The following is a 57671-nucleotide window of genomic DNA, read 5'->3' as shown; positions in this document are numbered from 1 at the left end:
TCATCTGTTTCCAGTAACCAGATTATTTCCTTTGTGATAGCGGTTTTCTTATGCTATATCATCTACACAGGCTTTGATCTGATTGCCTCTATACCGATGTGGGGCAGCTACAGCTACATGATCAGCCAACTTGGAATCTCTTACCACTACAGCGCAATCAGCAAAGGCTTAGTTGACTCCAGAGATGTGCTATACTTTATCAGCGTAATAGCTATTATGTTACTAGCCACTACACTTGTATTAAAAAGCAGAAAATGGTAACAGCAACAGCACCAAACAAGAGCAAGCGCAGCTCCGATCTGCTGAAATTTGCAGCATGGGTGGTAGGTATCATACTTCTGAACCTACTTGCCGCTAACTTCTTTTTCCGCCTTGATCTAACAGAAGACAAGCGCTATACTATTGCACCTGTAACAAAACAGATGCTAAGCCAGCTGCCGGATGAGGTAGTGGTAGATGTATACTTAGAGGGTGACTTTCCGGCTGGTTTTAAGCGCTTGCAACAGTCTGTAAGAGAAACACTGGATGAGTTTAGAATATATTCCGGCGGAAACCTACGCTATAACTTCATAGATCCGAACGATATAAGCGACGAACAGCAGCGCAACGAGTTTATAATGAACCTGGCGAAGAAGGGCATTAACCCGACAAACCTCCGCGCGACGGAGGACGGTAAGCAAGTAGAGCGCCTGGTGTTTCCGGGAGCCGTTATAAAGTATAAAGGCAAAGAGACAGCTGTTAACTTCCTGAAAGGTAACTTGGCAGCCTCTGCTGATGAACGTCTGAACCAATCGGTGGAGGGAGTGGAGTTTGAACTGGCTACAGGAGTACGTAAACTGGCTTTTACAGGCAACAAGATCATCGGGTACATAACAGGCCAGGGTGAGCTGGAGATGAAGCAGGTTACCGACATGCTCGGCTCTTTGCAAGAGTACTACCGTGTGGCTCTCGGCGACCTGGACCAGATCCCGAGCCTGAATGACCTAGACCTGATCATCATAGCAAAGCCCACTGCACCATACTCTGAACTGGATAAGTATAAAATCGATCAGTTTATCATGAACGGTGGTAAGGCTGTTTTTTTTGTGGATGCCCTGAACGCTAACTTAGACAGTGTAGGAGCAGGAGGCATGTTTGCGTTACCATACAACCTAAATCTCGAAGACCTGTTCTTTCGTTACGGAGTGCGCCTGAACCCTACCATGATCATGGACCTGAACTCTGGATTTATACCTATGGTAACAGGCTATATGGGAGAAAGGCCACAGACTGAGATGATCAACTGGCGTTTTTACCCACTGCTGAACAACTTCAGTAAACACCCTATTACCCGCAACCTGGATGCTGTGTACACCAAGTTTGTAGGCACCATGGATACTGTAAAAGCTGACGGTGTGTTAAAAACACCATTGGTTTATACTTCCAAATACTCCAGAGTACTGCAGCCTCCGGTTCCGATAACACTTGAAGAAGCCCGTATGGAGGTGAACCCGGAGCAGTACCAGGAAGGGGAGCAGCCGGTAGGTTATTTGCTGGAAGGCAAATTCTCTTCGCTGTTTCGTAACAGGCGCGCACCAGCTGGTGCCCAGCAAACGGCAATTAAAGAGGTGGGAGTAGTGACTAAAATCGCTGTGTTTTCTGATGGCGACTTGATACGCAACGAAATTAACCCGCGTACAGGGCAACCCTATGAGCTTGGTTTTGACCGTTATAACAATGTTAAATTTGCCAATAAAGAACTTGCCTTAAATACAATTCATTATTTGTTAGACTCCGAAGGCCTGATTAACGTACGCAGCAAAGAAATTCAGTTACGCCCACTAGACAGAGTGCGTGTACAAGAAGACAAAAACTTTTGGCAACTACTAAACCTGGTGGCTCCAATTGTATTGCTGGTAGTGTTTGGCGTAAGCCGCTACTACCTGCGCAAGCACAAATACGAACGTTTTTAAAATTTATACTTTTTCGCATAAAATAGTGCCTAATCGCTATATTAGGTGGTGGCATAAATGCGATTTATTTATAACTTTGTCCAAATAACATTATAGCTACCATAATGAAATTTATCGTCTCTTCTTCTGCTCTCCTGAAGCAGCTTTCAAGTATAAACGGTGTGGTAACCAATAATCCTGTGGTACCAATCCTGGAAAATTTTCTTTTTGAGATCAATAACAGCACGCTAACCATCACAGCCAGCGACCTGGAGACATCCATGATCACGCAGCTGCCGGTGGAGGCGAAGGAGAATGGCCGTATTGCCGCTCCAGCTAAGATCCTGTTAGAAACTCTGAAAAACCTTCCGGATCAGCCTGTTACTTTCACAATTGACGAGGAGACGTATACAATCGAAATCAGTTCTTCAAATGGCCGTTATAAGCTGTCTGGAGAGAACGCAACTGACTTCCCGCGTGTACCAGTGGTACAGGGTGCCAATGCTATTGAAATACCTTCTAACGTTCTAAGCAGAGCGATCAACAAAACGATTTTTGCAGTTAGCAACGACGAGCTTCGCCCTGCCATGACGGGTATTTTTGTGCAGATGCGTAGCGATAATGTAACATTCGTAGCAACAGATGGACACCGTTTGCTGCGTTACCGTCGTACAGATATCGCTACTAACCAGGAAGCCTCCCTGATCATTCCAAGAAAGGCTTTCATGCTGTTAAAGTCTACACTGCCATCGGAGGCTACTGCTGTAAGAGTAGAGTTTAACCAGTCTAACGCTTTCTTTAGCTTCGACAACATCCGCATGATCTGTCGTTTGATTGATGAGCGTTACCCTGATTACGAAAACGTAATTCCAGTACAGAACCCAAACAAACTGGTAATTGATCGCCAGGACCTGTTAAGCTCTGTAAAGCGTATCTCTATCTACTCAAACAAAACTACGCACCAGATTCGCCTGAAGCTTAACGGTTCTGAAATGCAAGTTTCTGCTGAGGATTTAGACTTCTCTAATGAGGCTAATGAGCGCTTAACCTGCCAGTACGAGGGAGAGGATATGGAAATCGGGTTTAACGCAAAGTTTTTGATGGAGATGCTAAACAACATCGACTCTGATGAAATTACGTTTGAACTTTCCACACCTAATCGTGCAGGCTTATTAATGCCAATTGTTAACGAAGAGAACGAGAGCGTGCTGATGCTGGTAATGCCGGTAATGCTTAACAACTACGTTTAGTAAAAACTGACAAATAATATGAGAAAGGTGAGCCCGTACGCTCACCTTTTTTTGTTTTATACTTTTATTAATTTGTTAAGTGCAATATTAAAAAATAGTATAGTGCTGATATGCAAAGTATTATAACTGATTGGTACATTTGCTAAACTTTATTTTCAGCATTATTTGATGCAACTTTACTTATTCCGATCTGCGCCTGCCGCCAATGCTAGTGCGTTCAGTGATTCTTACCAACCTCATAACCTGAAGTGCACCCGCATGATGGCTTTTATCTGGCTATTTATCTCCCTAACAGTACTGGGCAGTAACAGCATATTTAATTACGCCGATAAATTTCCGGGAGCTGCTTTATTCAGGGTTGCCTACATCAGCTATGCGCTAACTGCTTCTGTTTCGCTGCTAAGTATTTATTTGCTGTTAAAGAAAGGACTTCCTAAAGCACACCCATACTTCAGGTACATTAACCTTGGCTATAGCTTTATGTTCGCTATCACTTGTTTGCTCATGTCTGTAGCAAACCAAGGTAACCCAATCAATAACATGACCATGTACCTAATGGGTATTATTTTGGTGGCGCTGCTGTGGGTGTTAGAGCTGAAGGAGACAATCACACTTATGATTTTGGTTGGTTTGACCTTTGCTATCGGTGTTCTGTTTCTTGATCTCAGCGATGCGCAGTTTATTGCCAACCAGACAGGATCCATATTTATACTTATCTTCTTTTTCCTATTAAGTCGTCTTAACTACACTTTCAGGGTAAACCATTTTATGCAGTTAGTGCAAATAGAGGAGAAGAACGCAGCACTGGAGGAAATAAGTAAAGCTAAATCCAAAATATTAGGTGTAGTGGCGCACGACCTTCGTGGCCCTTTTTCTAATATAGAGATGTTGGTAAAGCTTATGAAGCTAAAAGAACTGAACTCAGAGGAGAAGGCCAAATACTTGTCTATGATTGAAAAAAGTTGCCAAAACTCCAAAGCTATTATCAACGACCTGCTGGATATGGCCAAAGCAGAGCAGGGGAGAGACCATTACCCGATGGAGAAAACAGACCTCAGCGTGTTTGTAGAGCAGCAGTACCAAGAGTGGAAGGAGCAGTTAAATGATAATAGAAATTTGACTTTTTCTGCAGTTTCTGCACCGGTTTACGCTAGTATAAATTCAGATAAGTTTAAACGTGTGCTGGATAACTTGCTGTCTAATGCAGTAAAATTTACCAAAGAGAACGGAAGTATCAGCATTAATCTGAGCAGAAAGGATAACCAGATTCTATTACAAATATCAGACGATGGAATAGGCATACCACAGGATCTGAAACCTCACCTGTTTAATGCCTTCTCTCAGGCTGGCAGACATGGGTTACGAGGAGAGAAATCGGTTGGGCTTGGGTTAAATATAGTTCAAAAACTAGTGGAGCAGCACAACGGCATTATCACTGTAGAAAGCGATGAGCATACTGGTACAACTTTTAACCTCATGCTGCCTGCCCTTAATTAGCGTTTAGCCTTTTTTACTTGAATGTATACTGGGAAGTGATCACTGGCTCCTCCAAAGTATGTATTTCCTGAAAAAGTAGGAACTGGCGTGTTCTTATACTTTCCATACAAGAATTTAAGCTCCTCCGGATCATGTATTTTAGCAGATCCTCTCACAAACTCTATTTCTGCTCCGCTTAAAAGTGATTTGGATACCAGAATTTGATCCATCATTTTGAAATCGCCTCTGCTAAAATAGCTGCCCAGGCCATTTACATAATGCATGTAAAATGTGTTAAATAACTCCTCTTTATAATACGGATTTGGTCTGCCTGTCGCTTTTAGTACCTCTTCCATAACTTTAGTGCGTGGTTCTGCATCAAAATCGCCCATGACAATAATATTTGCATCAGGATTGGCAGCTTGTATGGCATTTATTTCTTTGCGTAAAGTAGCAGCTGCTATTCGGAGGCGGCTATCATCCTGCTGGCCACGGCGTGTTGCAGCGCGAGGCGGCCAATGGTTTACGAAAATAGTAACGGGCTCCCCCTGCAGCTTGCCGTTTACCTGTACAATATCCCTGAAATTAAGTTTAGAACCATAATCAACTTTGATATTGCGTCGAGATTCTACTTTGAGAGTGTTAGGTTTATAAAGTATGGCCAAGTCCAGGCCCGATGGATCATCTGTTTCGAAGTGAATGTATTCATACTTAGCCTTTTTAAGTTCAGGTGTTCCTAGTAAGTCCTGGAGTACCAATGCATTTTCCACTTCTGTGAGGCCTATAATTGCTGGTCCGTTGCTACCACCGATAGGTGCAATAGCCTGTGCAATTTTCTGTATCTTTCGGTTATACTTCTCTTGATCCCATTTCATACTGCCATCTGGCGTATAGGCATCATCATCTTTCTGAGGATCATTTATGGTATCGTATAGGTTTTGCGTATTATAAAAGGCTATAGTATGTAATTTACCAGCTGAGGGTGCAAAAACTCTGGAACACCCCATCAGGGTGCTGAGGGTAAAAATGAGTGATAGTGTTTTTATTCCGTAGCGCATCGCGTAACTTTGTACTTCTATGAGTTATCAAGCATAGTACGTGATATATATAGCATAAAGTTTAAAAACTTAGAAAATGAAGAAATCAGAAATATACTTCAGCATTGCCTTAGATGACAATAAAATTCCAGAAGCCATCAGCTGGAGAGCTACAGACGCAGGAGAGAAGATCCACTTCGCTAAGGCCATCAACATTTCGCTTTGGGACCGTGACGAGGCTGGCACCATGAAAATTGACCTTTGGACAAAGGATATGCCTGTTGATGAAATGAAGTATTTCTATATTGATACAATCGGGGCGATGGCGCAGAGTATTGCCACTGCAACAAGCGACAATGTAATGGCAAAAAAAATGCGTGACCTTTGCGAAGAGCTCATGAAGCACATTGAAGAGCAGCAGCAGAAGGGCAACTCTTAATTGCTTGTAAAATAAAAACTAAAGTATAAAAAAAGAGCCCCGCATGCGGGGCTCTTTTTTTATACTTTATAGGATACTTGGTTAGTTAAGGCTTACAGTATTTTCAACTTCGGCTTCGGCAGCTGATGCAGTTTGATTACCGTTCTGCTGATTCAAGCTGGCCATATAGTCTACTTCTGTTTGGTTGTAAACTTTACGATCTCCAAAGTACTCGTTATACTGTCTGGTGCTAAGAACGCTTTCTAATTTCGCATCACGCACACTGCAGATCTCCTTACACTTTTGATCTATTGCAGTTTGGTTTCCTGCAAACGTAGTTTCCACAGCCATTTTTTGAGCAACTACATCTTTGTTTATCTCTCTTAATTTACGAGACTGGTAGTTATTCAGGCCAAGGTCACGAATCATCATGTTAGAAAGGTGATCGGCTCTTTTTTCGGCAACAATTGCAACTTTCTTTTCAACAGTAGTTGTTTTTTTATCTGTTGCTTTAGGTCCTCCGTTTGCATTTGCTGCACCAGCGCATCCTATCATAACACATATCATTGCAAGTTGCTTTTTCATAATTTTTTCCTTTCTGTAGTTTATTCTGTTTTTCTTTCCTGTTTCTGTACAACGAATCAGAATTTCAAATGATTCCGATTTGTTGTAAAATTGTTTACATCTTATATAGTGCAGATATTATGCCAAAAAGGCTGATTTATCTAAATAAATCAGCCTTTTTTCAGATAAAAATGTACCAGGTTACCACTCGTTCATCCACATCATAGATTCAACCGGAGTGATTGTTCGGTTATTATACTTTGCGTTCTGTTTCTTGTTATAATAGTTCTCAATGCCTCCTTTTACCTCGAAATAAATTAGCTGACCAATAGGCATGCTATAATATACACGCACAGGCTGTGATACAGAAATTTCGAGCGTCCAGGTGTTACAGAAGCCTACATCGCCTTTACCGGCTGTAGCATGTATATCTATACCCAAACGACCTACGCTAGACTTACCCTCTAAAAACGGTACGTGGGCATGTGTTTCGGTATACTCTAGGGTAACGCCCAAGTATAAACGACCAGGTTGCAGCACATATCCTTCTTCAGGTATTTCAAAGGTATCAATTTCGTTGTGTTTACGGGCATCCAGCACTTCGTCTTTATAAGTTGCCAGGTAGCGGCCCAAGTGCACGTCGTAGGAGTTGGTGCCGAGGCAAGCGCGGTCAAAAGGCTCCACTAGGATGGCGCCTTTCTCCATCTCCTCTAAAATCTGCTTATCAGTTAATATCATAAGGGTAAAGAAAATACAGAGTAAATGTAATCAAATCAGGCGACAGATTTTAGCTGTTCAATCTAATTTGATTTTTAAAATAAAAAATGCTTTAAACAGCTTCTTTTAAAGCTTCCAGGTTAGCTTTAATATATTCGTCTGCTATACTATCGGTGATAGCGGTAGATACAAATAGGGCCTCGTACTGCGAAGGAGCTAAGTAAACCCCTTTCTGCAACATGGCATTAAAGTAACGTCCAAAAAGAGCGGTGTCAGAGGTCTTCGCACTCTCGAAATCTGTTACAGGATTATTTGTAAAGAAGATGCTAAACATAGAACCTACTCGGTTAATCGTGTAGTTAATGCCTAATTGTTGCATGTTCTGCTGCATTCCGCTTACAAGTTTATCTGTTATGCTATTTAGCTGATTGTATACTTCTGGATGCTCCTTAAGGTAAGTGAGCATAGCCATGCCTGCTGCCATGGCAATTGGGTTACCGGATAAAGTACCGGCTTGGTAAACCGGACCAGCAGGTGCTACATAATCCATTATCTCTTTTTTGCCACCATAGGCGCCAACCGGCATGCCGCCGCCAATTATTTTGCCTAATGTGCTCATATCTGGAGTAACGCCGTAAAGTTCTTGCGCACCTCCTGGCGCTAACCGGAAACCTGTCATTACCTCGTCAAATATAAGGACGATCCCTTCTTGGTCACAGATGTTGCGCAGGCCTTGTAAGAAGCCCTCTGCTGGTGTAACCAAGCCCATGTTACCTGCAACCGGCTCAAGTATAATGGCCGCAATCTGACCTCTGTTAGCCTCTACCAGTGTTTTAACAGCGTCAAGGTTATTATAGGGTGCTGTAAGTGTGTCGTTGGCTGTACCTTTTGTTACGCCCGGGCTATCCGGAACGCCCAGGGTAATGGCTCCGCTTCCAGCAGAGATTAGGAAAGAGTCGCCGTGGCCGTGGTAGCAGCCTTCAAATTTAATAATCTTGTCGCGACCTGTATAGCCACGTGCCACACGTATAGCCGACATAGTTGCCTCTGTACCAGAGTTCACCATGCGTACTTTTTCTATACTTGGTACCATGCTGATGATCAGCTCTGCAATCTCGATTTCTTTTCGGGTAGGGGCACCAAAAGATAAAGAATTTGGAATAGCTTTCTGCACGGCCTCCTGTACCACCTCAGCTGCATGGCCCAGTATCATTGGTCCCCAAGAGTTTATGAAGTCAATATAACGGTTACCGTCTTCATCAAACATATAGGCTCCTTTTGCCGAAACCATGAAACGTGGATTTCCTCCTACCGCTTTAAATGCTCGAACAGGAGAGTTTACTCCTCCTGGTATACTATTTTGAGCTCGTGAGAAAAGTTCGTTACTGATTGGTGCTAGTATCATATGTGTATTAATTCTGTTAGAATTTCGTAATTAAAATACTGGGTTTACTACTGTTAATTGTAGGTTGTCGAGTTTAGTTATGGGCACAAACTGGTTGTCTTGGCGGATTTCGTTTCTGGAGTTTGTGTCTGTGTAGCCAAGGCCAGAGTAGAACACACCAGGTCTTACTCCTGTAGCCTGCATCTGCTGGTTAAACTGTGGGCCATACTCCTGTAGCATTCTGCCAAAGTAGTACATCATTTCAAAACCGGCATAGGCATAAGCTGATGGTGCCATGTTATACTTGCTAACATACTTTCTGCGGAACCAGTTGTTAGTTGAGCTCTGCTTGTTTATAAACTTTGGACTTATAAAGTATACTTCCAAGTTGTCTAATTGACGCAGCGTTAACTGGCCGATATCCAGCCATTTTTCATAGGTAACAATGGGTAGGGTAGAGGCTTTGCTCTGCACTACACTTGTAGCGTTTACGGCAGCCGTCATTTTATCTGAAAAAACAGCCAGGTGGCCCAACTCATCAAGATTAATGCTCTTGAATAATGTAGAGGTTGCAGTTGCCTGGCTGGAGTTTACTTTGCGATAGGTTCTTACTTTACCTCCAAGTTTAATAAACTGCTGGCGGTAATAATATGCAAAGGTGGTGTCTTCTTTCGCGTTCTCAAATACGATGGCCGCAGTTTTGGGAGTAAATGTTTGGTAAGCATACGTTGCCGCCTGTTTTGCCTGTGTTGCGACAGAAGACTCAAATAAAAATGCATTAGTGTTGCCCCGTACCATCTCCAGGTCCTGTGAAAGTGGGTTAACAACGTTTATACTATTTTGCGCTGCAAAGCGAGCAGCCATTTTAGCCGTAGATCTGTAAACTGGACCGATCAGCAAATCCATTTGTTTTAGCTCCGGCAGGTCTAGTACACGTTTTACGCTCATGGTATCGGCGCTTGTGTCGTAATTGTACAGGTTTACAGTTATACCTTGCTTCTGCAGCGAGTCCTGGGCTAGCTTTATACCAGCATAAAGATCCGTGATAAATTGGTTTTTGCGGGCGGTTTGCTGCAAATCCTGGTTTAGCTGAAAGGGGAGGAGCAGTGCTACGTTAAAGCCTTGGTTACTCAATGCCTCTTTGCTCAGGTAGCGCTTACGATCAAGGTTGTGGCGTGCTACAATGTTTTCCAGCGTTCTTCTATCCTGAGGGCGGTACCAGCCTCCAATAAGTTTATCAGCAAATGCCTGGGCTAATGCTTTATCATTCTGGTTGCGCTGAAGTAAAGCTTCAAATGTAGTCCTGTCGTTCAGCTTGCTTAAGTAATAGCGTTTTAGGCCTTCTGCTTCAGCGGCCAGAGGTGTACCCTGCAGTTCCTGCAATTTACTAAGTGCTCTTTCGTAATCGTTCTGCTCAAAAAGTATGTTGGCTAGCAGGTAATCCGCATCATTCATACTTTCCCACTTAGGATGGTTATTCTGCAATTGCAGCAGCATCTGGTAAGCTTGATCCAGTTTATACCCTTTAAGTGCAGCCAAGGCATAAAAGTACGAAGCTTCGGGAGCATAGGCAGTAGAGCCGCTTGTAAGTGGTTGCAATTCGGCCATGGCTTGGTCATACTTTTGCTGTTGCAGCAGTACTTTACCGTTATTGTATGTTGTTGCCGGGTCTTGTACCTGTGCGTAGGCTGGAAGTGCCAGCGCACTTATAAGTAATAAGCCTGCTATTCTTTTCCTGAAGCTTCTGTTCATAAATTAAACTTTTTGAAAGAGCAAATGAGTGATTGAGTGAACAGTTTAAATTTTATTCACTCAATCACTCATTTAAAATTCACTCATTTATACTTATTCCCACTCAATAGTTGCCGGTGGTTTTGAGCTTATGTCGTAAACTACGCGGTTAACGCCTTTTACTTTGTTGATGATCTCATTCGACACATCTGCCAAGAATTCATACGGCAATCTGCTCCAGTCCGCTGTCATACCATCTATACTTGTAACGGCACGAAGAGCTACCACATTTTCGTATGTGCGCTCATCACCCATCACACCCACCGATTGTACCGGCGTGAGTATAGCTCCAGCCTGCCATACTTCATCATACAAGCCATCTTTTTTCAGGTTGCTGATAAAGATGTGGTCTACCTGCTGCAATATGTGCACTTTTTCAGGTGTAACGTCGCTAAGTATACGTATGGCAAGGCCCGGGCCCGGGAAAGGATGGCGGCCAAGTATGGCATCATCAATTTTAAGTGCTTTACCTACCAAACGAACTTCGTCTTTAAATAATGTCTTCAGCGGCTCCACCACTTTAAGTTTCATAAAGTCTGGCAACCCACCCACGTTATGGTGCGACTTTATAGTAGCAGACGGGCCTTTCACGCTCATCGATTCGATTACATCGGGGTAGATGGTGCCCTGAGCCAGCCACTTCACATCCTCTATTTTGTGGGACTCTTCATCAAACACCTCAATAAATACTCTGCCGATGGCCTTGCGTTTCTGCTCCGGGTCTTTTAAACCTGCCAGGGCAGTATAAAACTTGTCTTTTGCATCTACACCTTTCACATTCAGGCCCATGTGCTGGTAAGAGTCCAGTACCTGCTCGAACTCTCCTTTGCGCAGTAAACCGTTGTCCACAAAAATGCAGTACAGGTTTTTGCCAATAGCCTCGTGAATTAGCATGGCAGCCACGCTGGAATCCACACCTCCAGACAGGCCAAGTACTACCTTATCGTTACCTAGTTGTTGCTGCAGGTCGGCCACAGTGGCATCTATAAACTGCTCAGAGGTCCAGTCTTGCTGGCAACCGCAGATATGCACCACAAAGTTACGAAGCAGTGTCTTACCTTCTTCAGAGTGGGTTACCTCCGGATGAAACTGAATGCCGTAGGTTTCCTGATCGCGGAGTTTATAGGCAGCAACGCGTACGCTTTCTGTGCTGGCAATAACCTCGATATTATCTGGTATTTCTTTAATGGTATCACCATGCGACATCCATACTACCGAGCCTAAAGTAAGTTCTTTCAGCAGCCTATCGTGGTTGTGAAGTTCGCTGATACGTGCACGGCCATACTCACGAATGGTAGATGGGGTAACTTCACCGCCTAATTCCTGTGCCATAAGCTGTGCACCATAGCATACGCCAAGTACAGGAGCCTTACCAAGGTACTGGTTCAAGTCGATGGTGGGGTGTTCCTGGTCGCGCACCGAGCAAGGGCTACCTGAAAAGATAACGCCTTTCACGTCTTCGGTTAAGGCTGGAACATTATTGTAGGGGTATATTTCGCAATATACGTTTAGCTCGCGCACCCTTCTGGCAATTAGCTGGGTGTATTGGGAGCCAAAGTCGAGGATGAGAATTTTTTCTGGCATGCGCAAAGGTAAGGCTGTTTTATAGTAATTGCCAACAGATTCTGTTTTTTGATTGAATTGGTGGTTGGAGATAGAGTAGCAGGGGTATTTTATACTTATACTTTGACCTTCCTGTCGAGCTGCTGTGTCTCATATTCTTACATGACTAAACTTCTTGCTATTTTATCGAGCTGACTTTATTGCTCAGTCTTACTTGTGTCTTGTTTCATCTCTGGCTTTGGTGTGCTCAAGGCCGCAAGGCCTCGTCCTCGGGCATCGCGCTGCTTTCGCTTCCTTTGCTCCTGCGTCGCAATGCCTCGCTGAAGCTCGTCACCGGAACCTCTCGAGGCGCTCAACCCAAGGACTGGGATCGAAACTTCTTAGCTAGCGGCCGTTGCGAAGGAGACAAAGTATAAATTACTGTTGATGCTATAAAACGACGGCTTTGGCCAGGTGCATAAATGACGGTCCACTGTTCGAGCGTTCAGCGAGTTTGGAGCGTCTTGATTCTTTTGCTTACTTTTCTCATCAAGGAGAAAAGTGAGGCCCAGCCGGCGAGGCGAAAAGCTGGCTACACACAGATAAGCTTCTACTCAGAAATATTTCCTTTTCATAGCCATTGCTTCACCTCCCTTTTACCAAAATCCTTACAAAATGACAGTGAAGGAGAAAATTATACTTCTGCAAGCTGAAAGCTTGCCCCATACTTAGCCACAAAATGGAATCTCGCGGCAGGAGATAGTGGAAGTGAAGCAGTCCGGCGCTGCAGATAGGGGGACAAGGATGTCCCCGGCAGATAGGTCCCGGACAAGGAAGTCCGGAACAGCAGAAGGGTGGAGCTAGAATAATTAAACCCGTCATTCATCTAATCCCATAAATCACTTCGATCCCCTTAATCACCGGTCAAAAATCTTTTTCCCGCTGACCATCAACAACAAACCAGCGAATTCAGTCAAAAACCAAACTTTATCCTGTAAGCCATTTGCTTTGAAATAAAAACTTCGTACTTTTGTAACGGCAAATCGGCACGGCCAGCTCCTGCTGAACTCCCCCAGGACCGGAAGGTAGCAAGGGTAGGCGGTCGTAGCGGCGCGATGTCGGTTTGCCACTTTTTTTTGCCCATACCCCAACGGGCCACCTCAATTCCCAAATTTCACACTATTACTTTCCGGATTCTAGATTAATGCGTTAGATTTGTAGGTATAATCCACCACACTTCAGCATTATGAAATTCTTTATCGATACTGCAAACCTGCAGGAAATTCAGGAAGCGCACGATCTTGGCGTATTAGATGGCGTTACAACTAACCCATCATTAATGGCAAAGGAAGGCATCTTCGGCCACGACAATGTGATGGCGCACTACAAGCAAATCTGCGAGATCGTAGACGGCGACATCAGCGCTGAGGTAATTGCAACTGACTTTGAGGGCATTGTACGCGAAGGCGAGATTCTTGCTGAACTGCACCCGAACATCGTTGTAAAAGTGCCTATGATCCGCGACGGCGTAAAAGCCATCCGTTATTTTAGTGAAAAAGGTATCAAGACAAACTGTACACTGGTATTCTCAGCTGGCCAGGCATTATTAGCAGCTAAGGCAGGTGCTACATATGTATCTCCGTTCATTGGCCGTCTGGATGATGTGTCTACAGATGGTTTGCAGTTGATCGAGCAGATCGTTCACATCTACGGAAACTACGGTTACCAGACACAGGTATTAGCAGCCTCTGTTCGCCACGTAATGCATTTGGTGCAGTGCGCAGAACTTGGAGCTGATGTTGTAACATGTCCGCTAAAAGTGATCACTGGCCTGCTAAAGCATCCGCTAACTGATAGCGGACTGGAGCAGTTCCTTGCTGACCACGCAAAAGGAAACAAATAAGTTAATTACGAGTTACGAATTACGAATTAGGGGTAGCTTCCGGAGTATTTATTTTCTTAGCACTCCTAATTCGTAATTCATAATTCATAATTCGTAATTCACCTCATGTACATCATCAAAGTCAAAGGCAAGGCAAAAATTCCGGATTATATCCAACTTCGGGATGATAATTTTGTCTTAATTGCCTATTTTAGAGCTGACAGACCCCTTAAAAACCTGGACCGTTATGGCCTGGATGGAAAAGAGGAGGCGCTTGCTGCACTTATCGAATCATTGGAGTTTGGTAAACTGCAGAAATTAGATATTTAACCCTTATATGAGTTTTTCTACTTCTACTGTGGTTTCGCTTCGCGAGGTTGCCGTATATCAGGATGTTAATACTGTTCTTAGCAATGTCAGTTTTGATATTGATAAAGGAGAGTTTGTATACTTAGTTGGGCGCACAGGAAGTGGAAAGAGTTCTTTACTCAAAACCCTCTATGCTGACCTACCTCTATTGACAGGTACAGCTTCAGTGGCAGATTTTAATATTTCGAAGCTGCCATTAAAACAAGTACCCTATCTTCGTCGTAAAATCGGTATTATTTTCCAGGATTTCCAGCTCTTGTTCGATAGGACAGTTGCAGAGAACCTGTCTTTTGTATTGCGTGCAACTGGCTGGAAAGACAAATCTAAAATTAAGCAACGCATTTCTGAAGTTTTAATGCGTGTAGGATTAGATGCTGCTGCCAATAAGATGCCTCACCAGTTATCAGGAGGTGAGCAACAGCGAATTGTAATTGCAAGGGCGCTGCTAAACGAACCAGTTATACTTTTTGCCGATGAGCCAACCGGTAACCTTGACCCAATGGTAGCCGATGGTATCATGAAGCTGTTTGAAGAAATTAATAACAGCGGTACTGCCATTTTGATGGCTACCCATAATTACGAAATCATAAACAGATACCCGAAACGCGTACTAAAGTGCGAGAACGGGAAAGTACTTGATTCTAAAGTTGAGCAATTCACTTTAACGAATGGTTACTGAGGTATCTATACTCATTCCTGTTTTTAACCAGGATGTGACGGCAATGGTATATACGCTTCTTGCACAGTGCAAGCGGCTTGCCATACGTTACGAAATCCTGCTGTATGATGATGGGTCTGAGGAAGGTATTAAAATCATAAACCGGCCGCTGGCAAAGCAAGAAGGAGTAGTTTATTTTGAGCTACCCCAAAATATTGGCCGTGCCGCCATCCGCAATAAACTGGCAGCTAATGCAAAGTATAGCCACTTGCTCATGATGGACAATGACTGCCTGCCGGTGTCTCCAAATTTTGTTAAAAATTACTTAGATGCTGCTCACAAATCTGATGTGATAATCGGAGGAATGATTTACGCAGATGTACCTCCTCCTGCACAGTATAGACTTAGATGGAAATACGGACAGAAAAGGGAGGCATTGTGTTATAGTAAACGCAACAAAGATCCTTATAAATCTTTCTTTTTAAAAAATGTGTTCATAAAGAAAGAGGTGCTGCACGCCCACCCCGTGCCAGAAGTTGTAACGAAATACGGCCACGAGGATACCTTGCTAGGGTTAATATTGCAGAAAAACGGGATTCGTGTTTTACACCTTTATAACCCGGTAATGCATACTCAGCTGGAAACCAATGAACACTATATCAAGCAAACCTCTGAGGCTATACAAATGCTGAAAGTGCTTAACCAGCACTACCCAATGCACAACATCAACCTTGTTAAATGTGCTTTTCTGTTAAAGCGAATGAGGGTTGCCAATTTGTTTACGCTAACTTTTGGAGCTTCTGAAAAGCATGTGCTAAAAGCCTTAACAGCAGGTTACGGCAGCGTGCTTCTATTTGATCTATACAGGCTTTACCTTTTCTGTAAGCTAAATTAAGGCAATCGCTCCAATCAGTAAATGTTCGTGCTTTTACTAATGTATTTGTTGGCCTGTAAGTATCAACGTAGCAGCAGTAAATACACTACTAACATTTTAATAGCTGTTAAGTAAGCAAACTACCACTACAAATTTCCAGCTTTACTTATCTTTGCTTAATTTAACCTGTAAATAAGCCAGCATGGAAGATATAAAGATGGTTGACCTGAAAGCGCAGTATGCCAAGCTTAAGCCAGAGCTTGATGCCGCTTTTAGTGCCGTGATGGAAAGTATGGAATTTATTAATGGGCCACAGGTAGCAAACTTTGCACGCAGCTTAGAAAATTACTTGCAGGTGCGCCACGCTATACCTTGCGCCAATGGTACCGATGCGCTGCAGATAGCTTTGATGGCCCTGCAGCTGCCAGCTGGCGCTGAAGTTATTGTGCCGTCTTTTAATTATGTTTCTGGGGCAGAGGTTGTAGCATTATTGGGCTTGAAACCGGTGTTTGCTGATGTGTTGCCAGATACGTTTACCATTGATCCGGCTTCGGTTAAAAGAATGATTACTCCAGCCACGGCAGCAGTTATTCCGGTGCATCTTTTTGGCCAAGGTGCCGCTATGCACGAAATCATGCAAATCGCGCATGAGTATAATTTATATGTAATTGAGGATAATGCACAGTCGCTGGGGGCAGTGTATGTGCAGCCTGATGAGCACGAGGTGATGCTAGGAACAATAGGCCATATTGGTACAACCTCGTTCTTCCCATCTAAGCCTTTAGGCGGAATGGGAGACGGCGGTGCAGTGTTCACCAATGATGATAAACTGGCTGCAGTGATCCAGAAAATTGCAAACCACGGACAGAGTGAAAAGTATAAATTCTCAACTGTAGGAGTAAACTCAAGACTGGATACCTTGCAGGCTGCTATGCTGGACGTGAAGATAAAATATGTAGATGAGTATAACGCTGCCCGGCAGGAGATTGCACGCTTCTATAATAACGCCTTTGCTGAAACTGTTTCCATACAAGCGCCGCACCTGTCAGCAGATAGTTCTCATGTATACCACCAGTATACTATAACGGTAGCTCCTGAGCTTAGGGATGCCTTGAAAAACCATCTCCGCGACAACCATATACCTAGTATGATTTATTACCCGGAGCCATTGCACCTTCAGGAGGCGTATGCGTATTTGGGTTATAACGCCGGTGATTTTCCTGTATCTGAGCTGCTAAGCAAGAGTGTACTTTCTTTACCCATGCATTCAGAACTGAAGGAGGATCAGTTAACCTACATCTGTCAGCATGTGTTGGACTTTATGAAGAGCCATGGATAAAACCTCTACGCCAAAAATTAGGTTTGCAGTACTAGGGGTGGGCCATATTGGCCGCCGCCATGCGCAGCTTATTTCCCAGAACCCGGATGCTGACTTAGTCTCTCTGATTGATAACCGATCTGATTTTGCTCAGGAAGATGACTTTGTCGGCGTGCCCAGGTTCGCAAACTTAGAAGATTTTATACTTTCTGGGGTGGAGGCTGATGTGCTTTGTGTTTGTACGCCCAATTACCTGCATCACCCAAATACCTTAACCGCACTTAAACATGGAATGCATGTAGTCTGCGAAAAGCCCATGGCTTTGGAGGCAGCGCATTGCCACCAAATGATAGCCGCTGCAGAGACAGCTGAACGCCTTATCTTTTGTGTGATGCAGAACCGTTACAGTCCGCCGGCTGTGTGGCTGAAAGAGGTGGTGCAGAGCAAGGTGCTAGGGCAGGTATACCATGTGCAGGTAAACTGTTTTTGGAACCGCGACGAACGTTACTATATACCTGGCGGCTGGCGTGGTGTGGCTGCAAAAGATGGCGGCACCTTGTTTACACAGTTCAGCCATTTTGTTGATATGCTGTACTGGCTTTTTGGCGACATTCAAAATATAAGTGGGCAGTTCAAAAACTTTAACCACATTGGCTTAACTGATTTTGAGGACAGCGGTTATCTGCAGTTCGAGTTTGAGCAAGGCGGTTTTTGCACATTTAACTTTACGACAGCGGTGCACTCTCAAAACCTGGAGAGCAGCATCACGATTATTGCTGAAAACGGAAATATAAAAGTTGGCGGGCAGTACATGAACAGCGTAGAGTACTGCGATATTCGCAACTATACTTTGCCTGAGTTAAAACCTTGCCTCCCTGCTAATAACTATGGCAACTATACTGGAAGCGCAGCTAACCACCAGTTTGTTTTCGAGAATGTAATTGCAACGCTTCGCCGGCAGACAACCGCCACTACCAATGCACAAGATGGACTTAAAGTAGTAGAAATGATTGAGCGAATGTATGAGTTAAAAGCTACAGCTGTACATTTATAATTTCCAACCGGTTACGCTAAACACGATCTTTTTCAGCCACTCATTCATTTCAGGGTATACTTTTAGCCCAATCATAAGCCCACCGTATATTGCTGTTATCATAGCTGAACGTACAAGTATATCTAAAATCGCATTGCCGAGGTACGGCAGCAAATACGAAGCACCTAGTGCCACACCGGCAATAATGGTTATAGTTAATGAACTCCACGCAAAGGGCTGCATCTTGTAAATGTACTGCACAAAGAAAAGCCTCGCCAGGTTGATCGTAGCATAAGAAATCATGGAGGCCAAGGCAGCGCCATTTATACCATATAGCGGTATAAAGTAATAGTTTGTCCAGATGGTAAGTATGGCCAGCACAATGTTAAACAACAGATCCCATCTATACTTCTCGGAGGTTGCCAGTATAATGCCGTTAATGCCGGTTGCCAGGTCTACGATACGAGCCATCGACAAGAAAAGCACCACGTACTTTCCTGCCCGATAAGTTTCCGGCATAAAAGAGAATAGGTTATCAATATTAGCCCAAATCCCCACGAACAGCAGCAAGCCTACAATCATGTTTATGACAGTGATCTGCTTGTACAGCTTCTCCATCTTTACCATGTTCTGCTCTTTCCAATACTCGGCCACCTGCGGAAAAGCAATCTTAAATATGGAGCGTGCCGGAATCATGATGGCACTTGTCATGAAGAAAGCCGTGGTATAAATACCGTTGTCGCTGAGGCTGTAGGAGCCGATCATTACCTGGTCTACGGTGGTGATAATGGTAACCGATATATTACCCAAAAACGTGAAGAAGCCATAGTATAGCATTTCGCGCAATGGTATCATCTTTAGCCCAGACCAGCTTGGAAGTATAAACAGCTGCTTCAGCCACAAAGTATACACCACCAGCACCAGCGCAATTGCAGAGTTTATGCCAATGTATAGCTGTACGAACTGGTGAAAGTCCATCCAACCCAGCGCATAAACGGAGATAAGTAGAGTAGTGAGAATCCTGAGCAGGAAATCCTGCACAAAAGAGGAGACAATCGTTTTAAAAAGCGATCGTAAGTATGCCGTAAATAAATTAAACAGCAGCGTAAACAGCGAAAGCGGGATAATATAGTAGTAGTAATCTATTAGCAGCCGTGAACCTGGGTCGTCGTAATAATTCATTACGACAGGCTTAAACAGCAGGAAGAGTCCTGATACTACCGCAAAGCCTATCATGGGCACCGACAGCAGCAGGAAAAGAAAACCATGGTGCTTCTGATCTTTGTTCCTAAAATATGGGAAATAGCGTACGCTCATGTTTACGAACCCAAGGGCCGAGAACTGCGCAAACATCATCGATATTGAAATGAGCAAACGCGTAAGGCCTACCTCATCCTCGTTTAGGAAGTTCGGGAAAAGCAGGATGGTGTTTACATACCCGATAATAATTCCGGCATAGGAGATAACGGTGTTCCAGATGCCTTCGCGCTGTAAGGTTTTACTCATTGGCTACAGTTGGAAACCGCAAGTAAGTTAAAAGTTTAGAGTTATGAGGTAAAAGTTTATACTTAAGTATTGTAACGAACGCAATCAGACCTATTTAGAAAATTAATTATCTATAATGAGATCGTCCACTTTACTAAAAATTTACTTCCAAACTTGCTAACTTTCTACTTCTCTAATACTGCTCGCAGCCTCTGCACAAGTCAGGAAAGCGGTACCTTCGCTTCGAAGCTTTGCCAATATCTGCTCCAGCACCTGTCGCCAGGTTGGCGCTCCTTTTTCTACTGGGTATTCTGAGTAAGACGAGAAGTTCTCGTTGTGCCACAGCAATGTAAACAGTCCACCAAATCTGATTACCTCCTCAATAACAGGCAGTATAACTTCCATTGCCTTATCAGATTTTACGTCCATGTAGTTTATACTATAAAGAGTGGTATCCATGAGTATAAGCGGTAGCTCCACAAAGTCGGCAGCTTTACGTTTGTTAAAGTCGAAAGGGAAGAAGGGGTGGCAGAAAGAGTTACGGAAACCTAAGTGTTCAGAAAAGCCAAGGCTGGCATCGTATTCCAATTTACTTTGTTGCAGCACCTGCTCCGTATTTTCGGGTTGGTAGCAGAGGTAATGAAAGCGATTGCCCTTAACAGGCACGGGTAATTTACGCTGGTCTGCCTTTAGCTGCACCAAATCGTTGGAGGTGCCAAAACTACCGTGTAAGGCCACTTCATGTTCTGTTTCGGCTATAGCAGAAATAAGCTTTTGGTAACGCGGCTTGGTTACATCGTAATCTGCATTGGGGTAGCCGTTGTAGAACTGGTTACTTGGCAGGAAGAATAACGTTGCTTTTGCACCATACTTTTCTGATACTGCTGTTACTTCTGCAACATTGTTCCAGGCATCCTTGCCCACTGCTTTTTTGGCAAGTAAGGCAGCCACATTTTTAAACTCTGTTGCTTTAAAAGCTTGTTTTCCGGCGGCGCGCCAAGCGCTGTTCAGGCGGTCAATGTCGCTGGTAAGGCAGGTGGCAAACGGTTGGCTTCCCCAAAAATCATAACTTAAATCAACTTTGTGAACACGCTCCAGCACCGACTTAAGAATATCGAAGTAGTAGTTAACAACCGGCTTTGTAATGAAATTATACTTTGACTGAACACTAGCCTTGTAAGTATACCGTCTGAATTTGTCACGTTCAGGGCCATAGTATTCCTGCCAGCCACTTAACAGGTAAAAAGCAGAAGCAATAATATCATAATTTATACTAGCGGTACCGTTGTCGTGGTGCGTTACCAATTCCTGCTCGTTATCGGCATCAAAGAAAAAAGGGATTTGCACGCCTTTCCAGTCGCGCCATACTATTTGCTGTGGACGTGGCCTTTTCTGCTCAAAAAAGCCGCCGGCATACTTTTTTATACTTACCCGGCTTTTGTGAACTATGTCTTCTGCCGTGTCGTAATGGACAGGCAAATCTTTAGCCTTCGGAAAGAGAAGGTGAAAATGTTTGAGGATGTAATCTAGTTGGTACAATTTTCTTCAGTAATCAGGCCAGCTCATAATAATACTTACGAGTAGCTAATATGAATGATAATAGTTTTAACCGGTAGGCATACACCAAGCATACCAACCTTGGTTTTAACGCAAATGTTGAAGATAGATTTTCTTAGGTAACTAAATTTTTTGAGCAGAGAAGCTGGGATTGAGTAAAATATGCGTTACATGCTATTTTAAGATGAATTCTTTTAGGTGCTGTAATGCCAATTCACTGCTTCTGCCATCGTAAGGAGTGCCAACGGTGGCATTAAAGTACTGGGCACGTTTATACACTTCAGGCTTATCGTGGAGGTGCTGCAGCAGCATGTCGTGTAGCTTTGGGTAAGAAGTAGCCTCATTAACTAATCCCTTACTTATAAAACCGTAGTAATCGTGCAGCTCCTCAGATCGGTTCATGTTAAAGTAGATAGACCAAATATTTAGAAGCGCCGCCTCCAGGTGAATACCCGAATTTCCGCTGAGCAAAACATCCAGTTCTTTCAGAAAGTCAAAAGTAGGTACTTGCCTGCTGTTAGATAACTTAAGATTAGGGTAGGAGTGAAGTAACCTTTCGAAATTTCGACTGTCGCGAGGGTGCGGACGAACTATAACTGTAATCTCCGGGAAATCACCAGCCAGCTGGCTCGCAAGTGCCGTAATCTCTTCGGTAGCGTCCATCAAATTACAGCCAATACCGATAAATTTTATACTTTGACTGTGGTTACGATACTTCACAAAAGCATCTGCTTTGGGCATGCCTATTAACTCTACGCTGCCTGTTATGGCACCGCATTGTTTGTACTTCTCCAGCGCGTCCTGGCCTTCTAGTAAATTTAAATCATACTCCAGCGGAGGAAAGATCGGGCTTATACTGGCATGTTGAATGTAGGCTGTTTTAACGCCTGAGGCCTTTGCAGCCAGCAGCATGGCACGTGCATCAGCGTTATGGTCGTTTGCAAATACAATGACAGTTGGTTTATACTTTTGCAGTTTATCAAGGTATACTTCGTAAAACCCTACGGCATCAAAAAGTATATCTGTAAGGCGTTTGGTGCTTCGGTTTTTATACTTTAGGAAAGCAAAGCAGAGAGGCAGGAACTTATAGTAGTAAATAATTTTGCGGCGCAGCGAAATGCGTGCTACAGTTTGGTTATACTTTCCGATTTCCTTGCTTTGGCCTGCTACAAATACGGCATTAGGTAAGCCTTCTCTCAAAAAGTATAAACTGTCGTAGTTATTCTGGCTTACCACATAAAGCCATACTTTACCCTGTAGCTTTTCCGGTTGCTCTACCTGCTTAAACAAATTACCAATTAATCGCACCAAAGTATAACCTGCCATTTTTAGCAGGCGCTTTACAGGCGAGGTAGGGGAAACGGCAGCCTTGGCGCTTTCCGGAAGGTTTAGGAAACCCTCTGAAAAGTGCAAGTGAAGTATGTTACTATAGATGGCATACCATTTCTTCATGGGCTACACCATATCCCAGCTTAGTGGTGTACCGGCTTTTATGGCCTTGGAAGCAGGCTTCCCCAGCAACTGCTCAAAGTGCTTCGGCGCCAGCCCCAGCCCTGGGCGGATCACGCGGATGTTCTCTTTCGTAAAGGCCTCACCTGCGGCAATGTCTTTGGCCGCATAGACAGAGCGCTTGAACAGGCGGCTTTTCTCCTCTGCCCGCTGCACCCCGTACTGCACATGGCCCAGTGCCTGCCATGCCCGCTCAGACTCTAATACCAGAGCCTGCAGCTCCTGCGGCTCCAGCGAGAAGGCAGAGTCCACGCCTCCGTCGGCTCTCAGCAGGGTGAAGTGCTTCTCGATTACTGTGGCACCCAGCGCCACGGCAGCCACGGCGGCGCCCACACCCATGGTATGGTCCGAGAGGCCTACTTGTACCCCGAACAGTTCACGCATGTGCGGGATGGTCGCCAGGTTTGTGTTTTCAGGTGTAGAGGGGTAAGTGCTGGTACACTTTAAAAGTATAAGCTGCTCGCATCCGGCCTCACACAGCACGCGCACGCCCTCGTCCAGTTCGGTCAGTTTAGCTGCTCCTGTGCTCATGATCACAGGCTTTCCGGTAGCGGCCACCTTGCGAAGCAGCGGGTGGTCAGTGTTCTCAAAGGAGGCAATTTTATGTACTGGCGCACCTAGCTCTTCCAAAAAATCCACCGCAGACTCATCGAAAGGAGAAGAGAAGGCGATCAGGCCACGCTCCCTGGCTCTTTCAAATATAGGCTGGTGCCACTCCCACGGGGTATAAGCTTCTTTGTAGAGGTCGTACAGTTCCCGGCCCTTCCACAGCGAGTTCTCGTCCTCGATGGTGAAGGCACCCGGCAGTGTCATGGTGTCGGCGGTGTAGGTTTGCAGTTTGATGGCGTCGGCACCGGCGTCGGCGGCGGCATCCACTATGGCCAGGGCACGCTCCAACGAGTGGTTGTGGTTGCCCGACATCTCTGCAATAATAAATGGCCTGTGACCCGGGCCCACCAATCGGCCCGCAATGTTTATTTCCTGAATCATGTTTAAATCTAATTAATGCTCTGCGGGTGCAACTCAAAACGGTGCGCCTGCGGGAATTTCGGATCCGGAGTGCCGTAGCTGAAGCCGGCTTTCTCGAAGGCTCTTACCGAGGCCATGTTCTCCTGCTGCACCAGTCCCTCCACAAATTTAAGCTCCGGCTTTTGCTGCAGGAGCTTAGCAACGCCCTTCTGCAGGATCACGTGCCCAAGGCCTTTGCCCCTGAAGCCGGAGCCGATCAGGTAACTGATAATGGCTTTGCCGTTCAGAATCTCAAACCGGATATGGGCAGCCGGCTCTCCGGCAGCCTCCGCAATATAAAGCTTTGCCTGCTTATCTTCCAGTTTTGTGTGCAGCCAACGGGTGTGGCTCTCCAGAAGTATGGGATTCGGGTTAAATGAATTTTTGCGCACCTCCGGGTCGTTGGCCCATTCGAAGAGCAGCATCAGGTCGTTGGAGGTGGCCTCGCGCATGGTTATACCTGTTGCCAATGCCATGTTACAGAAAACCTTCATTAGCCTTTCATCCGACTTACCGTCGAAATACTGGCGCTGCGTTGTTACCGCCTGCTCAAAAGCAGTGGGCAAACCAGCTTTTATACTTCGTTCAATCTGCTCATACTTTTGCGCAATGCCGTTCTGCGTCAGGAAAGTATAAAGACTCTCTTGGTTATCCGCCGTCTGGAGCACGAAAAGCAAACCACCCACAGAAGCATACTCGTATGCTACGCCGCTGGCAGAGGTGATGGCAATGGCACAACTCTGCATGAGTTGGCACATCTCTTCGGCACTCAGGTTCTGGTGCAGGCTATACTTTCGGTTGTGGTGCAGCCACGTTTGCAATTCCGGCAGGTGCTGGTAGGCGCTGCCGACAATAACCTCTACCTTCTCTATACCCTGTACCTGCTTCAGGGCTTTTGCAATTTGCAGTGTATGGTTTTGCGGGTCTGCTCCGCCCAGGTTCAGGAACATGCTTACAGCGCCGGTCGGCAAAGACCTCTCGGCTTTGGCAGCTTCTAAGAAGGGCGGTCTGAGCAGGACATACTTTGGGCCCAGCAGAAGTTTGGTATAATCAGCCGTTTTATACTTTTCCGCTTTCACGCCACCAGCCTGGTTAAGTATGGCATCGGCTACAAAAGTATAGCCGTAAATATCGTCGATGCAGAAAAGCTGGCAGCCTTTGCGTTTGATACTTTGCTGATAGGCTGTGCTGAAGTTGTAGCCGTCCAGCACCACCAGCACGTCCTCGGCAATATAGGCATCAAGTTCATGTATAAACCGCTCCTCGTCGTGGTTACAGACCGGAAGTATGATCACTCCATCGCAGCTTTTCTTTAGCTGCTCCTGCAACTCCTGACTTGGGGCCTGAATGGCAAACACGCACTCAAAGTCGTGGCGCAGCATTTCTGCCAGTGCCAGCGAGCGTACCACATGGCCCAGCCCGATCTGGCTGTTGCCATCTGCTCTGAAAATGATGCGTGTTCTATTTGTCATTTGCCTTAGGGGTTTAGCAGTTGGTACTTCAGTTCGGCCAGTTTCCAATCAGTTAAGGTATCGATGTCCTGCACCTCTAGCTCGTCCAGTTCTACGGCTCCTGAGTTTTGTGTAAACAGGCTTTGCTGCTGCAGAAATCTGTCTACCCTGAACCAGTAAAACTGCCCTGCGTCGTGATAGGCTGCTGGCAAATCTTGTGAGCGACTGCTCATGTGCTCCGGCCAGTTCATCACAGCTTTGCCGTTTTCCATTTTCAGGCTCCGCCAGATCGGGTAGCTATACTTTACCACCGGAAACACCGTGTCCAGGTTATCTGCTGTCAGCTTCTCATGAGCTGCTACCAAGGCAGCCTTGCCCACAAGCGGGGCCGTGGGGTAGAGGCAGCAGGCAATAGCAAACACCCTGCCCTCAGCTTTATAGTTTTCCAGTACCTCGTTGAGTACGGCTGCGGTGGTGGCAAAGTCGTCGGCAGTTTTAGGAGATCTTAAAAAGGGTACCTTTGCGCCATACTTCGCAGCAACTTCGGCAATCTCCGCATCGTCCGTGGATACCATCACCTCCTCAAACAAACCTGACTGTAGCGCTGCCTCTATGGAGTAGGCAATAACAGGTTTGCCCAGAAAGTCCCTGATGTTTTTCCTGGGGATGCGCTTGCTGCCGCCTCGGGCCGGTATGATGGCGATGGCACTCACTAGCCCACAAACTCTTTAACCTTCTCGATCACGAACTCCTGCTCCTCCTGCGTCAGGCTGGGGTACATGGGCAGGCTCAGGCAGCCGGCGTAGTAAGCCTCGGCCTCCGGATAGTCTCCTTGCTTGTAACCAAGGTTGCGGTAGTAGGGCATCAGGTGCGCAGGAATGTAGTGCACCTGCGCGAAGATGTTGTGCCGGCGCAGGTAGTCGTACAGCCCAATGCGGTCCGCTACCTGAATAACATATAAATGATAGGCGTGGCCGGTGCCTTCAGCATCCAATGCCTCTGGGCTGGTGCCTAAGACAGTAATTCCATTGTAATTCTCAAAAGCATTATCGTATACTTTGGCGATGCCTTTTCTGCGGGCAAGGCCAGCCTCTGCGCGTTGCAGCTGCGAAATACCCAAGGCGCAGAGCATGTCCGGGATGCGGTAATTGTAGCCCAGCTCCTGCATCTCCATGTACCAGCCGCCGTGGTTCTCCTCCATCAGGTTCGGGTCGCGGGTGATGCCATGGGTGCGCAGCTTCAGCAGCTCCTGGTACAGCTTTTCGTCGTTAGTAGTTACCATGCCGCCCTCACCTGTGGCAATGTGCTTTACCGGGTGGAAGGAGAAAATAGCCAGATCAGCGTACCTGCCGTTGCCGCACATTTGCTTTTCGCCCTTGCTGTCGGTGAAGTAGCCGCCGGGTGCGTGGCAGGCATCCTCAATAATCCACAGCCCGTGCTCGTCGGCCAGTTGGCGGTATTCCTCCAGGTTTACCGGGTTGCCGGCAAAGTCCACGGGGATGATGCCGCTGTAGTAGCCTTTAGTTTTGCTCTCCAGTTTCTGGCGTACCTTGTTTATGTCTAAAAGTGCAGTTTTAGGATCAATGTCGGTGAATTCTACGGTGCCGCCGCAGTAGCGCACGCAGTTGGCAGAGGCCACAAAGGTGATTGGAGTAGTAAGGACTCTCGACTCTTTGTTCACGCCCAAAGCCATGGTGCACAGGTGCAGCGCGGCTGTGCCGTTAGAGCAGGCCACGGCATACTTTGCTCCCACGTACTCGGCGAAAGCCTGCTCAAACTCAAATACCTTCGGCCCTTGTGTCAGGAAATCCGATTGCAGGGTTTCCACTACCGCCGCAATGTCATCGTCGGTGATGTGCTGGCGGCCGTAGGGAATGGGGCGGTGCTGCTGTTCTGAGTTCATTTGTTCAGAAGTATGAATTCGTAACTAGAGACTATGAATGAAATCAATGTATCATTCATAGTTCATCAATAATAATTAAACGCTAAAGTGTTTATCCACGTGCTGCTTGATCTGCTCGCGCAACTGCTCCACGGTCAGCCACTCGGTGTTGGTACCGGAGTTATACTTGAAGCCAAGCTCGGTCATCTTGCCGTTGTGCGCCTTCAGGAACTCCTCGGTGCTCCAGATCGGGGTTGACGGAAGTATAACGTAGTACTTGTCCAGCTCCACAGTGTTCAGCGAGTCGGTCTCAGTGATCATCTCCTCGTGCAGCTTCTCGCCTGGGCGTATGCCCACTATTTCCTGCTCGCAGTTCGGTCCGATGGCCTCGGCCACGTCTGTTATGCGGTAGGATGGAATCTTGGGAACAAAGATCTCGCCGCCCCAATGGTGCTCCAGCGCATGAAACACCAGCTCCACGCCCTCCTCCAGGGAGATGTTAAAGCGGGTCATGTCCGGGTGGGTGATCGGCAGCACGCCTTCCTCGCGTTTCTTCAAGAAGAACGGCACCACAGAGCCCCTCGATCCGATCACGTTGCCGTAGCGAACCACCGAGAAACGAATGTCGCGCTTGCCACGCATGTTGTTGGCCGCCACAAACAATTTATCAGAGCAAAGCTTGGTAGCACCGTACAGGTTAATCGGGGCAGCGGCCTTGTCAGTAGATAGCGCCACCACGTCCTTCACGCCAGTGTCAAGGGCAGCGTTGATGATGTTCTCGGCGCCCAGCACGTTGGTCTTGATGCACTCCATCGGGTTGTACTCGGCGGCCGGCACCTGTTTCATGGCAGCGGCGTGCACAATAATGTCGATACCCTCACAGGCACGCTTGAAACGCTCCGCATCGCGCACATCCCCGATAAAATAGCGGATGGAGTTATACTTGCTATGCGGGAAAGTCTGCGACATCTCAAACTGCTTCAATTCGTCGCGCGAGTAAATTACCAGTCGCTTCACATTCGGAAACCGCTGGTACACCATCTCCACGAACTTCTTCCCAAACGAGCCTGTGCCGCCCGTAACCAATATAGCCTTGTTGTTAAGGTCTAATGCCATGCTCAAAATTTATGCTTTATACCACAGGTGAATTATAGTCACCCATTCTGCTGCAAGTTAAATATTATGTAGATGAATTGCTGATTGTTTATTATTAATTGTTGGATCAAGATTTTAAGGATTAAAAAGTATAAACAGTATTGAAATCCCAAAATATTCATTCAATCACTCATCCACTCATTTAAAATTGAAAACTCTCTAACTCCTAAACTCTCTAACTTTTTAACTTTATTCCCTATCTTTCCGGCTATACTTCCAATCAAGATGTTAAAGAAACTGCTGTTTAAGCTGCTGCATGGGGCTGGTTATTACTTTCGTTATACTTCGGTGCTGCATCACCCGGGCAAACAGGTAATGGCACCGAGTGTGGTACAGCAGTTTAATGAGGAGGAGCGGGCTTTTTTGGAGCAGTCGGCGGAGAGCTTTAACTACAGCATAGATTATAGCCTGGGCTATCGCACTAAAGCACAGTACCTGGTGCACCTCCGCAATGTAACTTTTCTAGGTAATTCCGGAGCTGTGGTGCAGGAGGGGAAACTGGTGGTGGAGTCGGTGTTTGATGTGAGTCGCTTAGCCAAATCGCCTGCCTTTAAAACACCTGCCTTGTTGCTGCCAAAATATAAAAGTGGGCTTTATACGTCGGTGCTGCACCTGCCCTGGGCCGAAAACAACAACTACCATTGGTTTTTTGATTGCCTGCCACGGCTATACTTTCTCCTGAACACGGTGCAGGAATCTATAAAAATCATCATGCGTTCGGACTTGCCACTTTACCAGCTAGACACGATAAAGTTTATACTTGCCGACTACCCACAGGCGGAGCTGGTGTTTATTGGCAAACATGAGAAATGGCAGCTGGAGGAGTTTATACTTCCGTCGTTTATGGCTAACCCACAGAGTGGCTTTTTGCCGCAGCCAGTAGGGCAATGGCTGCAGGAGAAGATCTGGCGTGGCTACAAGGTACAGGCTGGAGTTCCTAAAAAGCGCATTTACGTTAGCAGGGCCAATGCTAGAACACGCCGTGTGTTAAACGAGCAGGAGCTGCTGCCAATACTCGCAAAGTATAACGTTGAGGTAGTACGTGCCGAAGAACTCACTTACCAGCAGCAGGTGCAATTGTTTTTTGATGCAGAAGTGGTCGTTGCCCCTCATGGCGCCGGACTTACCAACCTGCTTTTCTCGGAGCGGTGTAAGGTACTGGAGCTGCACCCGGCTAATTTGATCAAAACGCACTACTTCCTGCTATGCAAAGGCTTTGGTTTTGAGTATAGTGCTGTAGTGGGTACGGCAGGGGACAGGCTGGAGGATTATACTGTTGATGTGCGGGAGGTGGAGGCGTGGCTAAGTAGGCTGTAAAAATTTTGCTATGTTTAGGCTAGGAACTAGGCGGTTTATACTTTTAGGAAAGATAAATTTCCAGATATAGTGCAGATAGTAGGAGTAGGTACTCCTACTATACCATAGTTATGGCAAAGCTCAATTAAGGAAAAATAATGGAAACTACTTTTGGACTGATATTAATATTAATCATTACCTCTTGTTCTAATCTGAATCAGGATAACAATCAAAACACAATTACAGAAGTAAGTCCATTAGTTACTGCAGATTCGCTTCAATATAGAAGTGTTAAAGTTACTGCATCGGAAAGCCCAGAATCAGAAGAGTGTATTTTCGACCAAGCTACTCAGACAGATGAATTTCTAAAGGAAATTAAGGAATTAAGGGGATACAAATGGGACTATTCATCCCGCACAGCCACTTATATTTTAGAAACAGGTGATACTTTATTGTTAACCAGAGGCGGCTGTTATCATTTTACTGTGTCTGCAGAATTTAGGCTTAGAAATGATAAAACAGATTATTCAAATTGGAGCAATGTTTACCAAAAGAGCTTATGGATTGCTAAAGCCCTAAGCAAAGAGTTTCATTATGAAGAGTTGAAAAGAGATATTGATTTGAACAAAGTAACCATAGAAGATTATGGCTATGCTGAAGCAGCTTCTTTTGAAAATGAAATGTTAGTTGATAATGGTTATGTGATTGAAAGAAATCTGTATCCTAACAGGACAGTAATTAAACTAAGCAAAACAATTGATTAAAAAGCCAAAGCCATAACAAGACCTATAGTGCATAAACGCACCATAGCAGAGCCGTTGTATGTCAAATAAATTTATAGAATCTAAAGAGACAAAAGTATTTTACATGTAATTAAGTATGAACCGTTGCATCTTAATGTATAATGCTTTGAAGAAGAAATAAATACTGATGAAGATAGTATACTCCTTAATCCTGTTCATTGTAGGTCTTTTGATTATTTATGTGACTTATAAAGATGAAAAATCCAGAAAACCATCTTTAACAGTAAGCTATTTAATGCATATAAAAGGCTAAATTGGTGGTATAGCATTTATACTAATTGGTATTATGCTTTTGAAAGAAGTGTTAGAATAACTTCTTTCAACACTATATATAAAATACACTAAAATGTATTTTATATATAGTGTTACTCCTCCTTCTCAATACAAAACAATTCACCAACCATTCAAAGCCGATCACTAAATTTCTATACTCCTGTTCTTTAGAATGCGTTTCTGTTTCTGAACCTTACGTAATACACTATTATTTCTGGTTTATACTTGAAATTATTATAGAAAACATGGCTGATAAGAAAATCATTACAATATTTGGAGCAACAGGAGCCCAGGGAGGCGGGGTTGCACATGCTATCCTCAAGGACCCTAGCAGCGAGTTTTCTGTTCGTGCCGTCACTAGAAATCCTGAATCTGACAAGGCAAAGGAGCTGGTCAAGCTTGGGGCAGAAGTAGTAGCAGCAGACATAGACGACAAAGAAAGTATGAAACGCGTCCTAGAGGGTGCCTACGGAGCCTACTTTGTTACCTTCTTCTGGGCACATTTCTCTCCTGAAAAAGAGTACGCCGAAGCTAAAAGTATGGCCGAGGCAGCAAAAGAAGCAGGTCTGAAGCACGTGATATGGTCTACGCTGGAGGATACACGCCAATGGGTACCTCTGGATGATGACCGTATGCCGACGCTTCAGGAAAAGTATAAAGTACCGCACTTTGACGCCAAAGGCGAGGCAGACAAACTTTTTAAAGACCTGGGAGTACCTACTACTTTTCTAAGAGCTTCTTTTTACTGGGACAATTTTATCCACTTTGGTATGGGGCCTAAAAAAGGACCAGACGGCAAGCTATACATCACATTACCGATGGACGACAAAAAAATGGCAGGCATTGCCAGCGAAGACATTGGTAAATGTGCTTACGGCATCTTTAGAAGGGGAGAGGAAATGATCGGCAAAACCGTAGGTGTGGCTGGTGAGCAGCTGTCGGGGCAGGAGATGGCAGACAAGTTTTCAAAAGCACTCGGCAAGGAGATTCACTATAACAATGTCTCACCCGAAACTTACCGTGGCTTTGGCTTTCCGGGGGCAGACGATTTGGGTAATATGTTTCAGTTTTACCGAGACTTTGATGAGGTATGCAACAGCGTACGGGATGTGAGTCGCTCCAGGGAGCTTAATCCGGAGCTGAAGTCTTTTGATGCATGGCTGCAGGAGAATGCAGAAAAAATTCCGTTGGAGTAGTTGGCGCAGCTGAGTGTAAGAGAGTATAAAATAGATCTAAAACAGAAGGGCAGGCGTAGAATACCCGCCCTTCTGTTTTAGATCAGGCCTTCGATCACCTGTACCAGTTCCTCAGTCAGCGCCTTTCTGGAGAAGCGGCTGTGGTTGATTAATGGCAGGTCGAGGTTAGAATTTATTTTCCAGGCCTTACTCATCTGGGTCATGTGGTCCAGCATCAGGTCGTAAGCAGCATAGTGGAACAGGCGGCCAGCACCGCACTCATCAATAATATGGTCCATAGCCGAATGCACTGGTCCTAGCGCCACAATTGGTTTGTTAGAGGCCAGGTACTCAAACAGTTTGCCGGGTACATTGGTATGATCTGCATTCACATCAGCAACAGAAAGTAGTAACACCGTGCTCTCCATCAAATGCTTTATTGCTTCCTGGTGAGGCACATACGGTATAAATTCTGTTATTCCCAGCACACCGGCTTTTTCGATACGCTTTTTTACCCCATCGGATACTTTGCCCACAAAGCGCAGCTTATAGTTTATCTCGCTATGTATAGATAACAGGTGTGCGATCACCTTCAGGAAAACATCGATGTTATAGTTTTCCGTTATGGTGCCGGTGTAGGTGATCAGAAATGTGTCTTTTGGCGGGTTAGACAGAAAAATGAAATCATCTTCGTCGTAACCGTTCGGAATCACATGAATTTTGTCTGCGTTTATACTTGCCGGCTTGTTCAGGAAAAGGCGTTTGGTGTCTTCGCTGGTTACTAGTATTGCATCAGCCTGCTCCAGCACCTGGCGTTCATACTTCTCGTCAAGGCGTTTGGCTATGGGTGTGTGGTACAGCTGGTCGTAGTAGTGTATGTTCGTCCAGGGGTCGCGCAGGTCGGCAATCCAGGGCAGGTTATACTTTTGCTTTAGTTTTAAGCCAATCAATTGTGTAGAATGCGGCGGACTGGTAGTTAGTATAACTTTATACTTACCTGAAGGCAATAACTCGTCAGCTTTCGCCAGGGCGTGTTTGTTCCATCCTACACGTGCATCAGGTATAAACAGGTTGCCACGCACAAACTTAAACACCTTGTCCATAAAAGTGTCTTTAGACTTCTGGTTGGCAAAGCCGCTGTAGGGTATTTCCTTTTTACCGGATAGTTTTTTATAGTACTCAAAAGGCTCGGAGGTGGCTGTGCGGTACACTCTCAGCCCTTCAGGAATTTCGTTCTCAAATGTCTTATCCAGCAGGGGGTAAGAGGCCTGTTTTTCGTCTACAGTTAGTACGGTTGGTTGCACCCCTAATTGAGGCAGGTACTTACAGAACTTTAGGCCACGCTGCACACCCGGCCCTCCGGATGGCGGCCAGTAATAGGATATATATAATAAGTTTGTATGGTCTGTTTTTTCCAAAGCAGTATCAGCTTTTCGTTTGTCTCAAATATAGAAATATTCTTACGGTATGCAGCGTGTGCCGTTTAAAATGGTGGTTAACTGGATTAGCTTTAGTTATAAAGTAGCATATCCACTGATTTTAATTTTCTTCATTTCTCTGGATTATTTTTACTTTAGCCGCCTTTTCGCCTCGCCGGCTGGGCCTTACTTTTCTCCTTGATGAGAAAAGTAAGCAAAAGAATCAAGACGCTCCAAACTCGCTGAACGCTCGAACAGTGGACCGTCATTTTATGCACTTGGCACAAGTTGTTGCTGCGTAGATATAAAGAATATTTATACTTCCTTTCCAGATGCAACAGCCGCCAGCGAAGAAATGTTGATCCCAGTCCTTGGATGGGTGCAGAGGCCCCCTTTAGAGAGCGCCTTCTAGGTTTCCGGTGACGAGCGCGAGCGAGGCATTGCGACGCAGGAGCAAAGGAAAGATAGAAAGCGCGATGCCCTTTATCGAGGAGCCCTTCCCCCAGGACGTGGCCTCCCGGCCTACAAAGCCAGTGGTGAAATGATAGGCAGGTAAGACTGAGGAACAAAAGCAACTAGAAAGAATAGCAGTAAGTACAAGCACAAATCAGCAGCAACAAAAGTATAAGTATCCCATTGGGAATTATACTTTTGCCGCTACCGTTACTTCAATAGCAAAAACCACGAATCCTATTCGTAAATCATCAGTATAATCCTTATTTTTGTAGGTAAATCCAGAAAAAGAGATGTTTGATAATTTAAGTAACAAACTCGACCGCGCGTTTAAAACGCTTAAAGGTCAGGGAAGTATAACCGAAATCAACGTTGCAGCCACTATTAAAGAGGTGCGCCGTGCCCTGGTAGATGCCGACGTTAACTATAAAGTAGCCAAAACTGTAACCGACAAGATCAAGGAAGAGGCCATGGGTCGCGATGTATTGATCGCTGTGTCGCCGGGGCAGTTGATGATCAAGATTGTGCACGAGGAGCTGACTGCCCTGATGGGTGGCGAAAAGCAGGACATCAACCTGAAAGGTGATCCGGCTGTAATCCTGATTGCAGGTCTGCAGGGTTCTGGTAAAACGACTTTTACTGGTAAACTGGCAAACTACATTAAAAAACAGGGCCGCCAGGTAATGGTAGCTGCTTGCGACGTTTACCGTCCGGCGGCGATTAACCAGCTGCAGGTACTTGCACAGCAGGTAGGCGTAGAGGCGTACACTGAACTGGACAACAAAAATCCTGTTCAGATTGCCTTGAATGCTATTGAGCACGCTAAAAAAACGAACAAGAAAGTAGTTATCATCGATACTGCCGGTCGTTTGGCCGTGGACGAGGCGATGATGAAAGAGATTGCCGAGATCAAGGCTGCTATCAAGCCAACTGAAACATTGTTCGTGGTTGACTCCATGACAGGACAGGATGCGGTAAACACAGCTAAGACCTTCAACGACAGAATTAACTTCGATGGTGTAGTGCTAACCAAACTGGATGGTGACTCTCGTGGTGGAGCGGCCCTTTCTATCCGTGCCGTTGTAGAGAAGCCGATCAAGTTTATCTCTACCGGTGAGAAGATGGAGGCGCTGGACCTGTTCTATCCTGATCGTATGGCGCAGCGTATCCTGGGCATGGGTGACGTGATCTCCCTTGTGGAGCGTGCGCAGCAGGCGTTTGATGAAGATGAGGCGAAGCGTATCAACAAGAAGATCCGTAAGAACCAGTTCAACTTCGACGACTTCCTGACGCAGTTAGAGCAGATCAAGAAAATGGGTGATATAAAAGACCTGGTAGGCATGATACCTGGTGTTGGCAAAGCACTGAAAGATGTTGAGATTGATGATAATGCCTTTAAACCTATTGAGGCGATCATTAAATCGATGACTCCTGCGGAGCGTGAGAACCCGGATATGATCAGCGGTAGCCGCCGTGCCCGTATTGCCAAAGGCAGCGGAACCGATGTGCAGCAGGTAAACAACCTGATGAAACAGTTTAACGACATGCGCAAAATGATGCGCTCGATGAACAAAATGGCTGGTAAACGTGGCGGTTTAGGCAACCTGGCAAACATGATGAAGCGCTAAGCTTTATTTAAAGTATAAAAAGAGCGGGGCCATACTTTCGAAAGTATGGCCCCGCTCTTTTTATACTCTACAGTTCTTGCTGTATCTTGTCGTATTCGTTTTGCAGCAGTTCTACCAGCTCACTGCATTCTGCTGCAGCCTGTTCTGCTATATGCTTAAGATGAGGTACGTCCTCCTCTAAAAAAGCACTGGCCATACGCTCAAATGTAAATTGCAGTGGCTTGGCAGATAGCACCGATACACTATCATACAGCTCCGAAAGAAGCTTTCTGGCTTCTTCTAAATTTCCTGCCTCAATCAGCTCCTGCAGCTTTGATACAGCCGAAGGCGTGCTTTCGATATACATGTTGAGCACCTCCAGTAAGAAAGGAGGGTTATTTTCTGCCATACCTTTCAGGGCTTTCATGTTAACGGAGGCTCCTTTATACTTGCCGCCCTCGCCCAGTAAGCGAACAATGATTTTAAAGAGGTCGTTTGGTTCGTAAGGCTTTGTTAAATAAGCGTTTGCCCCGGCAGCCATACATCTTTTTAACTCGGCGGGGGAGGTATGTGCAGTTAAGGCTATGATAGGCAGGTCAGCATTAAAGGAACCGGATGATCTAAGTTTGTCTATGGCTTCGTATCCGTCCATTTCCGGCATCTGCATGTCCATCAAAATCAGATCGTAGGGAGTCTGAAACGCTTTTTCAATAGCCTCCAGGCCGTTATTGGCAATATGTGTTTCTACTCCCCATCCCGAAAGTATGGTGGTGGTAAGTAATTGGTTTATTTCATTGTCTTCTGCCAGGAGCACCTGTAAGCCGGCGAGTTTATTAAGAATGGTATCTTCTTCGGTTTCTGTGGCACCGGCTGCTGGTGTGGGTTGGGCTACAACCTCTTTAAACGGTAAGGAGATCGTGAAAGCGCTTCCTACGTTTGGCTGGCTTCTAACAGAAATAGTGCCTCCCTGCATCTCCACGATATTTTTTGAGATGGTTAAACCTAGCCCAGTTCCGCCATACTTACGGGTTACATCGTTGCTGCCCTGGTTAAAGCCCTCAAAAATAATATCCAGTTGCTCTTTAGGTATGCCAATGCCAGTGTCTTCTACTGTAATCTCAAGAAAGGTCTCATTTTTCCGCCTTTCCTGCACTTTTACAAATAGTCTTACCTCTCCGTTTTCTGTAAACTTTATAGCATTTCCAATTAGGTTCAGAATTACCTGCCTTAACCTGAGCGGGTCACCTTTTAGTTGCTGTGGCACATCGGCATCTATTGTATAAAATAACTGGTTATGGCGCTCCCTCGCTTTTACATCCATTAAATCTATTATATCCTGCACCAGTTCCGGCAAATTAAACTCCACTTCTTCAAAGCGAAACTGATTGGATGTAATTTTAGATATATCCAGCAAGTCGTTAATGATCTGCATCAGGTTATCGGCAGATTTACGGATAGCGTTCAGGTATTTATGCTGATCTGGGGCCAGGTTGGTTTTATGCAGCACGTTTGCCAGCCCGATAATGCCATTCATTGGTGTGCGTATCTCGTGGCTGATGTTTGCCAGAAATTGCTCTTTTACCCGGATAGAATTACTAGCTAAGTCTTTGGCCTGTATAAGTTCACGTTCGTTTTTTATTTTATCTGTAATATCAATGGCAAAACCGTTTACACCTGTAATATTGCCAGCCTCATCAAACACAGGCACATAATGGGATTTAAAGAAATGGCTATTCGTTTCGTCTACAGACTGTACTATTTCACCGTTTAAGGTTTGCTGAAAGCGCCTGATAATGCGGGGATACATTTTTAGCACTTCGTAAAAATTCTTGCCGATGATGTAGGAGGGCTTTATTCCAATCATTTCGAAACCTAGACCTTTGGCATATTTAAAATTACCGTAAGCGTCGGTGTTCCAGAAAGCAGTTGGGGTATTAGCAATTAAAAAATCAAGTTGTGCCTGGCATGCTCGTAACTGCTCTTCTGTGTGCAGCCGCTCCTGCTCAGCCTGTTTAAGCCTGATCGCAGTACTAACGCTGTGAAATATAACTTCAGGTGTTAGCAGGTTTTTGGGCAGGTAATCGGAGGCTCCTAGCCTAAGTGCTTGTGCTGCAATATGCTCATCGCTGTTAGATATAATAAGGATAACCGGAGAGGTAATACTTTTTTGGTTTATACTTTCCAATAACTGCAAGCCATCCATATCAGGTAACTTGTAATTTATAAGTATGCAGTCGAAGTGCCGCTTGTCTAACAATTGCAAGCCTTGATGTGCTGTTGTAGCGGTATAAATTTTTACATGCAGGCTGGTTCGGCTCGTGGAGCCTGTTATCAGCAACTGGTCCGCCTCGTCTGCATCAATAATCAGCAGGAATAGCGTGCCCGTAGTGTTAGGAAGTATGTCTGTTGAGCTTGGCAAAGGTTAAACCATTAAGCCTGTTTATATTACCAATTATTAATGTATAAAGCTCGTTTTCTGAGTGGATTATAGGGTGGTTTTAATAATACAAATTGAGTAATTTTTCTCTGATTAGCTAATTATAGTCTTATAATAGTGCACTTTATTAGTAGGATATAAATAACACTGGGTGTTTAGAACTTATTCTGTATAAATATCAGGGGTAATAAAAGGAGATGCTGGGTAGAGGCAAGTTTGTATACCTATAAGTTTATGCGTTTATAATTGCACAGCTAATTAATAGGGTTGTTTATTTTCTTTTCGCTGCCAGGCCATAAAAGCCGTTTCAGCCTCCTGCGGCAGCAACTGATGCATAGGAATATGACGTTGCTCGATGGGTACGTTTATTTCTTCGTAAATAAAGTTGTCATCAAAGCCGACAGCGGCGGCATCCTGGCGAGTGTTGCCATAGTATACTTTCTTAAGTCTGGCCCAGTAAATCGCACCCAGGCACATAGGGCAAGGTTCGCAGCTGGTATATAATTCGCAGTCAATTAGCTGGTAATTTCCGAGTGCTTGGCATGCTTTGCGAATGGCATCTACCTCTGCGTGTGCTGTTGGGTCGTTTGAGGAAAGCACATTGTTATAACCTCTGGCAATTATTTGGTTGTTGCGAACAATCACAGCACCAAAAGGGCCTCCAAATCCAGCTTCCATTTTCTCCTGAGACAGCCGAATGGCCTCACGCATAAATGCTTCTTTATCTTGCATACCTTATTGGTGTTCCGATTAAATTTAATTGCTGACCTGTATACTTTAATGATGTGCAAGATGTTCTGATCTGCGTCTAGGGTTAATCAGGAGATGGCAGTACTAAGGATAAAAGTTAGCCTATACTACACTTGTGCCCTTTGCGTGCATACTCGTAGTATAGGCTTTTACGAACTTTAGTTTACCCGAAGTAAAAGTTAATATATAAGTATATTCCTGATTTTTATGATTAATTTGTTATGATACTAAATATTACGATGCTAAAAGTTAAATGTTTAACTACCAGTTAATTAAGTAGTATATTTTTGACACTAAAGCTTAGATAAAAAACCTAATAGACAAGTTGGTGCGTATGAAGAGCAGGATACATAAAATACCAAATAACTATGAAAAACATATCATTGTGGATAGGAATGCTTTTTTTTATTGTGCTCTCAGCCTGTTCCACCACCAAAGAGGCAGAAATGGAAACCGAAGATACACTCTCTGACTTTAGGACGTGGGTAAAAAGTACAACGGCTAATGCGGCTGATAGAACTGAAGAAGACTGGAAACAGGCTAAAGATGATTTTAAAATGCGCACCGACGAGCTGGACCAAATGCAGAGCAACTTTACAGCAGAGGTGCAAGAGGAGTATCAGCAACTAAAGCAGGAATTTAACGATGCTGACACCCGCTATACAGAAAGTAAACAGCAGGGAAACCTGGTAGAGTGGCAGAGCTCGCTGCTTGGAAGCTACTCCGATCTTAGCACCATTTCCAATACCAACGTGCGCGAAGCTTATATTACGTTTATGGAAAATGTGCGTGAAAACCAAAGCACATGGTCTGATGCTGACTGGGAGATGGCCAAGATGGTGCTGGACTCGCTGAACGAGCGTAAAAGCCAACTAACAGACGTACCTACTGATACCGAAATAAAAATAAAAGCGCTGCAGATGGAGTTTACTACCCTGGAGACAGCAGCCGACGCAAAAGACTAAACAACAATTCTGCCCTCTGCGGCATCTCCGTAAAGTATAGCTTTGCTTTCGCTGTGGCGGTAACCGCTGCACCAGGCAAGTATACTATCAAACTGGTGCCAAGTAGCAGGAGGCTCTTGTAACATAAATGGTAAAAAGCCTTGCAGTAATTCTGTAAACAACGGAAGTGCTGTATGGCTTTTTTTATACTCTGGTTGGTTAGGAAACAGTTGCTTAGCCAGCTGGCTGGGGTAGGTTTCTAAAACGGCTATACCTGCTTCGCTTAACCTTGCCCGCAGCTGTATGGCACGTGCCGTTAAGCCTCCGATAAACATCGGCGACATAGCCTGAACCTCTCTGTCGCAGGCCCTGTAAAAGTACTCACCAGTAGATGTATAAATCCCGGTTGAGTATACTTTCGGAAGCGATAATGGCGCATCAATAAAGACCTGCTTAGGCTGCACACTGTTTACCAGTCGCCATAGCCACTCATCTGCACTATGTCCACGCTGGCTTTGGCTTACTTGTAGTTTACCATCTGCCACATAAGCAGCAGCTGTAGTACCGGCTAGTTTCGAGCCGTAATCAACTCCCATTAGTTGTGCTGCCTGATGCATGTGCTTTGCTCTTGTTATTTAAAACTGCCCTTAATGTTTTTGTGTAGCCTTTCAGGGCTCCAATAGCCACTTGCAATTATACGCCTTATTGTAAATAATGGGTCTTGCTCGTCGGGTTTGACAGCTAGCTGGAAGGCTGCCGTCATGCCATTGTTCTTTAGTTCAGGTATAGCTTCTGTATTCCAGAGGCCAAAGGGATAGGCAAAGTATGTTACAGGTTTACCGGTAATTTCTTCCAGCACCTGCTTTGGCTTGGCTACCTGCGTTACCCAGTCTTGGCCCTGATATTTTTTCACATTCTGATGATCCCAGGTGTGGCTGCCGATGGTATGGCCTTTATCTGCCAGCTCCTTTACCTGCTCCTTCGACATGTAGCGTGGCCTGTTCAGCGAAACCGTCATGATGAAAAAGGCAGCTTTAAAGTTGTGTTTCTCCAGCTCCGGCAGCGCATTGGTGTACTGGTCCAGGTTAGTATCATCAAAAGTTATCATAATGGGCTTAGCTGGCAGTGGTGCACCTGTGGTAAGGTATGCTAGGAGCTGGTCTGGCAGTATAGTTTGGTAACCACTGTCGGCAAGCATTTGCAGCTGCTCCCGGAAACGCTCTGTAGGCACAATGTAGTCGCGTGCCTGCTTCGAGTCGGAATCGCGCCAGTCGCGCACCTGGTGGTAACAAAGTATAGGCACCTGCGGACGGGCAAGTATAGTGGCGGCATCAGTAGATAAGTCTATGCTAGGAACTGCTGCAGTAACAGCTGCGTGCTCTACAGATGCGACTAAGGTTTGACTTGTATCAGGTAAGGCTACAGATGTCTCTGGTACTACACTTGATGCTTCTTCGGGTTTAGATGCCTCGCAGGAAGTTAGTAGAGCAGCTGAAAGTATAGCAAAGCCAGTAAGGGTAAGTGTGTAAACGGTACGCATATTGGGGTAAGTATGGCATCAATATACAATAATTTATACTTACCTGGAACAGTTACTGCTGCTGATTTAAGACTAATTATTATCTGCTCAGGCTATGCCACATAAAAAAATCTCTACAAGTTCTGTGAGTAACACTTGTAGAGATTTAAACCTGGCATTAGTATGCCAGCACGTTTACATTTTTATACTTCAGATATACATTCCTTCTACATTTTCCATATACTTCTGGCCTGAGCCAGTGTTCAGCAATAGGATCTTTTCGTCACGGTTTATCATACCTGCATCCACCATTTTTCTGGCAGCCATCCATACAGCGGCGCCTTCGGGGGCAACAAACAAACCTTCGTTTTTACCCAGCTCCTGCAAACCTTCCAGCATTTCCTGCTCTGTTATGCTTATGGCCGTTCCTCCCGACTCCAGCAGCACGCGCAGCATCATGTGCTCGCCTAGGGGGCGTGGCACGGCGAGTCCGTTGGCTATGGTGGGTTTACCGATGTATTGCTTACAATTGGCCTGGCGGCCAAAGTATGTTTCTACAAGAGGTTGGCAGTTGGCTGCCTGTACAGCTATCATGCGAGGCAGCTTTATACTTTGAGGTAGCCACCCAAGCTGCTGCATCTCTTTAAAGGCTTTCCAGATACCAATCAGGCCTGTGCCGCCACCCGCCGGGTAAAGTATAACATCTGGCAAAGTCCAGTTTAGCTGCTCCGCAATTTCATAGCCCATGGTCTTTTTGCCCTCCAGGCGGTAAGGCTCTTTCAGAGTAGATACATCCAGCAAACTACTGTCTGCATTCAGTTCTTTCGCACGGGCTGCGCAGTCGTTTATTAGGCCATCCACTAACTGCACATCAGCACCATACCAGTAACATTCTTCCCGAAAAGCTTTGGGTGTGTGGCGGGGCATTACCACAGTGGCTTTCATTCCGGCTTTGGCGCAATAGGCTGCCATGGCCACTCCGGCATTACCAGCTGTAGGTATAATACATCCTTCAGATTCAAATTCTTTTGCCTTGGAGATGGCCATACTTAAGCCACGCGCCTTAAACGAGCCGGTTGGGTTCTGGCCTTCGTCTTTCAGCTGTAAGTGGTTTATATTATACTTTTGCGCCAGGTTCTGAAGGTTCAAGATAGGAGTAAAGCCCTCGCCAAGGCTTACAATATTTTCATCAGCAAGCACAGGCAGCAGTTCGCGGTAGCGCCACATGTTGCCTGGCCGTCCGGTAAGTATACTTTTAGACAGCGGCTGGTACTCATACTGCGACTCCAGGGGCAACTGGCAGCAAGCTGATAGTAGTTGCGGCTGATACGCAGAATGAGAGTTTCCGCAGGATGAACAAGATAAATGAGAAATGAAACTGAGGGTTTGTATAGTGGTTTCCATAGTGATTTTAATTCCTACTTATATACGTTAAATAGGGTATATGCTATGATGAAACCAAATACAGAAAAGGAATGGGCTATTCCATTTTGGAATACTGGTGTTTGATAAACCGGATAAAATTTTTGTGCAGTACATCGTTTTCAGTGCCTTTGCGCTGAATAAAATTAAAAGCACGTTTTATCTGCAATCCTTCTACAGGCACCTCTACCAACTCACCGGTTTCAAGCTCTTTAAGTACGGCAGGCCGAGGCAAAAACGAAAGGCAAACATCAGCACGCACAAAGTTCTTAAGGGCTTCTGTTCCGCCCAGCCTTATTTTTACCGGCAGGTCGTTGAGTTTTACATTCTTCTGGCCAAGAGCATCCTCGAGTGAGGCCAGCGTGCCGGAGCCGTGTTCACGTAGGGCAATTGGTAGGTTGTAAAGGTCTGGTAGTTGCAGCTTTTGCCCCGCCAATGGGCTTTGGGCTGAGCAAACGGCTATCACCTCGTCGGTAATGAAAGAAGTATAGCTTACGTTGCTTACCTTAGTTAGCCCCTCCACAATGCCCAGATCTATTTCGTGCTCCAGCAGGGCCTTAAGAATATTTTCGCTATTGCGGTTTTTTAATGTAATCTGTACGTTAGGGTGCTGCTGCAGGTATTTGGAGAGCAGCGGCGGTATTACATAAAGCGAAATGGTGGTGCTGGAGCCAAGTACCATCCGCACTAGTGGTGAAAACTCGGTGCTTATACTTTTGATCTCTTCGAAGAGCTGGTGCTGCAGTTGCTTTGCCTCCAGTAGCTTTTGGTAAAGCAATTTACCTGCAGCCGTTAAACTTACAGTATTTCCGTGCCGCTCAAACAGACCAACTTTATAATGTTCCTCTAACGCTTTAATGTGTTTGCTGATGGCCGACTGGCTAATGTACAAACTCTGGCTGGCTTTAGTAAAGCTTAGTTCACGGGCTACTTCAAAAAATATGTCGTGGCGATGGGAGAGCATAGGAGGCGAGTGGCTTTACGTTTATACTTTGGCATTACTCCACTAATTTAGTAACTGTTTCTGGTTAAGTGCTAATTCCATTTTCAATTATTAGTAATTGTGGCTGCAGGTTATACTTTATGCACTACAACCTGCAGCGGTTGCTTTACCTATGCTCACAAAACCTCACTTATAGTATGGGCGTACCTTTATAAGTAAGCCTGCAAGTGGCAGGTAGTATTAAAATGATTTTAAAAATATAACCAATATGGCAGAGAATAAGAAAGATCAGCAGAAGGGAAATAAGCCAGAGAGTAATGCAAATGCTACACATGTTCCAAAAGACGCAGCAAACACAGCCAATTATAAAGGCGCTGTAGATTTGGGTACAGAAGGCACTAAAGCAACTGCAAGCCAACAACAGGGCCAGGGTTCCTGGAGGGCAAAAGACCATGACAACCGCGATGATTCGAATAGCGGAAAGGGCGGTGGAGGCCAAGGTGGCAAGAACAATACGGGTAAATAATAGGTAATACATAAAACAGCAGCGGCACCACAAATACTTGTGGTGCCGCTGCTGTTTTACCTTATTTGCTCTAATCGTTAAAGTGATACAGAAAAGTAACTATTCCGTTAAAAGCCGGTTTCTTATTATCTTTTATCTCCATAGCTACTTCAATTTGAGCCTTTGCAATACCGCGCAGGTTTTTCAGCGACACTAACTTTGCTCTTAACCTGATGGCACCATCTACTAGCACAGGTTGGTTAAAACGGAGTTCCTCAATGCCATAGTTAACTTGCATTTTCAGGTTTTCGATGCTGATGATCTGAGACCAGAGGTAGGGCAGAAGTGATATTGTTAAGTAACCATGTGCGATGGTGTTGCCAAACGGTGATTCTGTTTTAGCGCGCTCCTGGTCCAGGTGTATCCATTGGTGGTCCAGGGTGGCATCGGCGAACTTCTGTATTTGCTCCTGTGTGATGGTGTGGTACTCCGAAACGCCCAGTTCTTCCCCTTCATACTTCGCAAAATCGTCGAAGCTGGTGATGGTTAATTTGCTCATGTTATTGTTCGTTTGTTGTTTGTAGGTGCTGATGGTAAACTACACTTTCCCCAAAGTATAGAAATAAAGCTATTTGTAAAGATAAACTCTTTTTGCTTTAGAGGAAGAGAAATAGGAAAAAAGAGTTGGGGTTGATCCGCTTTACTAATTTAGTTTAGACCTGTCTCTTATAAATGATATTTCGCCGGGATTGTTGTTAACAAAGTTAAAACCTATATCTACAGTTACAGGAGGCTTTGATTTATAATAAAATTTGTAGTATCTGCCGTCTGAGGTGATTTTGCTGATACTTTTAGAAGATGATGCTAAATGTGACGGAGGAAACCAATTGTCATACTTATCACTTAAGCTATTGAAAGTAAGTATATAAAGTTCTTCAAACTTTTCACGTGTTTCTTTTCCATTTCGAAGATAGTCCCAAAGCAGTAAAGATTCTGTACTCTCTAAATGGCCAACTAGTTTGTTATACTTAAACTTATAAACTATAACATCTAAGTAGTCGGGTATATCATCTAAAGGCAAAGGCTTAAAGTCAACTTCTTCATACATAAAAATGAGCGGCCGGTATGCCCAATACAGCTCAGCAGGCATTTCATCAAACTCGTAATTATAAATAGACTTGAAAATATAGTTTTTGTGTGACAAAGACAATGTCATTCCCCAGCCATCATCTCCAGAGCCGTACTGCTCTTTCAGATCATAGGGCGAAGCTTTATAGAAGTTATCTAAAATAGCATTAAACCTCTTTTCTCCAATGTTTGCGATATGAGGGCCCTCGAAGTCAAGAAAATCATAGCCAAACAAGATTACTTCACCATTCTTATTTAAGATTAGATCATATATAGGGCAATAACCCATACACCTGTGTGAAGAAAATGTAATCCGATCAATCTCAGGACGCGTAGTTTTAGTAAAGTTCTGTTTTACATAGGAGGCTGCAAAATCTTTATCCCGTCTGAGGATCAACGTATCCTTAGTTAGCTTCTGAATACTCAATGGCATCCATTTACGATCCTTCAGATCATAAAAGTATAGGCTATCATTTCTGATAAAGTAACTGGATGTATCTCCAAGATATCTGGATGGAGCTCTTCTCTTTTTACTAAAACCTTCGAGGCGTTCAAAATAACCTGTCTTGTATATGAAGATACTGTCTGGTGCAAAGGTGAGTCCTTGAAGAGCGCCTAAAGATGTGGATGTAAACGGATAATACTTTCCAGTGTAAAATCCTCTCTCTCTATCAGAATGAAATTCCTTCCATTCGCCAATTATCAACTCCTGAGAGGATGGTACGCGCTCAGTTGGTTCTCTTTGGCAGGAGAAAAGGATAAGGCAAAGTATAAAATAAAGAGGTCGGTGCATCTATCACAAAGACATTTGTAAGTAAGATACTCAAAATATCTTCATGTACAGATATGATTGGTTTACTAGCTCACCAAACTTCTCTTCAGCTGCTGTATCTGGCGTTCGTGGTGGGTAAAGTGATCGTTCAGGAAACCAAGGGTCTGGTTAATGGAAAGCGGGCCAACAACAGGGTGCTTGAACAGGCATTTATCCATGTGCCCGGGAGTAATATCGTTCAGTAAATCTTCCAGCTTAAAGCGGGTATCGTCCCATTGATGGCGCAGTTTGCTTAAGTTTGCTGTGTCTGGTACAGTGGCTACTACGGCAGGTGCCTTATACTTTTTGCCAGAGCGCAGGGCCAGTTTCAGCAATATAGCTTTAAAGGTGTTAGAGAAGCAGGAGGCGCCTAAGTCTTCCTGTTTCTGAAGTTTATGATTAATGTACCCGATCGTTAATTTCTCCACCTCAATCAGGTGGCAGATAATCTGGTTGATCGACCATTTTCCTTCAGCAGGTGCAGTATTCAGTAGTTCATCGTCAAATCCATCAAGCTCATCCAACAATTGGTTGCGAGATTTTTCAAGGCTTAAGTATTTTATTTCCAGTTTTGGATTCATAAACTCAATGTGACTGTAGGCTGCTGTATTCATGATGCATCAGGGTTTTAACACGGCTAAATCTAATGATTTTTTGATTAATACAACAATGTATACTATAAATTTTGGTGTAAGTAACTGATTTGTAAGTGACTTAATAAAAATATGTTTTTATATATAATTAGATTAGTTCAAAAACGTATTTTCAAATCCATAAATTGTGTGTTTCTTTGCATCCACAATCATCGCATCATGAATAATAACGACCCAATTGGCTCTGCAGTATCTGATTTTTTGGCCGGAAAACAGCATGCCGAAATCATAGTTGAGAGTAACCTGACAGAGGATGATGTTATACCTGTAGATTACCTTTTCAGGGAACCAGCCGATATGCCTGAAATGGAGCACACCGCATTGCAAGCAAGCAAAGGTAAGGTACTGGATATAGGAGCAGGTGCCGGTTGCCATGCGCTGGCACTGCAAAACCTGGGCTTTGATGTTACCGCCCTGGATGTTTCGGAGGGTGCTGCAACGGCCATGCGTGAGCGTGGCGTAAAGCAGGTGGTAAACCAGAATATATTTGATGTTACAGGCAAGTATGATACCCTGCTGCTGCTCATGAACGGCATCGGTATTGCCGGCACCCTCGATGGGCTCGATCGTTTTCTGCAGCACGCCAGAACGCTGCTAAACCCTAATGGCCAGATTCTATTGGAGTCGTCGGATATACTTTACATGTTTGAAGAAGAAGATGGCTCTGTGCTGTTGGACCTGAATGCGGGCTACTACGGCGAGGTAAAGTATAACATGAAGTATAAAGACCAGCAAAGCGGCTGGTTCGACTGGCTTTTCATTGACCCAGCCATACTTGAGGATTACGCCACAAAGCATGGTTATACTTTCGAGGTGCTATACGAAGGGGATATGGGTAATTACCTGGCGAGGCTGATGTTGATGGAGTAAAGCTTCTGCAGTTATGGTATATTGTGATAAGCTTTCATGAAGAAGTTTTCGATTTACAAGCCTCAAACATTCTACTGGACAAGAACCTATAAGAGCTATGCTTTTATAATAGTGATAATTATTTCTATTCTGGTCCTAAAGTTTCTATTGAATGTTCCTGAGACTCATCCTGCTTTTAAGTTCTTGTTCTTAGCTCCTATACTTCCATTTATCTACCGGATTGCTTTAAGTTTGATGGTGACCAACAAGTATAAGCCACTCAAAGGAAAGTTAGAAGGCTACATTATCTTTAAAAAGGATTCTATCATTATAGATAAGCAAACTTTCCCGATTGAGGGTATAAAAAAGATTGAATTTGATGGCGTGGATTGGCTAGGATTAGAGGACTGGAACAGAGGGTTCAGGGGGTACTTCGAGGATCCTTTTTCTCAGGGTGTAAATAATACACTAATTCTATACTTGTGGAATGGACAGATTATTAAAACAAGGTTTCAGAAATTAAATCACTGTGAATTTCAAGATATAGAAGAAGTCATCCTAGAATACTACCTCAAGGATAAGCTTAGTTACCTGCAAACAGTAAAGATATTATGCCTCTCAGATAACGATGAATGGGATAGACTGAAAAAGCTAAAACAGTATTAATTATGTTACCCACTGCCTGAGTAAATTCTAGAGAGGATGTCGTCACATGGGTAATTACCTGGCGAGGCTGAGTTTAATATAGAATCAATATTCGAGTGCAAATTAGCTATACTTTTAGTAGCTTTAGTTACACCATAAAGTATAGCTAATGGCCACTACCTCATATCCGTTTGTACCATACTTCCCCGTTCAATATACGCAAGAGCAAACTCAAGAGAAAGCAGAAGCTTTTTACCAGTCTATGGATCAGCGCCGTTCTGTTCGTGAGTTTTCGCGTGAGCCGGTGCCGCGTGAGGTTATCGAGAATATAATCAAAACAGCCTCTTCTGCTCCTTCTGGTGCACACAAGCAACCCTGGACATTTTGTGTGGTAGCCAACCCAGACTTAAAGCGCCAGATACGCGAAGCCGCCGAAAAAGAAGAGTTTGAGAGCTACAATGGCCGCATGACGCCCGAGTGGCTGGAGGATCTGGCTCCATTAGGTACCGACTGGCAAAAGCCTTTCCTGGAAGATGCACCTTGGCTGATCATAGTTTTCAAGAAGATTTACGATGTAAAGGAAGATGGCAGCAAGCGCAATAACTATTACGTATCAGAGTCGGTGGGTATTGCCTGTGGTTTTCTGATTTCGGCCATACATCAAGCTGGCTTGGTTACTTTAACCCATACGCCAAGCCCTATGAACTTCCTGACCAAACTACTGAACCGCCCTGCCAATGAACGGCCATACTTGCTTTTGCCCGTAGGCTATGCAGCAGATAGCGTGCAGGTACCCAACCTGAAAAGGAAGCGTTTAGAGGAGGTGTCGGAGTGGTATGAGTAAGACGAAAAATCCCTAGACTTAAGCAGCATGTAATCATAAGCGGTGCAAAGCCGTATGTATAGGTTATTCTAAGCAAGACCTGCTACTGTAATGTTTAACAGTATAAGATAACCTATAAAGTGCATGAACAAGCGTATTGCGTCCACCTGGGATATTACCAAACGAACCTTTAAAGAGTTTATTGATGATAATCCTTTGGATTATGCTGCCATTATTGGCTTCTACACTATCTTTTCATTGCCTGCTATACTTATCATCACCATACGTATTGCTGGGGCTGTTTTCGGACAGGATGCTGTTCGCGGAGAATTGGTTAATCAGATTGGGGGCATAGTGGGGCGTGGTAGCGCAGGCCAGATTCAAAGTATCATCGAAAATGCGAGTGTGTCAGAATCCAGTATGATAGGAACTATACTAGGTGTGGCAACTATGATCTTCTCTGCCACAACTGTTTTTGTTGCTCTGCAGGACTCGCTTAACGCTATGTGGGAGGTTAAGGCAAAGCCGGAAAAAGGATGGCTTAAATTAATCGTGAACCGGGTGCTGTCGCTTGCAATGGTTATAAGTATGGGCTTTTTGCTGTTGGTTTCGCTTTCTGTGGATGTGTTACTGGGGGTGGTATACAATTTTCTGAGGGAGCAGTTTTCCGGAGTAGCTATTTATTTTATCACGATTGGCAACATACTTCTCTCAATTCTGATCAGCACCGTAATTTTTGCCGCTATTTACCGGGTGCTGCCCGATGCTAAGATAAAGTGGAAGAACGTTTGGATAGGAGCATTTGTAACGTCCATACTTTTTGTTGTAGGTAAATACATCTTAAGCGTATACTTTCAGCATGACCCGTTAGCTGATACATACGGTGCCGCAGGCTCGCTGGTGCTGATACTGGTTTGGGTGTATTACTCTGCCATTATACTTTTGTTTGGGGCCGAATTTACGCAAGTATACTCACGGGAGCACGACAAAGGCATTCAGCCGGATGATACAGCCGTTAAAGTTAAAAAGAAGGAAGTGGAAATGGACCCTGAAACAGGGGAGGTGGAGGAGAAGGAAAAAGAAAAAGGCGACTCGTTATGAATCACCTTTTTTTATACTTAGGGCTTAAAGCTAATTAAGCGTTTTTATACATTACCTGTTTAACGGCATCGATGGTGCGCTGCACGTTTGGCAAAGAAGCTTCGATCAATGTCGGAGCATACGGAAGCGGCACATCGCGGCAAGTCACACGCTTCACCGGAGCATCCATGTAATCAAACGCGTTGCTCTGGATGTGGTAAGCAAGTTCTGCAGAGATAGATGCCAATGGCCATGCTTCCTCCACTACTACCATGCGGTTCGTCTTCTTAACAGACTCAATTAGCGTATTGTAGTCGATTGGGCGAACAGTGCGCAGGTCTATCACCTCAGCGTTGATACCGTCTTTAGCAAGTTCCTCGGCGGCAGCCAGAACAACTTTCATCATCTTGCCAAAAGAAACGATAGTAACGTCAGCGCCTTCACGCTTTATGTCTGCCACGCCTATTGGAATCAAATACTCTTCTTCAGGAACTTCGCCTTTGTCACCATACATCTGCTCAGACTCCATAAAAATAACAGGGTCGTTATCACGTATGGCAGACTTCATCAGGCCTTTAGCGTCGTATGGGTTAGATGGCACCACTACTTTAAGACCTGGCGTGTTGGCATACCAGTTCTCGAAGTTCTGTGAGTGCTGCGAAGACAACATACCGGCACTACCAGTAGGACCACGGAAAACCATCGGGCAAGAGTACTGGCCACCAGACATCGACATCATTTTAGCAGCAGAGTTGATCACCTGGTCAATGGCTACTAATGAGAAGTTAAAGGTCATGAACTCGATGATAGGACGCAGGCCATTCATGGATGCTCCCACACCGATACCGGCAAAACCAAGCTCAGCAATAGGCGTATCGATTACACGCTCCGGACCAAACTCGTCCAGCATGCCTTGGCTAACTTTATAAGCCCCGTTATATTCAGCTACTTCTTCACCCATCAGAAATACGCTCTTATCACGGCGCATCTCCTCTGACATAGCTTCACGAAGGGCTTCTCTAAACTGTATACTTCGCATATAAGATGTTTAATTCTCTGTTCTGAAGGTAAAATTAAGAGAAGTCTATCAATTTACAATGTACTTCTATCTTTTTAGCGCCTGTTGTTATTTTATCAGCGCATCTTTGTAGGCCGCCTTGTTACGGTAATCACTAAACTCCAGATCGTTAATGGCTTTCTGGGTAAAGCTTTTGTCTGCTCGTACAGCTTGGCGCAGGTTACTTTCCAGCATTTGCTCGTTTTGAGTGCGAGCGCCAATAATAGCCATACTGTAGTAGGCTAATGCATCATTTGGCTTCAGTTCTAGCGCCGAAGTATAAAATTCCTGAGCACCTTTGTAGTTTTCCTTCAGCATGTAGCTCAAGCCTAGGTTCATGTTTGTTTGATAGCTGTTGCCAGCGTAGCGTAAGCTTTCAATAGCATCGTCGTATTGCCCTATCTCTATCTCAAGAGCTGCTTTGTCGGCGAATATATACTGTAATTCCTCTGGTGAACCGCCCAGCTTTATGGCGTAGTCGTAGTACTGCAGCGCCTCCAGAAAATCGTTGCGCTGGTGGTAGGCGCTGGCAAGACTGTAGTATACTTTGGCAGTAGGATTCCGGAAACCGGCAAAAGTAAGGTTATGGATGGCTTTTGCTAATAACGCCTGTTTTGCCTTTGGCCGGTACTCTTTGCGAGCCAGCTCTGTGTATACCACCCCCAGGTTATAGTAAGCAGGCCACTTATCAGTAGATTTTACCGCAGCTTCGTAAAATTTACGCTTCTCGTTTAGTAAGGGCGTAAGAGTAGCAGCATGTTGCAGTTCTTCCTCCGTCAGCACGCTGGCTGGTACTTTTTCTTCGGCAATTTTTTTAGCTAACAAGTATAATTCGTAGTCGGCTTTACGATTGCGGTTGTAGTTAAAAGTAACCTCGGCGGTGCGCATAACAGGGTATACATACTGCTTCAGGTAATCATTGGCATTTGTCTTTTCCAACGCCTTTAGCTTTTCTTTTACCGATATATCGCTGTTAAGTATAGTCAGTACCTCTTGCTTGTCAGTTTTAGGAAGGGCAGAGGCCTGTATTTTTTGTTGCAGCAACTCCAGGTTCTCAGGTTCTATTTCGGTTTTTATATTAACCTTCTTGTTGCTGTAATCATTTATTTGCAATTGGTTTTTGTAGTAAGTTTCCAGTGCTTTTACCCTTGCCTGCGCCATGCCTGTTTCGTTGGGTGCCTGGCTGGCCGTTATGGTTATGTTTTGCGAAGCTACGTTATCAGCGATGTACTTATCCAACACCTCCAGGCTGGAGCCTATGTAGTTTCGCAGCTTTGCCTGGTCTTCTTCAAAATAAAAAGTTAGCGTGGCTGGTTTTTCCGCTGCTTCCTCGTAGGTGTCAGGTATAAAGTCGTAGGCATTGTTGCGCACCAATAGCAGGGGAGTGGTGTTTAACCCAACAGCAATTTGTTTAGGTGCTGCATACTTTGTGTTACCTGTTTTATTATCAATCGCCATGCCCTGTACCATTAGCCTGCCTTCTTCCTTTTTAGGGCTATAAGGGAAAGACATTTGCCGGTTGATGGTAGGCGTGCCTTTTTCATATATAAACTCACCAAACTCAAAGTTAAGTGAGCCTATACTTTCGCGCTGCTGGTCATATTCATAATAGACATCCAGCTTGTAGCGTTGTCGGTCTTTAATTAGTTTTTTTGGTATTTGGCCCTTTATATCGAAGTTTACAAGCTGTCCGCTTGCTACTAGCGGGCTAGGCTGCACCTCAATTTTTTGGTGTTTTTCTGCTACCTTTACCATGCGCGAAAGGGTACAGCCAGAAAAAAAGAGGGCAACTAATATAATGGCGGTTAAGTAAGTTTTTTTGAAAAAAAGGTGTTGTTGCATATCCGGAAGTAAGCTTTAATCGTAAACAAGTACACCATAAATAGTTTTTATGCGTTACTAATTGTACCTGTCGCAGCTTAAAAAATTTTGACAAAAGTATAAATTGCGATAATTTTATACCAAAACCTTAATAAATTATAATGAAACGGCTACAGTACTTTATCGAATCGCAAGCATTTGGTGTTTGTACGATGCTGGGTGAAAAACTTGGCTTTGCTACGAGCAGCATCCGCCTCACATTCATCTATGTTTCATTTCTAACAATGGGCTCTCCGGTGCTAATTTACCTCATGCTTGCCTTCTGGATGAATGTTAGAAAGCACCTTCGCCGTGAACGAAGCACTGTCTGGGATCTATAATTCCTTTACAGTACGTTTCTGCCTCACAAAATACTCCCACACGATACTGCCTTTGTAAACGCCTGCCAACTTCGGGAAATTGCCCTTGTGGTAGTGTTTTTTGCGTTGCCTGCCCCAATAACTGCTGTTCCGCAGCAGGTCTGCATGTGCGTCTAATACAGCTTTGGCATCCTTTGTTTGTCCAGCCAATATCATCCGGAATGCTGCAATCCAATCCAGCAATATCCGTAGAGCAAGTGTTGGAATAAGCTCTTTAGAGGGAAGATTTTTGTACAGCAAAGCAAACCCGTTCCGGAAGTTAAGAAACGTTTTACGGGGATTAGACTTATGTAAGGTGCCTCCGCCCACATGGTATACTTTGCTGAAGCCGTTATACATAACCTTGTAGCCAGTATTCCTGGCGCGCCAACAGAAATCAATCTCTTCCATGTGCGCGAAAAATGCAGGTTCAAGTCCACCAAGGCCGTGGTAAACATTGGCGCGCACAAACATACAGGCTCCTGTTGCCCAGAAGATTTCCTGCACGTCGTTGTATTGGCCTTTATCTTCTTCCAGGTGTTCGAAAATACGGCCACGGCAAAAAGGATAGCCCAGTGTATCTATCATTCCGCCACCAGCTCCTGCATACTCAAAGAAACCAGGGTGCTGCTGTGATAAAATTTTGGGTTGGCATACTGCGATGTTCTCATCAGACTCCATCAGTTCCAGCACAGGCTCAATCCACCGTTCGGGTACATGCACATCGGAGTTAAGTAAGACATAATATTTAGCCTCTACCTGCTGCAGAGCCTTGTTATACCCCTCGCAAAAGCCGTAGTTCTGATCTAAAAGTATGATTCTTACCTGCGGGAACTGCTCCTGCACAAAAGCAACAGAGCCATCGGTAGAGGCATTGTCGGCTACGATTATCTCACAGTTGCCGCTATGCGCTACCACCGATGGCAGAAACTCTTGCAGATACCGCAGTCCATTCCAGTTAAGGATGACTACGGCCGTATGAGCAGGATTATAATCCAAAGTTGCCTAAATCTAAGCCTGGTATGTTTGGCAGTAAGCCTTCAGTACTCTTTTTAAGTTCTTCCTGTGCACGTTCGCCAGCCGTTAGCATAGCATTGTTTACGGCAGCCACAACTAGGTCATTTACCATATCCTGGTCGTTCTCGTTCAGTATAGAAGGGTCGATCTCAATTTTTATGAGTTTACGCTGGCCATTAACAGTAGCCTTAACAAGGCCTGCACCTGATTCTGCAGTTACAGTTATGTCTTTTAATTTCTCTTGTGCTTCTTTCAGCTTGGCCTGGACTTCTTTCATCTTGCCCATCATGCCGAACATATCAAACATAATTTCTTCTTTTAGATATTGGATTGGCAAACAAGGTTCTGTTGTATGCCTTTACGCAAATATACGAGCATTCTAGTTATCATGCTTGTAGTATAGCTATTAAGGTATAAATGGCTTAAGCAAACAAGCATGAAAGACATACCTCACTTGCATTAAAAAGCTGTCAATACACTACCAAAATTAATACACTAGCTAAATTAGTTATTTAATTTTATCATTATAAAGTATAACTAATTATACTCTGTGTACAGCAGGTTCAAAATTACTTTTCAAAGCTTATTTGTTTAATAATTTAACGGCCTTTTAGCTACCTGCCTGGGTTTGCTTTGTGTGGTTTCTGACTGATTAATTATCCCAACCTAAACAATTACTGTTAGCTATGAAAAATTTTTTACTGAACCTGAAAGGCCCTTCATGGTCTTTTCTTGCAGCCATTTATTTTATTCTCTTTCTGGTTCCGCTTCTGGTTTCTGGGCAAAATGTTAAAGAAGAATGGGCACAACTGTATGATGCTTCCACAACAGACTCACTGCAGAACGACTTTATTGCTGTAGATGAATCTGGTAACCTATATACAGCGAGTATTAGGTTAACTGCAGAAAACAGGAAATACATCCAAGTTTCAAAATTTTCCATAGAAGGAATTATAAGATGGGTTAACATTTACAACACTAGTGCCGGAGGTTTTTTGCCAGATATAAATATTAACAAAATTGCAACCGACGAAGCAGGAGATCTTTATATAATTGGAAGCAGCCAAGGCTCTGACAATCGTAATCAATCACTTACATTAAAGTTTTCTACTGCAGACGGCAGGCTATTATGGGAGCAGGCATTCAGAATTGGGATGTTTAGTGACGCTCAAGACATCAAATTCGATAATCAGGGAGCGGTTTATGTGTTAAGTACAACAGATGGAGGTCCTGAGCGAACACTTTCTAATATAACTACCACCAAAATTAACTCAGCTGACGGTACAGTACTCTGGGGCAAAACATACGACGGTGGCGTAAATGGTTCTGATACCCCTAAAGCCATAGCATTAGATAATCAGGAAGGGGTGTATGTTGTGGGTAGTAGCGCAGGTGCTGGCACCGGAACCGATATTGTTACTATAAAGTATAACGCAGAAACCGGTGAGCAGGAGTGGCTGCAGCGGCTTGATATAGACAATCAGACACAGGAAGCTTTAGGTGTAACAGCAGACAATGCAGGAGGTGTTTATACTACAGGGGCACATGGCAGCTCATCTGGAGCAGAGGATACGGAAGCATTACTAGTAAGGTACGATGCTGCAGATGGTACACAGCAATGGCTTACTGTAGAGGCTGATTCTAATAACCAGAACCTAACTTTACCTAATCTACCAATAAGTAATGCTGAAGGCTTATTTGTAATTCAAGGTGAGGCCGGAGTAAGCAATAGCACCAAGGTAGTGAAGTATAATGCAACGGATGGTTCTATTGCATGGGCGCAAACCTATAGTGGCACACCTAGCGCAACGCATCAAGACGATAATGGCGATATTCTAGTAGTAGGAAGCAGCTTTGATACCGGAAATATTTTAATAGTAAAGTATAGCAAGCTAGATGGCTCTGTGATTTGGGAGCAAGAGAACCAGGGCAGTACTTCAGGTATTTTAAGTTCTGTATTAAATAGAAACCAAGGTATACTTTTGGTTGCTGCCCAAACATTGGATGGAGATGCAAATGCAGGAGCCCTAGTTTTAACTTACAGCATAGAAAGCGGAGAGAACTTCATTGTTGCGCCTATAGCACTAGGGCAGTCAAATGAAGCACCTGTTGCTATAGCTGTAGACGAAGATGGCAACACCTATGTAGCCGGAAACTTAACAAGCAGCGCCGCAGGCAGTAGTTTTATACTTTTAAAATATTCTCCGGATGGTGCTTTACTTTGGGAATCTGAAGAAGTAGCCAACACAGCTATGATAAACGCTATGGTGATAGGGAAAGAGGGGGATATTTATGTTACAGGAACAAGAAGAAGCAACGCTATTTATACTGCTAAATTTGATCAAAATGATGGGGCTAAGGTTTGGGAGAAGAACTTTACTTATGTGGGAAACGAAGGCAACATAGGGTATGCCTTAGCGCTTAATAACACTGGAGAATTGTATGTAACAGGTACTGTTAAAGGCAGGTTAACAGACGGAATGGCTGTACTTAAGTATAATGCTGAGACTGGCGACGAAATTTGGAACAGTGTTCTAATTCAGCCGATTGATATCAATAACACGACTTTCCTGAACTACATTGGGCGTGCCCTGGCTTTAGACGAAGCAGGGGATATATACATTGCTGGAGAATTGCGTGAAAGACAGTCTGACTACTTAATTGCAAAAGTGCAGGCCGAAGATGGACAAATAGCCTGGTCGAAAACCTACGGGAGCTCAAGCAGCATATTTGAACGAGCTACAGCCATAGAGGCAGCCGAAACCGGCGAAATTTATGTTACGGGCATTAGCAACGGTGATTTTGCCACAATAAAACTAAATCCTTCTGATGGTACTATCCTGTGGGAGTCAAGATTGGAAAATAACTCACCGGGATCAGGTACGGGAGCAAACGCATTGGCTCTTGATAATAAAGGCAGCATATACGTAACCGGGCAAAAAGCAGGCAGCATAGATGCTGTTACAGTAAAGTATAATGCAGCTGATGGTAGCGAAGTATGGCGTAGCGCATTAGAAAATACAATAGGCTACAAAATAAAAGCAGATAGTATAGGTGGTGTTTATGTGGCAGGCGCAAACCTAACCGTTGTAAAGTATCTAGCTGAAAACGGAAGCATGCTGTGGGAGCAAAGGGCAGATACACTTAATGGAAATTTTGTTGCGATGGCTTTAGACGATAACCTTAATGTTTATGTTACCGGTGGCGTGCAGCGGCAAACAGTAAGCAATTCAGATATACTTACCGTAAAGTATAACCAAACCGGAGGTACCGATACCTGCAACATTCCAGTTAATGTAAAACTTTACTTACCAGATGTGGCCAAGCGAGTAGGGTGGCAAGTACGCACTACTGGCAACTTCGGTAGTTATACTTTAACCGAGGATACCGGCGTTCGCTGGACCTGGGGAGACGGCAGCAACCCTACCATTTCATACACAGCCTTTGGAACACCACGCATAACTGGCGAGCATACTTACCAAAAGGCAGGGTTATATAAAATAGGTCTGGATTTTAACGAAAGCTGCCTTACTGCTTCGAACACAGGTTACGA

At 44.6% G+C, this 57671-nt stretch carries 52 protein-coding genes and 1 other RNA gene (2 of these 53 cut by a window edge); 24 read left to right on the top strand and 29 right to left on the bottom strand.

Annotated elements, in window-relative coordinates; translation table 11 throughout:
- From gldF to WG943_RS11810, 4 genes are all read left to right on the top strand, one after another.
- Window positions 1-261, top strand: the 3' end of a protein-coding gene (gene gldF / locus WG943_RS11825) for a gliding motility-associated ABC transporter permease subunit GldF (RefSeq protein WP_340409207.1). It extends 468 nt beyond the left edge of the window; 261 of the gene's 729 nt are visible here — the last part of the coding sequence; its start codon lies beyond the left edge, outside the window; its stop codon occupies window positions 259-261.
- Entirely contained in the window at window positions 255-1952 is a 1698-nt protein-coding gene (gene gldG / locus WG943_RS11820; protein ID WP_340409205.1) for a gliding motility-associated ABC transporter substrate-binding protein GldG, read from the top strand. Before gldF ends, gldG begins: the two co-directional genes overlap by 7 nt.
- Before the next feature lie 104 nt (window positions 1953-2056).
- Window positions 2057-3181: a DNA polymerase III subunit beta gene (gene dnaN / locus WG943_RS11815; protein ID WP_340409203.1), complete on the top strand. Its 1125-nt coding sequence runs from the start codon at window positions 2057-2059 to the stop codon at window positions 3179-3181.
- A gap of 168 nt (window positions 3182-3349) precedes the next feature.
- Window positions 3350-4678 carry a sensor histidine kinase gene (locus WG943_RS11810; RefSeq protein ID WP_340409201.1) on the top strand — a complete coding sequence of 443 codons (1329 nt, stop codon included), beginning with the start codon at window positions 3350-3352 and terminating at the stop codon, window positions 4676-4678.
- On the opposite strand, the gene WG943_RS11805 is transcribed toward WG943_RS11810, so the two are convergent.
- Window positions 4675-5715, bottom strand: coding sequence for an endonuclease/exonuclease/phosphatase family protein (locus WG943_RS11805; protein WP_340409199.1), 1041 nt, complete (start codon window positions 5713-5715; stop codon window positions 4675-4677). The two genes, WG943_RS11810 and WG943_RS11805, sit on opposite strands and share 4 nt — an antisense overlap.
- A 76-nt stretch (window positions 5716-5791) precedes the next feature.
- Between WG943_RS11805 and gldC the strand changes: the two genes are divergently transcribed.
- Window positions 5792-6133, top strand: a complete 342-nt coding sequence (gene gldC, locus WG943_RS11800; protein WP_340409197.1) for a gliding motility protein GldC — start codon at window positions 5792-5794, stop codon at window positions 6131-6133.
- An 81-nt stretch (window positions 6134-6214) separates the two neighbouring features.
- Here gldC and WG943_RS11795 read toward each other — a convergent pair whose 3' ends face one another.
- The 6 genes from WG943_RS11795 to WG943_RS11770 all read right to left on the bottom strand — a co-directional run bounded on the left by WG943_RS11795 (window position 6215) and on the right by WG943_RS11770 (window position 12487).
- Window positions 6215-6697, bottom strand: a complete 483-nt coding sequence (locus WG943_RS11795) for a hypothetical protein (RefSeq protein WP_340409195.1) — start codon at window positions 6695-6697, stop codon at window positions 6215-6217.
- Between the two features lie 180 nt (window positions 6698-6877).
- Window positions 6878-7414 carry a dCTP deaminase gene (gene dcd, locus WG943_RS11790; protein WP_340409193.1) on the bottom strand — a complete coding sequence of 179 codons (537 nt, stop codon included), beginning with the start codon at window positions 7412-7414 and terminating at the stop codon, window positions 6878-6880.
- Between the two features lie 91 nt (window positions 7415-7505).
- Entirely contained in the window at window positions 7506-8798 is a 1293-nt protein-coding gene (hemL, locus tag WG943_RS11785; protein WP_340409191.1) for a glutamate-1-semialdehyde 2,1-aminomutase, read from the bottom strand.
- A gap of 30 nt (window positions 8799-8828) precedes the next feature.
- Entirely contained in the window at window positions 8829-10529 is a 1701-nt protein-coding gene (locus WG943_RS11780) for an ABC transporter substrate-binding protein (RefSeq protein ID WP_340409189.1), read from the bottom strand.
- Between the two features lie 93 nt (window positions 10530-10622).
- Window positions 10623-12152 carry a glutamine-hydrolyzing GMP synthase gene (gene guaA, locus WG943_RS11775; RefSeq protein WP_340409187.1) on the bottom strand — a complete coding sequence of 510 codons (1530 nt, stop codon included), beginning with the start codon at window positions 12150-12152 and terminating at the stop codon, window positions 10623-10625.
- Window positions 12153-12328: 176 nt separating this feature from the next.
- Window positions 12329-12487 (bottom strand): hypothetical protein, encoded by a 159-nt coding sequence (locus WG943_RS11770; protein WP_340409185.1) that lies wholly within the window; start codon window positions 12485-12487, stop codon window positions 12329-12331.
- A 658-nt stretch (window positions 12488-13145) separates the two neighbouring features.
- On the opposite strand from WG943_RS11770, the gene ffs reads away from it, so the two are divergent.
- The 7 genes from ffs to WG943_RS11735 all read left to right on the top strand — a co-directional run bounded on the left by ffs (window position 13146) and on the right by WG943_RS11735 (window position 18265).
- Window positions 13146-13243: signal recognition particle sRNA small type (ffs, locus tag WG943_RS11765), an RNA gene on the top strand.
- A 113-nt stretch (window positions 13244-13356) separates the two neighbouring features.
- The gene (gene fsa / locus WG943_RS11760; protein ID WP_340409183.1) at window positions 13357-14013 is read left to right on the top strand and encodes a fructose-6-phosphate aldolase; all 657 of its coding nucleotides are present in this window, start codon (window positions 13357-13359) and stop codon (window positions 14011-14013) included.
- Between the two features lie 105 nt (window positions 14014-14118).
- A complete protein-coding gene (locus WG943_RS11755; protein ID WP_340409181.1) occupies window positions 14119-14322 on the top strand; it encodes a fructose-6-phosphate aldolase in 204 nt (67 codons plus the stop codon).
- A gap of 7 nt (window positions 14323-14329) precedes the next feature.
- Complete coding sequence (locus tag WG943_RS11750) at window positions 14330-15040, top strand: cell division ATP-binding protein FtsE (RefSeq protein WP_340409180.1); 711 nt, start codon at window positions 14330-14332, stop codon at window positions 15038-15040.
- Window positions 15030-15914 (top strand): glycosyltransferase, encoded by an 885-nt coding sequence (locus tag WG943_RS11745; RefSeq protein ID WP_340409178.1) that lies wholly within the window; start codon window positions 15030-15032, stop codon window positions 15912-15914. Before WG943_RS11750 ends, WG943_RS11745 begins: the two co-directional genes overlap by 11 nt.
- A gap of 181 nt (window positions 15915-16095) precedes the next feature.
- Window positions 16096-17232 carry a DegT/DnrJ/EryC1/StrS family aminotransferase gene (locus WG943_RS11740; RefSeq protein ID WP_340409177.1) on the top strand — a complete coding sequence of 379 codons (1137 nt, stop codon included), beginning with the start codon at window positions 16096-16098 and terminating at the stop codon, window positions 17230-17232.
- Entirely contained in the window at window positions 17225-18265 is a 1041-nt protein-coding gene (locus WG943_RS11735) for a Gfo/Idh/MocA family protein (RefSeq protein WP_340409176.1), read from the top strand. Before WG943_RS11740 ends, WG943_RS11735 begins: the two co-directional genes overlap by 8 nt.
- On the opposite strand, the gene WG943_RS11730 is transcribed toward WG943_RS11735, so the two are convergent.
- The 8 genes from WG943_RS11730 to pseB all read right to left on the bottom strand — a co-directional run bounded on the left by WG943_RS11730 (window position 18260) and on the right by pseB (window position 28252).
- Window positions 18260-19750 (bottom strand): lipopolysaccharide biosynthesis protein, encoded by a 1491-nt coding sequence (locus WG943_RS11730; protein ID WP_340409175.1) that lies wholly within the window; start codon window positions 19748-19750, stop codon window positions 18260-18262. The two genes, WG943_RS11735 and WG943_RS11730, sit on opposite strands and share 6 nt — an antisense overlap.
- 156 nt (window positions 19751-19906) lie before the next feature.
- Window positions 19907-21208, bottom strand: a complete 1302-nt coding sequence (locus tag WG943_RS11725; protein ID WP_340409174.1) for a polysaccharide deacetylase family protein — start codon at window positions 21206-21208, stop codon at window positions 19907-19909.
- 252 nt (window positions 21209-21460) lie between these two features.
- On the bottom strand, window positions 21461-22738 hold the full coding sequence (locus WG943_RS11720) for a hypothetical protein (RefSeq protein WP_340409172.1): 1278 nt from the start codon (window positions 22736-22738) through the stop codon (window positions 21461-21463).
- A 3-nt stretch (window positions 22739-22741) separates the two neighbouring features.
- Window positions 22742-23785, bottom strand: a complete 1044-nt coding sequence (pseI, locus tag WG943_RS11715; RefSeq protein WP_340409171.1) for a pseudaminic acid synthase — start codon at window positions 23783-23785, stop codon at window positions 22742-22744.
- Window positions 23786-23793: 8 nt separating this feature from the next.
- Complete coding sequence (gene pseG / locus WG943_RS11710; protein ID WP_340409170.1) at window positions 23794-25275, bottom strand: UDP-2,4-diacetamido-2,4,6-trideoxy-beta-L-altropyranose hydrolase; 1482 nt, start codon at window positions 25273-25275, stop codon at window positions 23794-23796.
- Between the two features lie 5 nt (window positions 25276-25280).
- Complete coding sequence (gene pseF / locus WG943_RS11705; protein WP_340409168.1) at window positions 25281-25967, bottom strand: pseudaminic acid cytidylyltransferase; 687 nt, start codon at window positions 25965-25967, stop codon at window positions 25281-25283.
- Entirely contained in the window at window positions 25967-27157 is a 1191-nt protein-coding gene (pseC, locus tag WG943_RS11700; RefSeq protein WP_340409167.1) for a UDP-4-amino-4,6-dideoxy-N-acetyl-beta-L-altrosamine transaminase, read from the bottom strand. The genes pseF and pseC overlap by 1 nt, the downstream gene beginning before the upstream one ends.
- A gap of 75 nt (window positions 27158-27232) precedes the next feature.
- Complete coding sequence (gene pseB, locus WG943_RS11695) at window positions 27233-28252, bottom strand: UDP-N-acetylglucosamine 4,6-dehydratase (inverting) (protein WP_340409165.1); 1020 nt, start codon at window positions 28250-28252, stop codon at window positions 27233-27235.
- 264 nt (window positions 28253-28516) lie between these two features.
- Here pseB and WG943_RS11690 point away from each other — a divergent pair, with 264 nt between their 5' ends.
- From WG943_RS11690 to WG943_RS11680, 3 genes are all read left to right on the top strand, one after another.
- On the top strand, window positions 28517-29608 hold the full coding sequence (locus WG943_RS11690) for a glycosyltransferase family 61 protein (protein WP_340409163.1): 1092 nt from the start codon (window positions 28517-28519) through the stop codon (window positions 29606-29608).
- A 137-nt stretch (window positions 29609-29745) separates the two neighbouring features.
- On the top strand, window positions 29746-30351 hold the full coding sequence (locus WG943_RS11685; protein WP_340409162.1) for a hypothetical protein: 606 nt from the start codon (window positions 29746-29748) through the stop codon (window positions 30349-30351).
- A 557-nt stretch (window positions 30352-30908) separates the two neighbouring features.
- Window positions 30909-31859 carry an NmrA/HSCARG family protein gene (locus WG943_RS11680; RefSeq protein WP_340409160.1) on the top strand — a complete coding sequence of 317 codons (951 nt, stop codon included), beginning with the start codon at window positions 30909-30911 and terminating at the stop codon, window positions 31857-31859.
- A gap of 77 nt (window positions 31860-31936) precedes the next feature.
- Here WG943_RS11680 and WG943_RS11675 read toward each other — a convergent pair whose 3' ends face one another.
- On the bottom strand, window positions 31937-33256 hold the full coding sequence (locus WG943_RS11675; protein ID WP_340409159.1) for a glycosyltransferase family 4 protein: 1320 nt from the start codon (window positions 33254-33256) through the stop codon (window positions 31937-31939).
- 746 nt (window positions 33257-34002) lie between these two features.
- Between WG943_RS11675 and ffh the strand changes: the two genes are divergently transcribed.
- The gene (ffh, locus tag WG943_RS11670; protein WP_340409158.1) at window positions 34003-35337 is read left to right on the top strand and encodes a signal recognition particle protein; all 1335 of its coding nucleotides are present in this window, start codon (window positions 34003-34005) and stop codon (window positions 35335-35337) included.
- 67 nt (window positions 35338-35404) lie between these two features.
- Here ffh and WG943_RS11665 read toward each other — a convergent pair whose 3' ends face one another.
- Window positions 35405-37735, bottom strand: coding sequence for a hybrid sensor histidine kinase/response regulator (locus tag WG943_RS11665; protein ID WP_340409157.1), 2331 nt, complete (start codon window positions 37733-37735; stop codon window positions 35405-35407).
- A 276-nt stretch (window positions 37736-38011) separates the two neighbouring features.
- Window positions 38012-38485, bottom strand: coding sequence for a nucleoside deaminase (locus WG943_RS11660; protein WP_340409156.1), 474 nt, complete (start codon window positions 38483-38485; stop codon window positions 38012-38014).
- Window positions 38486-38871: 386 nt separating this feature from the next.
- Between WG943_RS11660 and WG943_RS11655 the strand changes: the two genes are divergently transcribed.
- Entirely contained in the window at window positions 38872-39468 is a 597-nt protein-coding gene (locus tag WG943_RS11655; protein ID WP_340409155.1) for a hypothetical protein, read from the top strand.
- Here WG943_RS11655 and WG943_RS11650 read toward each other — a convergent pair.
- From WG943_RS11650 to WG943_RS11635, 4 genes are all read right to left on the bottom strand, one after another.
- Window positions 39465-40064, bottom strand: a complete 600-nt coding sequence (locus WG943_RS11650) for a hypothetical protein (protein WP_340409153.1) — start codon at window positions 40062-40064, stop codon at window positions 39465-39467. The genes WG943_RS11655 and WG943_RS11650 overlap by 4 nt on opposite strands.
- 14 nt (window positions 40065-40078) lie before the next feature.
- Window positions 40079-40987: a polysaccharide deacetylase family protein gene (locus tag WG943_RS11645; protein WP_340409151.1), complete on the bottom strand. Its 909-nt coding sequence runs from the start codon at window positions 40985-40987 to the stop codon at window positions 40079-40081.
- Window positions 40988-41176: 189 nt separating this feature from the next.
- The gene (locus tag WG943_RS11640; protein ID WP_340409149.1) at window positions 41177-42370 is read right to left on the bottom strand and encodes a threonine synthase; all 1194 of its coding nucleotides are present in this window, start codon (window positions 42368-42370) and stop codon (window positions 41177-41179) included.
- A 76-nt stretch (window positions 42371-42446) separates the two neighbouring features.
- The gene (locus tag WG943_RS11635) at window positions 42447-43352 is read right to left on the bottom strand and encodes a LysR family transcriptional regulator (RefSeq protein ID WP_340409147.1); all 906 of its coding nucleotides are present in this window, start codon (window positions 43350-43352) and stop codon (window positions 42447-42449) included.
- 247 nt (window positions 43353-43599) lie between these two features.
- On the opposite strand from WG943_RS11635, the gene WG943_RS11630 reads away from it, so the two are divergent.
- Window positions 43600-43857: a hypothetical protein gene (locus WG943_RS11630; RefSeq protein WP_340409145.1), complete on the top strand. Its 258-nt coding sequence runs from the start codon at window positions 43600-43602 to the stop codon at window positions 43855-43857.
- A 70-nt stretch (window positions 43858-43927) separates the two neighbouring features.
- Here WG943_RS11630 and WG943_RS11625 read toward each other — a convergent pair whose 3' ends face one another.
- From WG943_RS11625 to WG943_RS11615, 3 genes are all read right to left on the bottom strand, one after another.
- Window positions 43928-44395: a MaoC family dehydratase gene (locus WG943_RS11625; protein WP_340409143.1), complete on the bottom strand. Its 468-nt coding sequence runs from the start codon at window positions 44393-44395 to the stop codon at window positions 43928-43930.
- A 144-nt stretch (window positions 44396-44539) separates the two neighbouring features.
- Complete coding sequence (locus tag WG943_RS11620; protein ID WP_340409142.1) at window positions 44540-45757, bottom strand: DUF6438 domain-containing protein; 1218 nt, start codon at window positions 45755-45757, stop codon at window positions 44540-44542.
- 65 nt (window positions 45758-45822) lie between these two features.
- Window positions 45823-46389, bottom strand: a complete 567-nt coding sequence (locus tag WG943_RS11615) for a DinB family protein (protein ID WP_340409141.1) — start codon at window positions 46387-46389, stop codon at window positions 45823-45825.
- A gap of 198 nt (window positions 46390-46587) precedes the next feature.
- On the opposite strand from WG943_RS11615, the gene WG943_RS11610 reads away from it, so the two are divergent.
- From WG943_RS11610 to WG943_RS11595, 4 genes are all read left to right on the top strand, one after another.
- Window positions 46588-47298, top strand: coding sequence for a class I SAM-dependent methyltransferase (locus tag WG943_RS11610; RefSeq protein ID WP_340409140.1), 711 nt, complete (start codon window positions 46588-46590; stop codon window positions 47296-47298).
- A 36-nt stretch (window positions 47299-47334) separates the two neighbouring features.
- A complete protein-coding gene (locus WG943_RS11605; RefSeq protein WP_340409138.1) occupies window positions 47335-47943 on the top strand; it encodes a hypothetical protein in 609 nt (202 codons plus the stop codon).
- Window positions 47944-48091: 148 nt separating this feature from the next.
- Window positions 48092-48766 carry a nitroreductase family protein gene (locus WG943_RS11600; protein ID WP_340409137.1) on the top strand — a complete coding sequence of 225 codons (675 nt, stop codon included), beginning with the start codon at window positions 48092-48094 and terminating at the stop codon, window positions 48764-48766.
- Window positions 48767-48889: 123 nt separating this feature from the next.
- Window positions 48890-49846 (top strand): YihY/virulence factor BrkB family protein, encoded by a 957-nt coding sequence (locus tag WG943_RS11595; protein ID WP_340409136.1) that lies wholly within the window; start codon window positions 48890-48892, stop codon window positions 49844-49846.
- Window positions 49847-49880: 34 nt separating this feature from the next.
- On the opposite strand, the gene WG943_RS11590 is transcribed toward WG943_RS11595, so the two are convergent.
- Together WG943_RS11590 and WG943_RS11585 are read right to left on the bottom strand one after the other, a co-directional pair.
- Window positions 49881-50864, bottom strand: a complete 984-nt coding sequence (locus tag WG943_RS11590; RefSeq protein ID WP_340409135.1) for a pyruvate dehydrogenase complex E1 component subunit beta — start codon at window positions 50862-50864, stop codon at window positions 49881-49883.
- Between the two features lie 87 nt (window positions 50865-50951).
- Window positions 50952-52637, bottom strand: a complete 1686-nt coding sequence (locus WG943_RS11585) for a tetratricopeptide repeat protein (protein ID WP_340409133.1) — start codon at window positions 52635-52637, stop codon at window positions 50952-50954.
- Between the two features lie 227 nt (window positions 52638-52864).
- On the opposite strand from WG943_RS11585, the gene WG943_RS11580 reads away from it, so the two are divergent.
- A complete protein-coding gene (locus WG943_RS11580) occupies window positions 52865-53083 on the top strand; it encodes a PspC domain-containing protein (protein ID WP_187066083.1) in 219 nt (72 codons plus the stop codon).
- Here the strand turns inward: WG943_RS11580 and WG943_RS11575 are convergent.
- Window positions 53078-54100: a glycosyltransferase family 2 protein gene (locus WG943_RS11575; RefSeq protein WP_340409131.1), complete on the bottom strand. Its 1023-nt coding sequence runs from the start codon at window positions 54098-54100 to the stop codon at window positions 53078-53080. The two genes, WG943_RS11580 and WG943_RS11575, sit on opposite strands and share 6 nt — an antisense overlap.
- The gene (locus tag WG943_RS11570) at window positions 54090-54425 is read right to left on the bottom strand and encodes a YbaB/EbfC family nucleoid-associated protein (protein WP_340409311.1); all 336 of its coding nucleotides are present in this window, start codon (window positions 54423-54425) and stop codon (window positions 54090-54092) included. Before WG943_RS11570 ends, WG943_RS11575 begins: the two co-directional genes overlap by 11 nt.
- A gap of 379 nt (window positions 54426-54804) precedes the next feature.
- Here WG943_RS11570 and WG943_RS11565 point away from each other — a divergent pair, with 379 nt between their 5' ends.
- Window positions 54805-57671, top strand: the 5' portion of a protein-coding gene (locus tag WG943_RS11565; RefSeq protein ID WP_340409130.1) for an outer membrane protein assembly factor BamB family protein. The gene runs 748 nt beyond the window's last position; only the first 2867 of its 3615 coding nucleotides appear in the window; the start codon lies at window positions 54805-54807; its stop codon lies beyond the right edge, outside the window.

The sequence above is a fragment of the Pontibacter sp. H249 genome, from assembly GCF_037892465.1.
GTDB lineage: Bacteria > Bacteroidota > Bacteroidia > Cytophagales > Hymenobacteraceae > Pontibacter.
The sequence above is the reverse complement of the archived record's forward strand: the minus strand, read 5'-3'. Positions and strand labels throughout refer to the sequence as shown.

What these genes read in the sequence shown, in the direction of transcription:
- gldG (WP_340409205.1), top strand. Translation starts at nt 255, where the DNA reads ATGGTAACAGCAACAGCACCAAACAAGAGCAAGCGCAGCTCCGATCTG.
- dnaN (WP_340409203.1), top strand. Translation starts at nt 2,057, where the DNA reads ATGAAATTTATCGTCTCTTCTTCTGCTCTCCTGAAGCAGCTTTCAAGT.
- WG943_RS11810 (WP_340409201.1), top strand. Translation starts at nt 3,350, where the DNA reads ATGCAACTTTACTTATTCCGATCTGCGCCTGCCGCCAATGCTAGTGCG.
- WG943_RS11805 (WP_340409199.1), bottom strand. Translation starts at nt 5,715, where the DNA reads ATGCGCTACGGAATAAAAACACTATCACTCATTTTTACCCTCAGCACC.
- gldC (WP_340409197.1), top strand. Translation starts at nt 5,792, where the DNA reads ATGAAGAAATCAGAAATATACTTCAGCATTGCCTTAGATGACAATAAA.
- WG943_RS11795 (WP_340409195.1), bottom strand. Translation starts at nt 6,697, where the DNA reads ATGAAAAAGCAACTTGCAATGATATGTGTTATGATAGGATGCGCTGGT.
- dcd (WP_340409193.1), bottom strand. Translation starts at nt 7,414, where the DNA reads ATGATATTAACTGATAAGCAGATTTTAGAGGAGATGGAGAAAGGCGCC.
- hemL (WP_340409191.1), bottom strand. Translation starts at nt 8,798, where the DNA reads ATGATACTAGCACCAATCAGTAACGAACTTTTCTCACGAGCTCAAAAT.
- WG943_RS11780 (WP_340409189.1), bottom strand. Translation starts at nt 10,529, where the DNA reads ATGAACAGAAGCTTCAGGAAAAGAATAGCAGGCTTATTACTTATAAGT.
- guaA (WP_340409187.1), bottom strand. Translation starts at nt 12,152, where the DNA reads ATGCCAGAAAAAATTCTCATCCTCGACTTTGGCTCCCAATACACCCAG.
- fsa (WP_340409183.1), top strand. Translation starts at nt 13,357, where the DNA reads ATGAAATTCTTTATCGATACTGCAAACCTGCAGGAAATTCAGGAAGCG.
- WG943_RS11755 (WP_340409181.1), top strand. Translation starts at nt 14,119, where the DNA reads ATGTACATCATCAAAGTCAAAGGCAAGGCAAAAATTCCGGATTATATC.
- WG943_RS11750 (WP_340409180.1), top strand. Translation starts at nt 14,330, where the DNA reads ATGAGTTTTTCTACTTCTACTGTGGTTTCGCTTCGCGAGGTTGCCGTA.
- WG943_RS11745 (WP_340409178.1), top strand. Translation starts at nt 15,030, where the DNA reads ATGGTTACTGAGGTATCTATACTCATTCCTGTTTTTAACCAGGATGTG.
- WG943_RS11740 (WP_340409177.1), top strand. Translation starts at nt 16,096, where the DNA reads ATGGAAGATATAAAGATGGTTGACCTGAAAGCGCAGTATGCCAAGCTT.
- WG943_RS11735 (WP_340409176.1), top strand. Translation starts at nt 17,225, where the DNA reads ATGGATAAAACCTCTACGCCAAAAATTAGGTTTGCAGTACTAGGGGTG.
- WG943_RS11730 (WP_340409175.1), bottom strand. Translation starts at nt 19,750, where the DNA reads ATGAGTAAAACCTTACAGCGCGAAGGCATCTGGAACACCGTTATCTCC.
- WG943_RS11720 (WP_340409172.1), bottom strand. Translation starts at nt 22,738, where the DNA reads ATGAAGAAATGGTATGCCATCTATAGTAACATACTTCACTTGCACTTT.
- pseI (WP_340409171.1), bottom strand. Translation starts at nt 23,785, where the DNA reads ATGATTCAGGAAATAAACATTGCGGGCCGATTGGTGGGCCCGGGTCAC.
- pseG (WP_340409170.1), bottom strand. Translation starts at nt 25,275, where the DNA reads ATGACAAATAGAACACGCATCATTTTCAGAGCAGATGGCAACAGCCAG.
- pseC (WP_340409167.1), bottom strand. Translation starts at nt 27,157, where the DNA reads ATGAACTCAGAACAGCAGCACCGCCCCATTCCCTACGGCCGCCAGCAC.
- pseB (WP_340409165.1), bottom strand. Translation starts at nt 28,252, where the DNA reads ATGGCATTAGACCTTAACAACAAGGCTATATTGGTTACGGGCGGCACA.
- WG943_RS11690 (WP_340409163.1), top strand. Translation starts at nt 28,517, where the DNA reads ATGTTAAAGAAACTGCTGTTTAAGCTGCTGCATGGGGCTGGTTATTAC.
- WG943_RS11685 (WP_340409162.1), top strand. Translation starts at nt 29,746, where the DNA reads ATGGAAACTACTTTTGGACTGATATTAATATTAATCATTACCTCTTGT.
- WG943_RS11680 (WP_340409160.1), top strand. Translation starts at nt 30,909, where the DNA reads ATGGCTGATAAGAAAATCATTACAATATTTGGAGCAACAGGAGCCCAG.
- ffh (WP_340409158.1), top strand. Translation starts at nt 34,003, where the DNA reads ATGTTTGATAATTTAAGTAACAAACTCGACCGCGCGTTTAAAACGCTT.
- WG943_RS11660 (WP_340409156.1), bottom strand. Translation starts at nt 38,485, where the DNA reads ATGCAAGATAAAGAAGCATTTATGCGTGAGGCCATTCGGCTGTCTCAG.
- WG943_RS11655 (WP_340409155.1), top strand. Translation starts at nt 38,872, where the DNA reads ATGAAAAACATATCATTGTGGATAGGAATGCTTTTTTTTATTGTGCTC.
- WG943_RS11650 (WP_340409153.1), bottom strand. Translation starts at nt 40,064, where the DNA reads ATGCATCAGGCAGCACAACTAATGGGAGTTGATTACGGCTCGAAACTA.
- WG943_RS11645 (WP_340409151.1), bottom strand. Translation starts at nt 40,987, where the DNA reads ATGCGTACCGTTTACACACTTACCCTTACTGGCTTTGCTATACTTTCA.
- WG943_RS11640 (WP_340409149.1), bottom strand. Translation starts at nt 42,370, where the DNA reads ATGGAAACCACTATACAAACCCTCAGTTTCATTTCTCATTTATCTTGT.
- WG943_RS11635 (WP_340409147.1), bottom strand. Translation starts at nt 43,352, where the DNA reads ATGCTCTCCCATCGCCACGACATATTTTTTGAAGTAGCCCGTGAACTA.
- WG943_RS11630 (WP_340409145.1), top strand. Translation starts at nt 43,600, where the DNA reads ATGGCAGAGAATAAGAAAGATCAGCAGAAGGGAAATAAGCCAGAGAGT.
- WG943_RS11625 (WP_340409143.1), bottom strand. Translation starts at nt 44,395, where the DNA reads ATGAGCAAATTAACCATCACCAGCTTCGACGATTTTGCGAAGTATGAA.
- WG943_RS11620 (WP_340409142.1), bottom strand. Translation starts at nt 45,757, where the DNA reads ATGCACCGACCTCTTTATTTTATACTTTGCCTTATCCTTTTCTCCTGC.
- WG943_RS11615 (WP_340409141.1), bottom strand. Translation starts at nt 46,389, where the DNA reads ATGAATACAGCAGCCTACAGTCACATTGAGTTTATGAATCCAAAACTG.
- WG943_RS11610 (WP_340409140.1), top strand. Translation starts at nt 46,588, where the DNA reads ATGAATAATAACGACCCAATTGGCTCTGCAGTATCTGATTTTTTGGCC.
- WG943_RS11605 (WP_340409138.1), top strand. Translation starts at nt 47,335, where the DNA reads ATGAAGAAGTTTTCGATTTACAAGCCTCAAACATTCTACTGGACAAGA.
- WG943_RS11600 (WP_340409137.1), top strand. Translation starts at nt 48,092, where the DNA reads ATGGCCACTACCTCATATCCGTTTGTACCATACTTCCCCGTTCAATAT.
- WG943_RS11595 (WP_340409136.1), top strand. Translation starts at nt 48,890, where the DNA reads ATGAACAAGCGTATTGCGTCCACCTGGGATATTACCAAACGAACCTTT.
- WG943_RS11590 (WP_340409135.1), bottom strand. Translation starts at nt 50,864, where the DNA reads ATGCGAAGTATACAGTTTAGAGAAGCCCTTCGTGAAGCTATGTCAGAG.
- WG943_RS11585 (WP_340409133.1), bottom strand. Translation starts at nt 52,637, where the DNA reads ATGGTAAAGGTAGCAGAAAAACACCAAAAAATTGAGGTGCAGCCTAGC.
- WG943_RS11580 (WP_187066083.1), top strand. Translation starts at nt 52,865, where the DNA reads ATGAAACGGCTACAGTACTTTATCGAATCGCAAGCATTTGGTGTTTGT.
- WG943_RS11570 (WP_340409311.1), bottom strand. Translation starts at nt 54,425, where the DNA reads ATGTTTGATATGTTCGGCATGATGGGCAAGATGAAAGAAGTCCAGGCC.